At 67.9% G+C, this 56,959-nt stretch carries 55 protein-coding genes (1 of these 55 cut by a window edge); 25 read left to right on the top strand and 30 right to left on the bottom strand.

Going from position 1 to position 56,959, the window contains the following annotated elements:
• The 4 genes from DEU38_RS20825 to DEU38_RS20810 form a co-directional block, all read right to left on the bottom strand.
• Positions 1–1,605: the 5' portion of a phosphoenolpyruvate carboxykinase (GTP) gene (locus DEU38_RS20825; protein ID WP_114723312.1), read on the bottom strand. Its footprint begins 225 nt before the window's first position; the window shows 1,605 of its 1,830 coding nt (coding positions 1–1,605); it begins with the start codon at positions 1,603–1,605; the stop codon falls past the left edge of the window.
• Positions 1,606–1,901: 296 nt separating this feature from the next.
• Positions 1,902–2,207, bottom strand: coding sequence for a DUF6802 family protein (locus DEU38_RS20820; protein ID WP_114723311.1), 306 nt, complete (start codon positions 2,205–2,207; stop codon positions 1,902–1,904).
• Between the two features lie 92 nt (positions 2,208–2,299).
• On the bottom strand, positions 2,300–3,700 hold the full coding sequence (locus DEU38_RS20815) for a hypothetical protein (RefSeq protein ID WP_114723310.1): 1,401 nt from the start codon (positions 3,698–3,700) through the stop codon (positions 2,300–2,302).
• Positions 3,697–4,428 (bottom strand): hypothetical protein, encoded by a 732-nt coding sequence (locus DEU38_RS20810; protein WP_147283555.1) that lies wholly within the window; start codon positions 4,426–4,428, stop codon positions 3,697–3,699. The genes DEU38_RS20815 and DEU38_RS20810 overlap by 4 nt, the downstream gene beginning before the upstream one ends.
• 162 nt (positions 4,429–4,590) lie before the next feature.
• Here DEU38_RS20810 and trmB point away from each other — a divergent pair, with 162 nt between their 5' ends.
• Genes trmB through DEU38_RS20795 form a run of 3 tightly spaced genes read left to right on the top strand, consistent with a single transcriptional unit; the run spans position 4,591 to position 8,785 of the window.
• The gene (gene trmB, locus DEU38_RS20805; protein ID WP_114723366.1) at positions 4,591–5,382 is read left to right on the top strand and encodes a tRNA (guanosine(46)-N7)-methyltransferase TrmB; all 792 of its coding nucleotides are present in this window, start codon (positions 4,591–4,593) and stop codon (positions 5,380–5,382) included.
• Entirely contained in the window at positions 5,382–6,059 is a 678-nt protein-coding gene (locus DEU38_RS20800; protein ID WP_114723308.1) for an NYN domain-containing protein, read from the top strand. Before trmB ends, DEU38_RS20800 begins: the two co-directional genes overlap by 1 nt.
• Before the next feature lie 11 nt (positions 6,060–6,070).
• Positions 6,071–8,785, top strand: coding sequence for an MMPL family transporter (locus DEU38_RS20795; protein ID WP_114723307.1), 2,715 nt, complete (start codon positions 6,071–6,073; stop codon positions 8,783–8,785).
• A 3-nt stretch (positions 8,786–8,788) separates the two neighbouring features.
• Here DEU38_RS20795 and DEU38_RS20790 read toward each other — a convergent pair whose 3' ends face one another.
• On the bottom strand, positions 8,789–9,469 hold the full coding sequence (locus DEU38_RS20790) for a DUF1707 domain-containing protein (RefSeq protein WP_114723306.1): 681 nt from the start codon (positions 9,467–9,469) through the stop codon (positions 8,789–8,791).
• A gap of 17 nt (positions 9,470–9,486) precedes the next feature.
• Complete coding sequence (locus tag DEU38_RS20785; protein ID WP_114723365.1) at positions 9,487–10,677, bottom strand: AI-2E family transporter; 1,191 nt, start codon at positions 10,675–10,677, stop codon at positions 9,487–9,489.
• 224 nt (positions 10,678–10,901) lie between these two features.
• On the opposite strand from DEU38_RS20785, the gene DEU38_RS20780 reads away from it, so the two are divergent.
• Positions 10,902–12,359, top strand: coding sequence for an adenylate/guanylate cyclase domain-containing protein (locus tag DEU38_RS20780; RefSeq protein ID WP_114723305.1), 1,458 nt, complete (start codon positions 10,902–10,904; stop codon positions 12,357–12,359).
• A gap of 28 nt (positions 12,360–12,387) precedes the next feature.
• Positions 12,388–13,560, top strand: coding sequence for a YbhN family protein (locus DEU38_RS20775; RefSeq protein ID WP_114723304.1), 1,173 nt, complete (start codon positions 12,388–12,390; stop codon positions 13,558–13,560).
• Between the two features lie 9 nt (positions 13,561–13,569).
• Here the strand turns inward: DEU38_RS20775 and DEU38_RS20770 are convergent, their stop codons facing one another.
• A complete protein-coding gene (locus tag DEU38_RS20770) occupies positions 13,570–14,253 on the bottom strand; it encodes a FadR/GntR family transcriptional regulator (RefSeq protein WP_114723303.1) in 684 nt (227 codons plus the stop codon).
• Between the two features lie 165 nt (positions 14,254–14,418).
• Between DEU38_RS20770 and DEU38_RS20765 the strand changes: the two genes are divergently transcribed.
• Complete coding sequence (locus tag DEU38_RS20765; protein ID WP_114723302.1) at positions 14,419–16,131, top strand: 2-isopropylmalate synthase; 1,713 nt, start codon at positions 14,419–14,421, stop codon at positions 16,129–16,131.
• Positions 16,132–16,277: 146 nt separating this feature from the next.
• Positions 16,278–16,829 (top strand): YceI family protein, encoded by a 552-nt coding sequence (locus DEU38_RS20760; protein ID WP_114723301.1) that lies wholly within the window; start codon positions 16,278–16,280, stop codon positions 16,827–16,829.
• A 74-nt stretch (positions 16,830–16,903) separates the two neighbouring features.
• On the opposite strand, the gene DEU38_RS20755 is transcribed toward DEU38_RS20760, so the two are convergent.
• The 4 genes from DEU38_RS20755 to paaZ form a co-directional block, all read right to left on the bottom strand.
• A complete protein-coding gene (locus DEU38_RS20755; RefSeq protein WP_114723300.1) occupies positions 16,904–17,755 on the bottom strand; it encodes a hypothetical protein in 852 nt (283 codons plus the stop codon).
• Between the two features lie 675 nt (positions 17,756–18,430).
• Positions 18,431–18,835 (bottom strand): hydroxyphenylacetyl-CoA thioesterase PaaI, encoded by a 405-nt coding sequence (paaI, locus tag DEU38_RS20750; protein WP_114723299.1) that lies wholly within the window; start codon positions 18,833–18,835, stop codon positions 18,431–18,433.
• Entirely contained in the window at positions 18,832–19,161 is a 330-nt protein-coding gene (locus tag DEU38_RS20745) for an EthD family reductase (protein WP_114723364.1), read from the bottom strand. Before DEU38_RS20745 ends, paaI begins: the two co-directional genes overlap by 4 nt.
• A 1-nt stretch (position 19,162) precedes the next feature.
• A complete protein-coding gene (paaZ, locus tag DEU38_RS20740; RefSeq protein ID WP_114723298.1) occupies positions 19,163–21,214 on the bottom strand; it encodes a phenylacetic acid degradation bifunctional protein PaaZ in 2,052 nt (683 codons plus the stop codon).
• Positions 21,215–21,488: 274 nt separating this feature from the next.
• On the opposite strand from paaZ, the gene DEU38_RS20735 reads away from it, so the two are divergent.
• The 9 genes from DEU38_RS20735 to paaK all read left to right on the top strand — a co-directional run bounded on the left by DEU38_RS20735 (position 21,489) and on the right by paaK (position 29,194).
• Positions 21,489–22,217 carry an enoyl-CoA hydratase/isomerase family protein gene (locus tag DEU38_RS20735; protein ID WP_114723297.1) on the top strand — a complete coding sequence of 243 codons (729 nt, stop codon included), beginning with the start codon at positions 21,489–21,491 and terminating at the stop codon, positions 22,215–22,217.
• Complete coding sequence (locus DEU38_RS20730) at positions 22,214–23,068, top strand: 3-hydroxyacyl-CoA dehydrogenase family protein (RefSeq protein ID WP_114723296.1); 855 nt, start codon at positions 22,214–22,216, stop codon at positions 23,066–23,068. The genes DEU38_RS20735 and DEU38_RS20730 overlap by 4 nt, the downstream gene beginning before the upstream one ends.
• 43 nt (positions 23,069–23,111) lie before the next feature.
• Positions 23,112–23,903, top strand: coding sequence for an enoyl-CoA hydratase-related protein (locus DEU38_RS20725; protein WP_114723295.1), 792 nt, complete (start codon positions 23,112–23,114; stop codon positions 23,901–23,903).
• An 81-nt stretch (positions 23,904–23,984) separates the two neighbouring features.
• Entirely contained in the window at positions 23,985–24,938 is a 954-nt protein-coding gene (gene paaA, locus DEU38_RS20720; RefSeq protein ID WP_114723294.1) for a 1,2-phenylacetyl-CoA epoxidase subunit PaaA, read from the top strand.
• Positions 24,935–25,240: a 1,2-phenylacetyl-CoA epoxidase subunit PaaB gene (gene paaB, locus DEU38_RS20715; protein WP_114723293.1), complete on the top strand. Its 306-nt coding sequence runs from the start codon at positions 24,935–24,937 to the stop codon at positions 25,238–25,240. The genes paaA and paaB overlap by 4 nt, the downstream gene beginning before the upstream one ends.
• Before the next feature lie 48 nt (positions 25,241–25,288).
• A complete protein-coding gene (gene paaC / locus DEU38_RS20710) occupies positions 25,289–26,206 on the top strand; it encodes a 1,2-phenylacetyl-CoA epoxidase subunit PaaC (protein ID WP_114723292.1) in 918 nt (305 codons plus the stop codon).
• 1 nt (position 26,207) lies between these two features.
• Positions 26,208–26,732, top strand: a complete 525-nt coding sequence (gene paaD / locus DEU38_RS20705) for a 1,2-phenylacetyl-CoA epoxidase subunit PaaD (protein ID WP_114723291.1) — start codon at positions 26,208–26,210, stop codon at positions 26,730–26,732.
• 2 nt (positions 26,733–26,734) lie between these two features.
• Complete coding sequence (gene paaE, locus DEU38_RS20700) at positions 26,735–27,832, top strand: 1,2-phenylacetyl-CoA epoxidase subunit PaaE (protein WP_114723290.1); 1,098 nt, start codon at positions 26,735–26,737, stop codon at positions 27,830–27,832.
• 66 nt (positions 27,833–27,898) lie between these two features.
• Positions 27,899–29,194, top strand: coding sequence for a phenylacetate--CoA ligase PaaK (gene paaK / locus DEU38_RS20695; RefSeq protein WP_114723289.1), 1,296 nt, complete (start codon positions 27,899–27,901; stop codon positions 29,192–29,194).
• 75 nt (positions 29,195–29,269) lie between these two features.
• Here paaK and DEU38_RS20690 read toward each other — a convergent pair whose 3' ends face one another.
• The 3 genes from DEU38_RS20690 to DEU38_RS20680 all read right to left on the bottom strand — a co-directional run bounded on the left by DEU38_RS20690 (position 29,270) and on the right by DEU38_RS20680 (position 31,428).
• Positions 29,270–29,878: a TetR/AcrR family transcriptional regulator gene (locus DEU38_RS20690; protein WP_114723288.1), complete on the bottom strand. Its 609-nt coding sequence runs from the start codon at positions 29,876–29,878 to the stop codon at positions 29,270–29,272.
• A gap of 182 nt (positions 29,879–30,060) precedes the next feature.
• Positions 30,061–30,843, bottom strand: a complete 783-nt coding sequence (locus tag DEU38_RS20685) for an SDR family NAD(P)-dependent oxidoreductase (RefSeq protein ID WP_114723287.1) — start codon at positions 30,841–30,843, stop codon at positions 30,061–30,063.
• Positions 30,844–31,428, bottom strand: coding sequence for a cupin domain-containing protein (locus DEU38_RS20680; protein WP_147283554.1), 585 nt, complete (start codon positions 31,426–31,428; stop codon positions 30,844–30,846).
• Positions 31,429–31,536: 108 nt separating this feature from the next.
• Between DEU38_RS20680 and DEU38_RS20675 the strand changes: the two genes are divergently transcribed.
• Positions 31,537–32,439 (top strand): LysR family transcriptional regulator, encoded by a 903-nt coding sequence (locus tag DEU38_RS20675; protein WP_114723285.1) that lies wholly within the window; start codon positions 31,537–31,539, stop codon positions 32,437–32,439.
• Between the two features lie 44 nt (positions 32,440–32,483).
• Here DEU38_RS20675 and DEU38_RS20670 read toward each other — a convergent pair whose 3' ends face one another.
• From DEU38_RS20670 to DEU38_RS20655, 4 genes are all read right to left on the bottom strand, one after another.
• Positions 32,484–33,392 (bottom strand): LysR family transcriptional regulator, encoded by a 909-nt coding sequence (locus DEU38_RS20670; protein WP_114723284.1) that lies wholly within the window; start codon positions 33,390–33,392, stop codon positions 32,484–32,486.
• Between the two features lie 58 nt (positions 33,393–33,450).
• Complete coding sequence (locus DEU38_RS20665; protein WP_254622653.1) at positions 33,451–33,948, bottom strand: 2,4'-dihydroxyacetophenone dioxygenase family protein; 498 nt, start codon at positions 33,946–33,948, stop codon at positions 33,451–33,453.
• Between the two features lie 78 nt (positions 33,949–34,026).
• Positions 34,027–35,085, bottom strand: coding sequence for a 2,3-butanediol dehydrogenase (locus DEU38_RS20660; RefSeq protein ID WP_114723282.1), 1,059 nt, complete (start codon positions 35,083–35,085; stop codon positions 34,027–34,029).
• A 416-nt stretch (positions 35,086–35,501) separates the two neighbouring features.
• Positions 35,502–37,673, bottom strand: a complete 2,172-nt coding sequence (locus DEU38_RS20655; RefSeq protein ID WP_258558067.1) for a phosphocholine-specific phospholipase C — start codon at positions 37,671–37,673, stop codon at positions 35,502–35,504.
• Between the two features lie 171 nt (positions 37,674–37,844).
• Here DEU38_RS20655 and DEU38_RS20650 point away from each other — a divergent pair, with 171 nt between their 5' ends.
• The 3 genes from DEU38_RS20650 to DEU38_RS20640 all read left to right on the top strand — a co-directional run bounded on the left by DEU38_RS20650 (position 37,845) and on the right by DEU38_RS20640 (position 40,297).
• Positions 37,845–38,276 (top strand): DoxX family protein, encoded by a 432-nt coding sequence (locus DEU38_RS20650; protein WP_114723281.1) that lies wholly within the window; start codon positions 37,845–37,847, stop codon positions 38,274–38,276.
• A 134-nt stretch (positions 38,277–38,410) separates the two neighbouring features.
• Positions 38,411–38,791, top strand: a complete 381-nt coding sequence (locus tag DEU38_RS20645; RefSeq protein ID WP_114723280.1) for a DUF3054 domain-containing protein — start codon at positions 38,411–38,413, stop codon at positions 38,789–38,791.
• Positions 38,792–38,824: 33 nt separating this feature from the next.
• Complete coding sequence (locus DEU38_RS20640) at positions 38,825–40,297, top strand: peptide MFS transporter (RefSeq protein WP_114723279.1); 1,473 nt, start codon at positions 38,825–38,827, stop codon at positions 40,295–40,297.
• Between the two features lie 9 nt (positions 40,298–40,306).
• On the opposite strand, the gene DEU38_RS20635 is transcribed toward DEU38_RS20640, so the two are convergent.
• The 4 genes from DEU38_RS20635 to DEU38_RS20620 all read right to left on the bottom strand — a co-directional run bounded on the left by DEU38_RS20635 (position 40,307) and on the right by DEU38_RS20620 (position 43,912).
• Positions 40,307–40,855 (bottom strand): hypothetical protein, encoded by a 549-nt coding sequence (locus DEU38_RS20635; RefSeq protein WP_114723278.1) that lies wholly within the window; start codon positions 40,853–40,855, stop codon positions 40,307–40,309.
• 80 nt (positions 40,856–40,935) lie between these two features.
• Entirely contained in the window at positions 40,936–41,673 is a 738-nt protein-coding gene (locus DEU38_RS20630; protein WP_114723277.1) for an SDR family oxidoreductase, read from the bottom strand.
• Positions 41,670–42,701, bottom strand: a complete 1,032-nt coding sequence (locus tag DEU38_RS20625) for a phosphotransferase family protein (RefSeq protein ID WP_114723276.1) — start codon at positions 42,699–42,701, stop codon at positions 41,670–41,672. The genes DEU38_RS20630 and DEU38_RS20625 overlap by 4 nt, the downstream gene beginning before the upstream one ends.
• Positions 42,698–43,912: an acyl-CoA dehydrogenase family protein gene (locus tag DEU38_RS20620; RefSeq protein ID WP_114723275.1), complete on the bottom strand. Its 1,215-nt coding sequence runs from the start codon at positions 43,910–43,912 to the stop codon at positions 42,698–42,700. The genes DEU38_RS20625 and DEU38_RS20620 overlap by 4 nt, the downstream gene beginning before the upstream one ends.
• Positions 43,913–44,088: 176 nt before the next feature.
• Between DEU38_RS20620 and DEU38_RS20615 the strand changes: the two genes are divergently transcribed.
• Entirely contained in the window at positions 44,089–45,147 is a 1,059-nt protein-coding gene (locus DEU38_RS20615; RefSeq protein ID WP_114723274.1) for a M48 family metallopeptidase, read from the top strand.
• 15 nt (positions 45,148–45,162) lie between these two features.
• Here DEU38_RS20615 and DEU38_RS20610 read toward each other — a convergent pair whose 3' ends face one another.
• Positions 45,163–45,798, bottom strand: a complete 636-nt coding sequence (locus DEU38_RS20610) for a TetR/AcrR family transcriptional regulator (RefSeq protein WP_114723273.1) — start codon at positions 45,796–45,798, stop codon at positions 45,163–45,165.
• Positions 45,799–45,944: 146 nt separating this feature from the next.
• Here DEU38_RS20610 and DEU38_RS20605 point away from each other — a divergent pair, with 146 nt between their 5' ends.
• Complete coding sequence (locus DEU38_RS20605; protein WP_114723272.1) at positions 45,945–46,877, top strand: VOC family protein; 933 nt, start codon at positions 45,945–45,947, stop codon at positions 46,875–46,877.
• Positions 46,878–46,888: 11 nt separating this feature from the next.
• On the opposite strand, the gene DEU38_RS20600 is transcribed toward DEU38_RS20605, so the two are convergent.
• The 3 genes from DEU38_RS20600 to DEU38_RS20590 form a co-directional block, all read right to left on the bottom strand.
• A complete protein-coding gene (locus DEU38_RS20600) occupies positions 46,889–47,353 on the bottom strand; it encodes a MarR family winged helix-turn-helix transcriptional regulator (RefSeq protein ID WP_114723271.1) in 465 nt (154 codons plus the stop codon).
• Positions 47,354–47,410: 57 nt separating this feature from the next.
• Positions 47,411–49,093, bottom strand: a complete 1,683-nt coding sequence (locus tag DEU38_RS20595; RefSeq protein WP_114723270.1) for an NTF2-like N-terminal transpeptidase domain-containing protein — start codon at positions 49,091–49,093, stop codon at positions 47,411–47,413.
• Positions 49,094–49,235: 142 nt separating this feature from the next.
• Positions 49,236–50,999: a penicillin-binding transpeptidase domain-containing protein gene (locus DEU38_RS20590; protein ID WP_114723269.1), complete on the bottom strand. Its 1,764-nt coding sequence runs from the start codon at positions 50,997–50,999 to the stop codon at positions 49,236–49,238.
• Positions 51,000–51,106: 107 nt separating this feature from the next.
• Here DEU38_RS20590 and DEU38_RS20585 point away from each other — a divergent pair, with 107 nt between their 5' ends.
• Positions 51,107–51,694 (top strand): hypothetical protein, encoded by a 588-nt coding sequence (locus tag DEU38_RS20585; protein WP_114723268.1) that lies wholly within the window; start codon positions 51,107–51,109, stop codon positions 51,692–51,694.
• Positions 51,695–51,783: 89 nt separating this feature from the next.
• Here the strand turns inward: DEU38_RS20585 and DEU38_RS28610 are convergent, their stop codons facing one another.
• Complete coding sequence (locus DEU38_RS28610; RefSeq protein WP_174913336.1) at positions 51,784–52,020, bottom strand: hypothetical protein; 237 nt, start codon at positions 52,018–52,020, stop codon at positions 51,784–51,786.
• Positions 52,021–52,027: 7 nt separating this feature from the next.
• On the opposite strand from DEU38_RS28610, the gene DEU38_RS20580 reads away from it, so the two are divergent.
• On the top strand, positions 52,028–53,029 hold the full coding sequence (locus tag DEU38_RS20580; protein ID WP_181818873.1) for an alpha/beta hydrolase: 1,002 nt from the start codon (positions 52,028–52,030) through the stop codon (positions 53,027–53,029).
• Positions 53,030–53,033: 4 nt separating this feature from the next.
• Positions 53,034–53,432 (top strand): YbaB/EbfC family nucleoid-associated protein, encoded by a 399-nt coding sequence (locus DEU38_RS20575; RefSeq protein WP_114723266.1) that lies wholly within the window; start codon positions 53,034–53,036, stop codon positions 53,430–53,432.
• A 187-nt stretch (positions 53,433–53,619) separates the two neighbouring features.
• Here the strand turns inward: DEU38_RS20575 and DEU38_RS20570 are convergent, their stop codons facing one another.
• The 3 genes from DEU38_RS20570 to DEU38_RS20560 form a co-directional block, all read right to left on the bottom strand.
• Positions 53,620–54,945, bottom strand: coding sequence for a YncE family protein (locus DEU38_RS20570; RefSeq protein WP_114723265.1), 1,326 nt, complete (start codon positions 54,943–54,945; stop codon positions 53,620–53,622).
• 485 nt (positions 54,946–55,430) lie between these two features.
• Positions 55,431–55,973, bottom strand: coding sequence for a hypothetical protein (locus DEU38_RS20565; protein ID WP_114723264.1), 543 nt, complete (start codon positions 55,971–55,973; stop codon positions 55,431–55,433).
• Positions 55,974–56,181: 208 nt separating this feature from the next.
• Positions 56,182–56,781 (bottom strand): hypothetical protein, encoded by a 600-nt coding sequence (locus tag DEU38_RS20560; RefSeq protein WP_114723263.1) that lies wholly within the window; start codon positions 56,779–56,781, stop codon positions 56,182–56,184.
• Positions 56,782–56,959: the final 178 nt, after the last annotated feature.

Here is a 56,959-nt window from a genome sequence, read left to right as displayed (position 1 = left end):
CTTGTGCTCGATGCGGTCGATGATCCACTTCAGCACGCGGGAGTTCTCGCCGAAACCGGGCCACAGGAAGCGGCCGTCGTCGCCACGACGGAACCAGTTCACGTAGAAGATCTTGGGGAGCTTCTCCGAGTCGGCGTTCTTGCCGAGGTTGATCCAGTGGTTCAGGTAGTCACCGGCGTTGTAGCCGAGGAACGGCAGCATCGCCATCGGGTCGCGGCGCACGGCGCCGACCTTGCCCTCGGCGGCAGCGGTCTGCTCGGACGACAGCGTCGCACCGAGGAAGGTGCCGTGCTGCCAGTCGAACGACTCGCTGACCAGCGGAACCGTGGTCTTGCGACGTCCACCGAACAGGATCGCCGAGATCGGGACACCCTGCGGGTCGTCCCACTCGGGGGCCAGGATCGGGCACTGCGACATCGGGGTGCAGTAACGCGAGTTCGGGTGGGCAGCGTTGGTGCCGGACTCGGGGGTCCAGTCGTTGCCCTTCCAATCAAGGAGATGCTGAGGTGTCTCTTCCAGACCCTCCCACCACACGTCACCGTCGTCGGTCAGGCCGACGTTGGTGTACAGCGTGTTGCCCGCCTCGACCGTCTTCATGGCGTTGGGGTTGGAGCCATGGTTGGTGCCCGGCGCGACGCCGAAGAAACCGAACTCCGGGTTGACGGCGTACAGACGGCCGTCCTCACCGAAACGCATCCACGCGATGTCGTCACCGAGGGTCTCGGCACGCCAGCCCGGGATCGTCGGCTGGATCATCGCGAGGTTGGTCTTGCCACACGCCGACGGGAATGCCGCGGCGACGTAGTAGGCCTTGTCCTCGGGCGAGATCAACTTGAGGATCAGCATGTGCTCGGCCAGCCAGCCCTCGTCGTGCGCCATCGCGGAGGCGATACGCAGCGAGTAGCACTTCTTGCCCAGCAGAGCGTTGCCGCCGTAGCCGGAGCCGTAGCTCCAGATCTCGCGGTCCTCGGGGAAGTGGGTGATGTACTTGGTGTCGTTGCACGGCCAGGGAACATCAGCGACGTCGCCCACCAGCGGAGCGCCCACCGAGTGCAGCGCCTTCACGAACGGGCGGTCGGTGCCCATCTTCTCGAGCGCGGCCTTGCCCATGCGGGTCATGATGCGCATCGAGACGACGACGTACTCGGAGTCGGTGATCTCGACGCCCAGCTTCGGGTCGTCGGCGCCGAGGGGACCCATGCAGAACGGCACCACGTACATGGTGCGACCGCGCATGCTGCCGCGGTACAGGTCCGTCATGAGGGCCCGCATCTCGGTCGGGTCCATCCAGTTGTTGGTCGGGCCGGCGTCGATCTGCTCCTTCGAGCAGATGTACGTGCGGGACTCGACGCGCGCAACGTCGGACGGGTCGGAGTTGCCGAGGAACGAGTTCGGCTTCTTCTCCTCGTTGAGACGGGTGAACGTCCCGGCCTCGACGAGCTGATCGGTCAGGCGCTCCCACTCCTCGTCGGAGCCGTCCGCGAAGACGACCCGGTCGGGCTGGGTCAGCTCGGCAACCTCTTGCACCCAGGCGAGCAGCTCGCTGTGCTCAGTGGGGGGTGTGCCGTCAGTTCCGTTCAGACCGGGGATGGTCGCTGAGGTCATCAAACTCTCCTGGGGTGGGGCCGGGAACCGATCCAACCACGTCAGCCCCGCACATGACGGGGCTGAGAGGTAAGCCGAACCGATTTCCCCCTCTCGGCGGGGTGCAGCCCGCCCACTCCGCTGCTGCTCACGTACGTCACCGTGGACAACGAACGAAGGACACGGGTGCCGGGTGTCCTAGCTATAGAGGTTAACGCCGCGCGTCCAGGTTGGGGGAACCGGGTGTCGTCGGTTCGGTCACAGGAACGATTCAGACGACGACGGGATCCTGCCGCGGCAGCGGACCTGCGCGTTCGCTACGCGCCGAGGGTCCCCTCGTCGGTGCGTTCCCACCGCTCCCCGCCGTCGGCGTCCCGATGGAATTCCCAGGACGAGTAGTCGCCGTGGCCGCCGACGATGGTCAGGTTGTCGGCGTCGCCGTCGCCGTCCAGGTCGCTCGCGACGATCATCGCGTCGTCGACCTCGAAGGTCTGGGTGTCGAGGATGCCGTCGCCGTCGATGTCGTGCGCAGGCCCGGTCAGGTGCACCGCACCCGAGTCGGCCCCGAACGAGTCGAGATCGACGTCCGGCAGGTTTCCCGTCACATCGTCGGTCGTGATCATGATGCCTCCCGCTGGTCGTGCCACTACAACTGTGGCTACGACGTTGGACGCGCCGCCGCTCCACTCGGTTCCACCGCGTTCGTCGGCGTTCCTCAGTGCCCCGCGAGCCCCGAGAACCCCTCGAGCACCCGCAGGAGGACGGCGTGGTCCCGCTCGCAGGACGCGAGCCGGCCGCTGCGTTCCGTCGCGAGACGCCGGGCCTCGACATCGAGGGCGGCCAACTCCTCGTCGACGGTGACGGTGGCGGCGCGACTGTCCGCGACGATGCGGGCACCCACCGCGGCCTCGGTCTCGAGGATCCGCCCCAACACGCGCTGCTCCAGCTCGGCCCGCAGCTGCACGGTCGTGTCCGACGCCCACTGCCGCAGGTGTGCCCGGTCCGCGACCAGGCGGCGGGACCGCGCCAGCCACCAGGCCGCGGCGCCGCCGAGCATGAGAGCGATCGGGATGGTCGCGATGTCGAGCGCCGGCACCATCGAGATCGGCGCCACCGCGAGACGTCCCAGGCCCACACCGGCCGATGCGCCGACGACGACCATCATCCCGTCCTCGACACCGCGGTGCCGCGGCTCCGGCCCCGACGGCGCGGCCGCCGGTCGACCCGCGTCCGCAGGCGGGACATCGGACACCCCGGCCCGACGGACCAACTCGCCGAGGTGCCGCTCGACCGCGGCGTCGAGCTCGGCGGTGGCCGCGGCGGCCAGGTAGCCCATCCGTTCCGGGAAGGCCTGCAGTTCGCGGCGTCCCGCACGATCGATCTCGGTCCGCGCCGTCGCCGACACCGCCCGGACCCGACCGCCGGCCTCGTGCAACAGGTCGACGCGGGCGCGCTGGACGTCGGCGCGCAGCCGGCCGAGCCGCTCGGCCCGGCCCCCGTCCCGTTCCATCGCGAGCCGGGTCCTGCGCGAACGCAGCGCGGCGGCGGCCTCGTCGCTGCCGTCACGCAGGGCCCGCGCGGTGCCGGTGATCTGTCGACACGTGCGTTCCACCAGCGAGACGGCTCCGCGGCGCGCGTTGCGCTGGGCCGTGGTGTCCGGGTCCTCGGCGAGCGCCTCGCGCACCGCCACGGTCAGGAGATCCGGCGAGGACAGGACCCGGACGTCGGCGAATCTGATCGAGTGCGCCCGCAGCAGCGCCTCGTCCCGCTCCCGCACCGAGTCCCGGTCCGGATGCTCGCCGGCGCCGGTCGACACGAAGACGACGCGTTCGACGTCGTGCGCGGCCGCGTCGAGCGCGGCGAGCTCGTCCCGCCCCAGGACCGAAGCCACGTCGAGCACCATCACCACGACGCCGGCGCCGTCCGGTGCGTCGATCGTCGGCTCGAACGGTGCAAGGACGTCGAGGACCGGTCTCGGGTCGATCCCGCGCACCGCGACCACGTGCACGGATCGCGCCCCGGTCCGCGCATCCTCCCGCCATCCCCGCAGTCCGTCCGGGTTCCACCGCTCGACGATCCGCTGTGCGTCGGGTGGAAACCCGCCGACCTCGGTCACCGGACGGCCTCGCGGACGCGGGCCCGCCGGAGCACCGACTCGACCCGTCGTCGATTCGCCGGGCCGTCGGGCAGCGACCGGGCGGCCCGCGCCGCCGCGTGGACGGCCTCGTCGCTGCGCAGGTACTGCTCGACGGCGTCCCGGTGCGGCCCGCGGGCCGCGGCCTCGGCGAGCGCGCGCAGCAGCGTCCGGGTCCGCGCGGCCTGCGCGCTGCGGACGCAGTCGGCGACGGCGGACACCACGTCGTCGACTCCGACGGAAGTGTCCGGGTCCGGGCCCGCCACCATCGGCACGGTCGGTACCCCGGTCTCGGCGGTGCACTCGATCGCCGTCCGCACCGCCACCGCCCAGGACCCGAGCATGTCGGCCTTGCCGAGGATCGCGACCGTGACATCGCGTGGCGCGCGCCTCAGTGCCTCGACGTCGGGCGTGCGCGGAGCACCGGCGAGCAGGTAGACGACGACGTCGCCGTCGAAGTCGGGGTCGGCCGATCCGGGGGCGTCGACGGCCGTCGACTCGGCCACGTCCGTGAACCCGGACCGCTCGAGCAGGCCGACGGTGGTGGTGCGTCCGGCACCGGCACGGCCGACGACCTGGATCCGAATCGGTTCCCGGTAGTCGTCCAGGGCACGCAGTGGCGCGCCGCCGACACCCGCGGCGAACCGGCCGAGCTGCGCCAGTTCCGCTGTCGTCGCGGCCCTGTGCTCCACGACAGTTCCGTTCCCCACCGTTACCTCCCCCACCCGACCCACTCCCCTGCCCGGGACCTCCGCCGCCGAGAATACCGCCGACTACCAGGGAGAACGCCTGGATTTCGGGGTATCCCCGCCACCGAACCAGACCAAAGTGTCCATATTATCTGCAGACCGAGTCGGCCCGTGATCGTGGACATACGTGACAATGGTCGGGTGAACGACGCCCATCAGGATGCACCCGAGATCCCGCACGACGACATCGACAACTCTGCTGCCGACTCCGCTGCGGAGGAAACGACCGGTGAGTCGCGGGGGTCGCGCCTGTACCCGCGGGTGACGAGCTTCCGGTCCCGGCGCGGTTCGCTGACGGACCCGCAGCAGGGCGCGTGGGATCGGATGTGGCCGACGATCGGCGCCGAGGTGGGCGACGAGCTGCTCGACACCACCGCCTGGTTCGGCCGCGAGGCACCGCTGATCATCGAGATCGGTTCCGGGACCGGCACCGCGACGGCCGCGATGGCCAAGGCGGAGCCGCACGTGAACCTCATCGCGGTGGAGGTTTACCGGCCGGGTCTGGCGCAGTTGCTGCAGACGGTCGAGCGCGAGGAGATCCCGAACGTCCGGGTGCTGCGCGGCGACGCCGTCGAGGTGCTCGAGAACATGGTCGCGCCCGAGTCGCTGACCGGCGTCCGTGTCTTCTTCCCGGATCCGTGGCCCAAAGCCCGCCACCACAAGCGTCGGCTGCTGCAGGCGCCCACGTTCGCGCTGATCGCGAGCCGCTTGAAGCCGGGCGGAGTGCTGCACGTCGCGACTGATCACGCCGAGTACGCCGAGGCGATCGCCGAGGCCGGAAACGCGGAGCCGCTCCTCACCGAACTCGATTGGGAGTCGCCGATGACGCACGAGCGACCGGTCACGAAGTTCGAGGACAAGGCGCACAAGGTCGGAAGCGCCATTACAGAACTCATCTGGGGGAAGATCAAGTAATGAGTCTCAGCACGCCGGGCACGGCTACCAATTCCCCTGAGGGCGACGGCCGCGACATCCGTCACAAGCGGGTGCTTCTCGTCTGGGACGCCCCGAATCTCGACATGGGCCTGGGCGCGATCCTCGGCGGTCGCCCGACGGCCGCGTACCGGCCGCGGTTCGACGCGCTGGGCCGTTGGTTGCTCTCCCGCACCGCCGAGCTTTCCGCCACCGAAACTGCCGTACTCGAGCCCGAGGCGACGGTCTTCACGAACATCGCCCCTGGTAGCGCGGATGTTGTCCGCCCCTGGGTGGAGGCCTTGCGTAATGTGGGCTTCGCGGTGTTCGCCAAGCCGAAGGTGGAGGAGGACAGCGACGTCGATGCCGACATGCTCCACCACATCGAGCTCCGCCGTGGTGAGGGTCTGGCCGGTGTCATGGTCGCTTCCGCCGACGGACAGGCCTTCCGTGAGCCGTTGGAGGACATCGCAGCAACCGGCGTGCCGGTGCAGGTTCTCGGGTTCCGTGAGCACGCCAGCTGGGCGGTCTCGTCCGACATCCTGGACTTCGTCGATCTCGAGGACATTCCGGGTGTCTTCCGTGAGCCTCTGCCACGGGTCAGCCTGGAATCCCTGCCCGACGAGGGCGCCTGGTTGCAGCCGTTCCGCCCGCTTTCCGCCCTGCTTGTCGGGCGCTGAGGAGTCCATACGTGTTTGCTCGCTGGGGAGATCTGGTCTACCGAGCCCGTTTCACCGTCATCGCAGTGATGGTGGCCGGACTGTTGGCGCTGGGCGCCTACGGTTCCGGTCTCGGTGACCACCTCAGTCAGAGCGGCTGGGACGACCCCGGCTCGGAGTCCGTGGCGGCGGCCAAGCTCGCCGACGGGACCTTCGGCCGGGACACCAACGGTGACGTCGTGGCGATGTACACCGCCCCCGAGGGAAAGACGGTCGACGACCCGGAGTTCACTGCGAAGGTCACCGACAGCCTGCAGCGACTGGTGCAGGAGCATCCCGACGAGGTCGCGAAGTTCAACGGCAGCTACTTCACGTTGCCGAACACGCCGCGGCTGCCGGCTCTGGCCACCGAGGACCGCTCCCATGCGATCGTCAGTGTCGCGCTGAAGGGCGACAACGACACCGCGATCACCAACAACTTTCGTGAGGTGCGGGACGCCTTCGACATCGACGGGGTCGAGGTCCAGCTTGCCGGCATGCAGCCGGTCGCGAGCGCCATCAACGACACGATGGCCAACGACCTCAAACGCATGGAGCTCATCGCAATCCCGGCGGTCGGGGTGCTGCTGTTCTTCGTGTTCGGTGGCGTCATCGCCGCTGCCCTGCCACTGATAGTCGGTGGTCTGACGATCCTCAGCGCCAACGGCATCGTGCGGGTGTTCACGCACTTCGCCGAGATCAACGTGTTCGTCGCGTCGGTGGTCTCACTGATCGGGTTGGGTCTGGCGATCGACTACGGCCTGTTCATCGTCAGCCGTTTCCGCGAGGAACTCGGCGACGGGCGCAACACCAAGGACGCGGTGCGCCGCACTGTGATGACCGCGGGCCGCACCGTGCTGTTCTCCGCGACGATGATCGCGGTCAGCCTCGGCGGTCTGATCCTGTTCCCGCAGGGCTTCCTCAAGTCCGTCGCGTACGGCGCGATCGCGACGGTGCTGTTGGCGGCGTTCACCTCGGTCACGGTGCTGCCCGCGATCCTGAGCATCCTGGGCCGGCGGATCGACAAGTTCGGCCTCAAGCGGTTCGGCCAGATCAAGTCGACCGAGGAGATCGAGTCCAGCATCTGGGGCCGCCTCACTCGCTGGGTGATGCGCAACCCGATCAAGGTCACGATCCCCATCGTGGTCGGGTTGCTGCTCATGATCATCCCGCTGACGGGCATCAAGTTCGGTGGCATCAACGAGGACTACCTCCCGACGAACAACCCGACGCGGATGGCGCAGGAACAGTTCGACGAACTGTTCCCCGGTAACCGCACCGAACCGGTGAAACTGGTCATCGAGGGCGCCGACGGCACCCAGGTGGGCCAGATCCTCAAGACCGCGAGCGGGGCGCCCGGCCTGGTCGAGAAGTTCTCGATCACCGGCCCCGCGAAGGACGGCGTCCAGGTCCTCAAGGCCGGTCTGGTCGACCGCAACGACTCCGCCCCCACCATCGACTATCTGCGCGCGATGGACATCCCGGACGGCGTGGACGTCCTCGTCGGCGGCACCCCGGCGATCGAGCAGGACAGCATCAGTGCGCTGCTCGACAACCTGCCGCTCATGATCGTCACGGTCCTGACCCTCACGACGCTGCTGATGTTCCTGGCATTCGGCTCGCTGGTGCTGCCCATCAAGGCCGTGCTGATGAGCGCGCTCGGCCTCGGCGCGACGCTCGGCATCCTCACCTGGATCTTCATCGACGGCCACGGCTCGGGTCTGCTGAACTTCACGCCCGGACCGATCACGTCCCCGGTCCTGGTGCTGATCGTCGCGATCATCTACGGCCTGTCCATCGACTACGAGGTGTTCCTGCTCTCCCGCATGGTCGAGGCCAGATCGCAGGGCGCCAGCACCACCGAGGCCATCCGGATCGGCACCGCGCACACCGGCCGGATCATCACCGCGGCCGCACTGATCCTGATCGTCGTCACCGGCGCGTTCGGATTCTCCGAGCTGGTGATGATGAAGTACATCGCATACGGCATGATCTCGGCGCTCGTCATCGACGCGACCCTGATCCGCATGTTCCTGGTGCCGGCGGTGATGAAGCTGCTCGGCGACGACTGCTGGTGGGCGCCTGCCTGGATGAAGCGCATCCAGGAGAAGGTCGGGCTCGGCGAACCGATCCTCGACAGCGAGCTCCCGGGTGACGTTCCCGAGCTGACGGCGACGGATGCACCGGCCGCTGCGCCCAACCCCGAGCAGGTCCTCGCTGTGGCTCCGGCCGGCGCGACTCGTGACTCCGACCCCCTGACGCAGCCGATCCCCCGGATCCCGACGACCCCGCGGGCCCGTGCGGCCACGCCGCGTCGCGGCGCTACGCGACCCGAACCGTCCGAGCAGCCGCAGCAACCGACCGCGCCGCCGACCCCGGAACCGGTCGCGACCGCCCCTGCCCCGAAGCCCGAGAGACGTCCGCGGCCGTCCACCTCGGACGACGACGGAGAGGTCGCGTGGCTGGCCGCGCTGCGGGCACCGAACACCGGTGTCATGCCGGTCGTGAAGCCTGCCGCCGCCGAACCCGCACCCGCCCCGGAGCCCCGGCCGGCGCCGGCACCCGAGCCGGTCCCGGCACCAGAGCCCGCGGCTCGGCACGGCGCAAACGACGATCTGTCCGACACCGACACCGGGCGCCATCGTCGCGGTGACGGTGTCGCGGTGAGCGTCAGCGAGCTGCTCGCCCGCCACCGCGACGACGACTGACCGTCAGCTGCCGAGCATCTTGCGCAGCGCCGTGCCGTACGGATGGCGCGCGGTGATCGACCCGAACCGGATCCGACCCCGCACCACGAGGTGCAGCGGCCCGTAGGGCGGGCCGGTCCGGACCTTGTTCGACACCGAGCCCGCGACGGCGTCGACCCCGTTGAGGTCGACGGTCGCCTCGGTCGGAACGACCAGCGTCACCGACCCGCAGTAGTCGTCGACGGTCAGATGCACCACCTGTGTCTGCATGACGGCCTCGGTGAAGTCGAGGGTCGAGGTGCCCATCCGGGAGTCGAGGAACAGGGTCGGCGGGACGTTCCAGCGGCCCTTGCGGGTGATCGTCGACATCCGACTGCGGATGACCAGGGGCTGCTGCGCCGGGTGGCCGGTGGCGTACCCGGTCGGCGGGCCCGCGACCGGGACCGTCGCGGGCGGAGGAACCGGTGCCGCGGGGACCGGCGCCGACGTCGGGTGCTGGCCGGCGAAGTAGGCCGGGTCGATCTGCATTCCGGGCAGATCGACGAGCACCGCGTTCAGCTCACCGCGGGTCTTCGCGGCCAGCGCGGTGTCCATCCGTTCGGTGAACTCGCCGAGCGACAGCATTCCCTGACCCACCGCGCGTTGCAGCAACTCACCGACGTGTTCGCGTTCCGCGTCCGATACCCGCAGATCTCTTGCCTCCATTCCGGCAAGGATAGTTCTCAGTCGCGTGGTGCGGCGGGTCGCCCGAGGTCGCCGTCATCGGGTTCGTCCGGTGTCGCGGGGAACATCGGCACCGACGGGTCGGTGCTGGCGAGGGACTCGTAGGCCTCCTCGGCCTCCTCCTGGTCCTCGGCGCACAGCGAGCGAACTGCCGTGTTCAGGAACGCGACGATCGGAACGGCCAGCAGGCCGCCGACGATGCCCGCGAGCACGATGCCGGTGGTGATCGCGAGGACCACGGCGAGAGGATGCAGGCGCACCGCGCGGCCGAGCAGCAGCGGCTGCAGCACGTGCCCTTCGAGCTGCATGATGCCGATGATGATGCCGAGCACGATCAGGGCGGTGAGCAGGCCCTTGGTCACCAGGGCGACCAGGACGGCGAGGAAGCCGGTGACGAAGGCGCCGACGATCGGGATGAACGCGCCGATGAAGACGAGCGAGGCGAGGGGCAGTGCGAGCGGCACCCCGAGGATCGCGAGCCCTGCGCCGATGCCGATCGCGTCGGCCGCGGCCACGGCCACCGTCGCCCGGGTGTAGCCGACCAGGGAATTGAATCCCTGCCGCCCGGCCAGTCGGACGCGTCCGCGCTGGCTCCTCGGGATCAGCCGGGTGACGAACTCCCACACCTGGTCGCCGCCGTACAGGAAGAAGATGAGCGTGAACAGGGTGAGGAACGCGCCGGCGAAGATCTCCCCGACGACGGTCGCGGTGGTGAGCGCACCGCTGGTCAGCGCCTCCTGATTGGATTGGATGGCCTTGACGACGTTGTCGCCGGCGTGCCGGATCTGGTCCTCGCTGAAGTGCAGCGGCCCCTCGGTGAGCCAGTCCTGCACCGTGGTGACGCTGGCGGTGAACTGGTCGCTCAGGACGGGCAGTCCCTCGACGAACTGTTCCACGACGAACGCCAGGATCGCGCCGACGACGCCCATCGTGCCGACGACCGCGATGATCACGGCGCCGGAGCGGGGCACACCGCGGCGGTGCATCCAGTCCACGGCGGGCATCAACAGCGCCGACGCGAGCAGCGCGATCGCGACCGGGATGACGACCGCCTCGAGCTTCGAGACGACGAACCCGAGGGCGAGCAGTCCGGCGAACAGCACCAGCAGGCGCCACGTCCACGCTGCGCCGATTCGGACGAGCGGGTGGACGGCGTCCGACACCGGCCGGGCCGGCGCCGTCGTCGGCACCGCGGACGCGTCCGATTCCGCCGGTGGGGCGGCCTCTTCCGGATCCTTGTCGCTCACCGCGCGAGCGTATCGGGAGGACGACCGTCGGTGGCGGCGAAACGACCGTCTGGCGCGGCAACCGTGTGCGCTGCCGGGCCGCGAAGGATGTCCCGCTAAATTATGAGGTCGTGTGGGCTTCGTACCGAGCAGTGGCGCTGACGATTCGCAGTCGTTGGCCTCTCTACATGCTCTCGATGCTCGGGGCGAACCTGATCGGCGCGGTGTTGGTGTTCGCGTTCGTCCGGTACGGCATCCCGATTCCGGAGTCGGCCGACATCATCAACGACCACGTCCGGAACTTCGCCGTATTCAGCACGTACCTCGTCTTCGCCGGCGTCGTGAGTCTGACGGCCGCGGCGATGATGCTGCGGTCGGTGATCCGCTGGCAGCTGCGGGGCGGGCCGCCGACGCGCGGTGAGCAGATGGCCGCGCTGCACGCGCCGCTGCGTCAGGCGATCGTGCATCTGGCGTTGTGGTTCCTCGGCGGCGTGATCTTCGTACTGCTGACCGTCGAGGAGATGCCGGAACTCGCGGTGGCCGTCGTCGTCACGGTCTGCATGGCCGCGACAACGACGTTCGGCTTCACGTACATGCTCGGCGAGCGGATCCTGCGTCCCGTCGCGGCGCAGGCGCTCAGCGAGGGCCAGTTCGACCGGACGATGGCGCCCGGCGTCGGCACCCGGCTGGCGATGACGTGGGGGCTGGGCACACTGATGCCGGTCATCGGCATCATCCTGCTGTGTGTCACCCAGCTGACCACCGATCTCGAGTTCTCGCCGGGAGCACTGGCGTGGGCGATCCTGCTGCTGTCGATCATGACGATCGGCCAGGCGTTCGCATTGTCGATGCTCACCGCCAGTCAGATCTCCGATCCGATCCGGCAGCTGCGCCGCGCGATCGAACGGGTGCAGCGCGGCGAGACGGACGTGCGGGTGGAGGTGTTCGACGGCTCCGAGATCGGTCGCCTGCAGGTCGGCTTCAACCGGATGATGCGCGAGGGCGACGAGCGGAAGCTGCTGCGTGAGCTGTTCGGTCAGCACGTCGGCGAGGACGTCGCCCGGCGAGCGCTGCAGTTCGGTACCGAGCTGGGCGGCGAGACCCGTTTCGTCGCGGTCCTGTTCGTCGACATGGTCGGTTCCACCGGTGCGGCGGCCGAACGTCCGCCGGGCGAGGTCGTCGAGCTGCTCAACGAGTTCTTCCGCGTGATCGTGGACGTCGTGGACCGGCATCACGGGTTCGTCAACAAGTTCATGGGCGACGCGGCGCTCGCGATCTTCGGCGCCCCGCTGGACCGTCCGGACGCGCCGACCGCCGCGCTGGCGGCGGCGCGCGAGCTGCGGTTCGCGCTCAACGAGATCACCGGCCTCGACATCGGCATCGGCGTGTCGGCGGGCCTCGCGGTCGCCGGCAACATCGGCGCGGCCGAGCGGTTCGAGTACACGGTGATCGGCGACCCGGTGAACGAGGCGGCGCGTCTCACCGAGCTGGCGAAGCTGCGTCCGAGCCGGGTCCTGGCCTCGACCAGCGCCCTGTACTTCGCCGACGACGAGGAGCAGGCGCACTGGGAGCTGGGTGATCAGGTGCAGTTGCGGGGCCGTCGCCGCAACACGCATCTGGCGTGGCCGGTGCTGTATCCGGAGTGATGTGAGCAGGCTTGGTTACGCTGGGCTCGTGGCACAGCCGGAGCCCGACCCCCGAGGCGGCGACACGAGTCGGCCGCGCGGTCGCTTCTGGTGGCTCAAGTGGGTGGCCGGTGTCCTGCTGCTGGCGCTGCTGATCGGCGAGGGCATCTATCTGTGGCCGCGGCTGCACGAGTCGTGGCAGGCCCTGTCGGAGATCCATTGGGGCTGGTTGGCGCTGTGTGTCGTCGCGCAGGCGGTGTCGCTGAGTGGCTACGGCCGCGTCCAGAAGCAACTGCTGCGCGCCGGCGGTGTGGCGGTGAGCCAGCGCAAGTCCGTCGCGGTGATCTACGGGTCGACGGCGATGGCGTTGACCCTGCCCGCGGGGCAGGTCTTCTCGACGGCGTTCACGTACAAGGAGACCCGACGCTGGGGTGCCAGTCCGCTGGTCGCGTCGTGGCAGCTCGCGATCTCCGGCGTGATCGCGGCCGCGGGTCTCGCACTGATCGGTGTGTCGGGTGCGCTGCTGGTCGGCGGGTCGGTGAGCCCGTTCACGCTGTTGTTCTCGGTGGCCGGGCTGATCGCGCTGCTGTACGCGGGCCGGTACGTCTCGGCGCATCCCGATTCGATCGGGGCCGCCGCGCGATGGGTGCTGATCCGGGTGAACCGGCTACGCGGCAAGCCCGCCGACACCGGCATGGACGCGGTCCGCACCACGATCGAGCAGCTCGACTCGGTCCAGCTGGGCAAACGTGACGCGGCGCTGACACTGGGCTGGTCGGCGGTCCACCGGGTCGCGGACGTGGTGTGTCTGGGTGCGGCATGCTTCGCGATCGGCGCTGATCCGTTGCTCGCGGGACTGCTGATCGCCTTCGCGGCGGGCAAGGCGGTCGCGACGATTCCGGGCGCGCCGGGCGGCCTGGTCTACGTGGACGCGACGCTGATCGCCGCCCTCACCACCGCGGCGAGCATCAGCGCGTCGCAGGCGGTGGCGGCCGCGTTCGTCTACCGCGGCGTGAGCTTCATCCTCGTCGCGATCGTCGGCTGGATCGTCTTCCTGTTCCTCTTCCGCGATCGGCAGCACGAGGATCCGGGGTTCGACGTCGAACTCGAACAGCGCGACCCGACGGCGTTGCCGGAGCGGCGGGACGTGTCGGATCCGACGTCGTCGATTCGCGATCCGCACATCGAGATGCCACGGCCACCCACAGAAGTAACCGAGTGACCTCGGCCGTCAACCGAGGTCGGCTGCCATCGCCTCGAGGTGCGCGCGGCTGACCCGGACGGCCTGCTCGACGTCGCCGGCGGCGATGGCCTCGACGAGCGCGAGATGCTCGTCGGCGTTCGGTTCGGCGTGCCGATCGCGCAGCCCGAGCAGCGCGATCATGTCGACGAGCGCCTCCGCCAGTCTCGGCGTGAACGTCTCGAACAGCTCCGTCAGCACCGGGTTGTGCGCGGCCAGGACGACCGCGCGGTGGACCTCGATGTCGGCGTCGACGAACTCCCGGTCGGGTGCGTCGGCGGCGGCCGCGCGCAGGTCGAGGGCCCGGCGCATCGCGGCGATGTCGGCGGCGGTGGCGCGGGAGGCCGCGAGCCGGGCGGCCTCCACCTCGATCGCGGTGCGCACCTCGACGACGGCGGCGATCGCCTCGGTCCGCACCACCGCCTCCCAGCCGTCGGCCTCGGGTTCGAGCCGTTCGACGAACACACCGGATCCCTGCTTCGGCCGCAGCATCCCCTGCCCGGCGAGCATCCGCAGCGCCTCGCGGATCGTGGACCGTCCGATGCCGAGTTCGCCGGCAAGGGTGGTCTCGCCGGGAAGTTTCGAACCGATCGCCCACTCCCCCGCCTGCAGCCGGCGTCGTAACTGTTCGGCGGCCTGATCGGCCAGCAGGCTGCGGGTCAGTGGGGCGGTCACCCAAACTCCTCAGGTTGTCAGACAAGTTGTTTTGCTCTAGCTTAGCCTGCATGGCTTATCGCGGACTGCTCCTCGGCTGCCGCGGCGGGGTCTGACCGGACCGGCACCCCGCCGCGGGGTTCCGTCGTGCCGGTCGACCCTTCCGACCCGCACAGGAGTCACGCCATGAACTGGAATCGCCAGCGCCCGTCGTCCATGCCCAGCCACCGCTACCGCCCGTACTCCGAACGGGTTCCGGTGCCGCTGACCGAACGCCACTGGCCCACCGCCCGCACCACCGTCGCACCGCTGTGGGTGCCGGTCGATCTGCGCGACGGCAACCAGGCCCTCGCCGAACCGATGGACCCGGCCCGCAAGCGGCGCTTCTTCGACCTGATGGTCGCCATGGGCTACAAGGAGATCGAGGTCGGCTACCCGTCGGCCAGCCAGACGGACTTCGACTTCGTCCGCGACCTGGCCGAGCAGTCCCTGGTGCCCGACGACGTCACGATCGTCGTGTTCACCGCGGCGCGAACGGATCTCATCGAGCGCACCTTCGAGTCGGTGCGCGGACTGCCGAACGTGGTGCTGCACATGTACACCGCGACGGCGCCGACGTGGCGCGACGTGGTCCTGGGCCACGACCGGGAGGCGCTGCACCGCTTGATCTTCGACGCCGCGCAGGACGTGGCCCGCTGCGGCGAGCGGCAGCCCGGGGTGCGGTTCGAGTTCTCGCCCGAGGTGTTCAACCTGACCGAACCCGATTACGTACTGGAGGTGTGCGACAGCCTGACCGAACTGTGGGACGCCTCCCCCGACCGCCCGGTGATCCACAACCTCCCTGCGACGGTGGAGATCTCGACGCCCAACGTGTACGCCGACCAGATCGAGTACATGCACCGGAACCTGACGCGGCGTGACTCGGTGATCCTGTCGGTACACCCACACAACGACCGCGGCACCGGGGTGGCGTGCGCCGAACTGGCGGTACTGGCCGGCGCACAGCGCGTGGAGGGTTGCCTGTTCGGCAATGGCGAGCGCACCGGCAACGTCGACCTGGTGACGCTTGCCCTCAACCTGCACGCGCAGGGCGTCGACCCGATGATCGACTTCTCGGACATCGATGCCGTCAAGCGAACCGTGGAGCACTGCAACCGAATCGACGTGCACGAGAGGCACCCGTACGGCGGCGATCTGGTGTACACCGCGTTCTCGGGCACCCACCAGGACGCGATCAAGAAGGGATTCGCGCACCACTACGCGTCGGCCGAGGCGGCGGGAATCGATCCGAGCACGGCGCCGTGGGACGTGCCGTATCTGCCGATCGACCCGCGCGACGTGGGTCGCGACTACGAGGCGGTGATCCGCGTGAACAGCCAGTCGGGCAAGGGCGGGATCGCGTATCTGCTGCAGACCGGGTACGGCATCGACCTGCCGCGGCCACTGCAGATCGACTTCGCGAAACGCGTCCAGCGGGCCACCGACGACAGCGGCGCGGAGATCACCGCCGAGCAGTTGTGGGAGTTGCTGCACGCCGAGTACGGCTTCGACGGCCGACTGGGCCAGTGGTCGATCGAGCATCGCGAGGGCGGCGATCACCTGCGGGTGCGGGCCGAGTTCGACGACTCGACCGTGGCCGGCGAGGCCTCGGGCACCGGGCCGGTCGAGGCGCTCACCCGGATCCTGGCCGAGCACGGCCACACCGTGGAGGTGCTCTCGCTCGGGCAGCAGTCGGTGGGCTCGGGCAGCGACAGCCGCGCGGTCACCTACGCCCAGTGCGGCAACGGTGACGGGACCGCGCACTGGGGTGTCGGCTTCGACCAGTCGGTGACGGCGTCCACACTGCAGGCCGTTCTCGCCGCGTCCGCCCGCACCCCCTCCCCCGATTCGCGCACGTAGCGGTACCCGCGCCCTGCCGCGAACACCGATAAGTGCGCAAATCGCGCAGCGTGAGCGAGGTCACCTCCGGTTGCGGAATGCCCGGACCGGTGCCACCGTTGTAACTACAGTCTTTGAAGTTTCAACTACTTGCATCGGGAGCACACATGACCACTGCCATCACCCTGCCCAACCTGTCCGCCGGCACCTGGGCCATCGACCAGTCCCACTCGACCGTCGGCTTCATGGTCCGCCACCTGGTGGTCAGCAAGGTCCGTGGCACGTTCAACGACTTCAGCGGTTCGATCACGGTCGGCGAGGACGGTCTGCCGTCCGTGCAGGCCGAGATCCAGGTCGCGTCCATCGACACCAACAGCGAGCAGCGTGACGGCCACATCAAGTCGGCCGATTTCTTCGACGTCGAGCAGTTCCCGACGGCCACGTTCGTCTCCACGGGCGTTCGCCCCGCGGGCTCGAACTTCGTGGTCGAGGGCGAGTTCACGCTGCACGGTGTGACCAAGCCGGTCGAGCTGGCGCTCGAGTTCCTGGGCGTCAACCCGGGCATGGGCAACGGCCCGGTTGCCGGTTTCGAGGCCTCCACCACCATCAACCGCAAGGACTTCGGCATCAGCATCGAGATGCCGCTCGAGGGTGGCGGCGCCGTCGTCGGCGACAAGATCGCCATCAACCTCGAGATCGAGGCCGGCCTCCAGGCCTGATCCAGGCCCCACAGACTGCACACCCGTCACGGCAGAAGTGCAAGCCGTGACGGGTGCGCTGTCATGTCAGCCCGTCAGGACGCGGTCGCCCGACGACGGACCGCCCAGAACACGCCGCCACCGGCGAGTACGACCGCAGCCGCGCCACCCGCGACAGCCGGGTTCACCATCGGCACGGCCGCGCTGTCGGCCGTGGGCACCTCCGCACACACGGCGATACCCGTGCAGCTGGCCGGAGCCTGCGCCGGAGCAGCAGCCGGATCCGTCACCGCCGCAACGAGATTGTGGTCACCCTGCGACGCGAACGGCTTGACCGCCACCGCATAGGTCACCGTCACCGACTGCCCCGGCGCCACCGTGCCCGCGACACCGTAGTTGCCACCGTTCGGCGACACCGTCAGCGCCGCATCGCTGCTCGTCGGCCCCGACACCAGATCCGCATCGTCGAGCAGACCCGACAACACCAGCGCCTGGTCCACGGCCACCGGCTGACCACCGGTGTTCGTGAACGTGGTCGTGTAGTTCACCACCTGGCCGTCCGACACCGCACCCGACGCATCCGACGACGTCGTCACCTGCAGATTCCCCAGCGGCGCATCCAGAAACAGCAAGATGTTGTCCACGACAGCGTCGGTATCGTTCAGGTCCGTTCCGGGCGAGAAGTTTGCTTCGACGCCGATTTGGCGCGTGCCCGCGGGAACTGGGGCGGACTGTTGCCGGCGCACGAATCCGGTTGCGTTGCCTCGCTCTGCGGGCGTTACCGGCGGCAGCGTGATGCTGCTGATCTCCGTGCCGTCGACATCGAGGAATTTGTAGTTGATCTCGACCTTGTCGTTGTCGGTCAGGTACCCACCGAGCAGTGCGGACACGTTTGCCGTCGCGGCGCCCGCGTCGATCGATGCCGCAGAGGGGGTCGTGTCCACCATCTGCCACATACGATGGCCGCTGTTGTAGCCGCCTGAACCCGCGAAGAGACTGATACCGCCAGGGAACGTACCCGTGACTTGCCCGGCACTGTTGACAAGATTGGGTGCCGGATAATTCGAGGTGGACCCGTACCTGACCCAATTGACAGGTTGGGCCTGGATCCACCCGGTCATCCCGTCATCGCCACCACCGTTGACGGTCAACTGACCCGGCTGGGCTGCCATCGGCGCAGCGCCCGCCGGCGCCGCCGTCATCGCTCCCGCACCGGCAATCGCCGCGGCGGCCAGAACCAGGCCTGCCCCCCGACGCGCCATCGATACACCCATCAACTCTCCTCACCGAAAGTATCTGTCCGACAAACCCGGTTGCCGGCCAGAGGCCCGAGTCGGCCCCACCGGACACTAGGAAGAATCGAGACCGATCGGTCTCCGGGCGAGGGCGTTCGTGCGGCCCCCCGCACGAATACGCGGATTCCCGCCCGGCAGGGTGACGAACCGCAAACGAGCAGCGTGACGGCCACATCAATCGAGGCCTTCACCACCATCAACCGCAAGGACTTCGGCCATCAGCGTCGGACTCCAGGCCTGGTCCGGCCCCACAGGCTGCGCACCCGACACGGCGTGTCTGCCGCGGCGGGCGCGCTCCTGTCCCGGAATCCGGGGCCGGAAGCCGGCTCACCGAGAGCGCGCGACGAACCGACTGTCGCCACGGAACTCAGCGACGGACTTGCCTCGAACCCGGACGGTGACATCGTAGATACCGTTGCGGCCGTAGCGTTCCCGCTCGACCGCCTCGGCAATCAGCTCGTCGCCCAGTCGCGTGGGGGCCAGGAACCGGATGTCCGCCCGAGCGGCGACCGCCGGCTCGTCGTACCCGTTGCACGCGAGCGCAAATGCCGTGTCCGCAAGGGTGAACACGAATCCGCCGTGCGTGATTCCGTGCCCGTTCACCATGGTCTCGCGGACCGTCATCGACGCGACCGCACGGCCCGGGAACAGTTCGCGCACCTCGATCCCCAACGCCCGGGACGCCACATCGGCCTCGAACATCTCTTGCGCCGAGGGGAATTCGACTGTCATACTTCTCCCTCCCCGCCGTGCACCGATTCCTCTTCCAGCGTGTACATCGTCACCCCTCCGGTGGCGAAGTTGCGGACATCCCTGGCGGCGTCCCGCATCTCCTTCGACGCCAGTCCGGCGTGCATCGTCTCGGCATCGGGGAAGCACAGCGACGCAATCGCATAGTAGGCAGGGGCGGCGCCGTCGAGTGCGCTGCACTTTCCCCACGTGTAGCCGGACAGGCCGGGGATCTTGCGCGCCAACGGAATGTGCGTGGTGCGGTAGTGGGCGTCGAAAGCACCTGAATCCTCGGGGTGGCCGTAACAGACCACCACCCTGCAGCCCATGTCAGCGCCCTCCACCGCTGGACGCTCCCTTGGCAACGAGGGTGAGGACGTCGTAGGTCGCGACAGCATCGCCGTCCTGATTCGCGACCACGGCATCCCACCGCACCTCGCCGTAGTCGGCGCTGCTGCGCGGTGTGATCAGCTTCGCGGTCAACGTCACGGTGAGGCTGTCGCCCGCCTTCACCGGGGTCAGAAAACGCAGATTGTCGACGCCGAAGTTCGCGAGGACCGGTCCCGGGTTCGGCTCGACGAACAGCCCGGCCGCGAGCGAGACCACGAGGTAGCCGTGTGCGACGATGCCGCCGAAGAGGGGGTTCGCTGCCGCGGCATCAGGATCGGTGTGCGCATAGAAGGTGTCGCCGGTGAACTCCGCGAAGTGGTCGATGTCCGCCAGTGCGACCTGCCGCGGTCCTCCGACGACCGTGTCACCGATCCGCAACTCCGCCAGGTTCTTCCGGAACGGATGGACACCGTCGTCGGTTCGCCGCGACCCGGGAACCCAACGATTGCCGACGGCAGTCAGGATGTCGGGGGTCGCCTGGACCGCGGTGCGCTGCATGTGATGCAGGACTCCACGGATGCCACCGAGCTCCTCACCGCCACCAGCGCGGCCCGGACCACCGTGGACGAGCACGGGAAGCGGCGAGCCGTGTCCGGTCGATTCCCGCGCATCGTCCCGGTTGAGAACCAGGACGCGGCCGTGGAAGGGCGCGAGCCCCAGCACGATGTCGCGGGCGAGCCCGGCGTCGCGGGTGACGACGGAGGCCACGAGGCTGCCCTTGCCGCGGGCCGCGAATTCGATCAGCTCGGCGGTACCGTCGTATCCGATCACCGTGCTCACCGGCCCGAACGCCTCGATGTCGTGTGGCTCGTCGGCGGCCTTGTCATCGCAGCGCAGCAGGATCGGAGGCAGGAAGGCGCCGGTCAGCCTGTCCGCCCCCACGACCTCGAAGTTCTCCGGATCCCCCACCACGATCCGTGCCGACTTCGTCAGTCCACGAAGCGCTTTCAGCACCTCATCGCGCTGCTCGATGCTCGCCAGGGCGCCCATCGTGACACCCTCGGCATCGGGGGCCCCGACCACGACCCGCGACAGGCGGCCCCGCACGGCCTCGACCACGTCGTCGACGAGGCCCGAGGGAACGAGGGCACGGCGGATCGCAGTGCACTTCTGGCCGGCCTTGACGGTCATCTCCGTGACGAGCTGTTTGACGTAGAGCTCGAACTCCTCGCTGCCGGGTTCGACGTCCGCACCGAGAATGGAGGCGTTGAGCGAATCCGCTTCGGCGTTGAAGTGCACACCCTCGGCGACGACTCTCGGATGGACCCGCAGCATCGCCGCGGTGTCCGCGGATCCGGTGAACGCGACCGAGTCCTGCCCACCGAGGTGGTCGAGCAGATCACGCGCGCTACCCGACAGCAGCTGGACCGACCCTTCCGGCAGCAGTCCGGACTCGATGATGCGGCGGAACACCAGTTCGGTGAGATAGGCCGTCTGGCTGGCCGGCTTCACGATCGACGGGACTCCGGCGATGAATGCCGGCGCGAGCTTCTCGAGGAAGCCCCACACCGGGAAGTTGAACGCGTTGATCTGGACGGCGACACCGCGACGCGAGGTGTAGACGTGCTGGCCGAGGAAGGTCCCCGCCTTGCCGAGTTGCTCATGGGGCCCGTCGAGGTGGACGGTGTCGTTCGGTAGTTCGCGCCGCGCCTTGCTCGCGTAGCTCAGCAGGGTTCCGAAGCCACCGTCGATGTCGACACCGGAGTCGCGTCGCGTCGCGCCGGTGGCAGTGGACAGCTCGTAGAACTCTTCCTTGCCGGCCATGAGCGTCAGGGCCAACGCCTTCAGCGCTGCGGCGCGCTCGTGGAAGGTCAGTTCGGCCAGGGCGGGCCCGCCGACCGCACGAGCATGCGCCACCATCCCGGCGATGTCGAGCCCGGTCGACGAGATGCGTGCCACCTCGGAACCGTCCACCGCGCTCAGGAGCGGCGTTCCAGCATCGGGAGCCGTGTACCAGCTCCCGGCAACGTAACTTTGCACTAACCTGCTCACGAAAACCTCTTTCCACCGTACGTTCGGTCGGTAATCAGAATCGCCAGTACGGCGTCCGATTGTCAAGGTTCAATGCAATATTCAGCACCGGTCACGCGTCCGACCGGATTCGTACGAACCCTTGCGTCCCGACCGAAGGTTCGGTTATTAATTGAGACGAGCACACTGCGAAGGAGACGAAAGTGGTGCAAGTAATCCCGATGTGCGGAGCCCGCATCCCACACGAGCGCGCGGGCCGTGCCCTCGCCCGGGCCCCCCTGTCGAGTGAGGCGCCGTGAATACCCTGACGATCGACGATCGTGCCGACCGGATGGTGGTCACCCTCCATCGCCCGCAGCAACGCAACGCGATCAACGCCGAGATGATCTCGGAACTGCACCGGGTGTGCGCGCTCCTCGAGGACGCACCCAAGCCGTTGTTGATCAGCGGATCCGGCGATCACTTCGCGGGCGGTGCCGATATCGCGGAACTGCGGGACCGGGGACGCGACGAGGCGCTCGCGGGTATCAATCGCACTCTCTTCGACCGCATCGCCAGGCTGCCGATGCCCACCGTTGCAGCAGTGAGCGGATTCGCGCTCGGCGGCGGAGCGGAACTGTCGTACGCCTGCGACATCCGTGTCGCGACGGAAACCGCGGTGTTCGGCAACCCCGAGCCGGGTCTCGGCATCATGGCCGCCGCCGGCGCCAGCTATCGCCTGCAGGAACTGGTCGGCAAATCGATCGCCAAGCAGGTGCTCCTCGCCGGCCGCAACCTCGACGCAGCGGCGGCGCTGCGCTGCGGGCTCGTGATCAGCGTCGTGGCCCCCGGCGAACACGTCGCTGCCGCACACGACATCGTCGATCGCATCAACCGCTCCGCACCGCTGGCGCTCAGGCTCACCAAGCTGATCGCCGATGCACCCGGGACCCACTCCTTCGCCGACGACATCGCCCAGGCGGTGTTGTTCGAGAGTCGGGACAAACACGACCGCATGACGGCCTTTCTGGAGAAGAAGAAATGACGAACACAATCCCCGGCCACGTCGGTGTCGTCGGTGGCGGACGAATGGGCGCCGGCATCGCGCAGGTGTTCGCGACGCTCGGTTCCACGGTCACCATCGCCGAGAGCGGCGACCGACAGGCGGCACTGACCCGGGTCTCGGACGGACTGGACCGCGCCCACGAACGCGGAAGGCTCGGCGAATCCGATCCGGCAACGGTGCTCGGGCGTGTGTCGCTCGTCGACGCACCGGACGAGCTGCCCACCGGACTCGATCTCGTGGTCGAGGCTGTCCCGGAATCCGTGCAGCTCAAGCTGGGTGTGCTCTCCCTCGTGGAGAAGACGGTCGATCCGGCGACGGTGATCGCGACCAACACCAGTTCGATCTCGATCGCCGCACTCGGTGCGGTGCTGGATGATCCCCGCCGACTGGTCGGCATGCACTTCTTCAATCCGGTACCGGCGTCCACGCTCGTCGAGATCATCCGGACTCCGTCGACCGACACCGCCGTCGTGGCGCGGGTGTGCACGTGGGTCTCCCAGCTCGGCAAGTCCCAGGTGCTGGTCAACGACTCGCCGGGCTTCGCGACGAGCCGGCTCGGGGTCTGTCTCGGGCTCGAGGCGATCCGGATGCTCGAGGAAGGTGTCGCCGATGCCGAGTCCATCGATCGTGCAATGGAGTTGGGATACAGGCACCCCATGGGTCCGCTACGTTCCACCGATCTCGTGGGCCTCGACGTTCGACTCGCCATCGCCGAGCACCTGACGGAGACGCTCGGTGAACGCTTCAGGCCTCCCGCCCTCCTTCGCGAGAAGGTGGCGCGAGGCGAACTCGGCCGCAAGGCGGGCCGAGGCTTCTTCAACTGGTCCTGAGGCGACACTCGGGCCCGAATCCCACTGACAGGAGATGCATTCCATGAGCGGTATCGACAGGATCGGGCTGTCCACGACTGCGGGCCTGGCAACGATCACCCTGCGCCGACCCGGCGCGTCCAACGCGCTCGATCGCGCAGCGAAGGAACAGCTGTCGGCGGCGGTCGAGACGGTAGCCGGAGACCGAACGGTGCGCGCGCTCCTCCTCGAGGCCGAGGGCAGGAACTTCTGCGTCGGCCAGGATCTCGCCGAGCATGCCGCCGGCCTCGCGGCGGATCCCGCACGCGCGATGGACACCGTCGGCGCACACTACAACCCGTTGCTCACTGCGCTCGCCGCGGTGCGCGTACCGGTCGTCGTCGCGATCAACGGCGCGTGCGTGGGGGCAGGCCTGGGCATCGCACTGGCAGGAGACATCCGGATCGCCGGGGAGAGCGCCAGGTTCGCCACCGCCTTCACCGGGATCGGGCTGGCGAGCGATTCCGGATTGAGCCACACACTGGTCGAGATGCTCGGTCCGAGCCGTGCGACGGGCCTGTTGATGCTCGGCGACCGGTTCTCGGCCGCCCAGGCCCTCGACTGGGGTCTGGTCCACCGCGTCGTGCCCGACGGCGACCTCGTCGATGCCGCCCGGGTGCTGGCGGGCGAACTCGCGTCAGGACCGACCGCGGCCCACATGCACGTGAAGCGCCTCGTATCGGCGTCGTCCACGGGTCTCGTCGAGGCGCTCGAGCGTGAGCGTGCGGCACAAGAGGATCTGGGACGATCGGCGGATCATCGCGCCGCGGTCGACGCGTTCCTCGCCAAACGCGCACCGTCCTTCGAAGGCCGCTGACCGCGCCGCGCACGCTTGTGCCACGCGTCACTTCCATGCATACTCACACCAACCGATCATTCGGTATTAGAAGCAGGACATATGACCTCGTCTATCGCAGAAAATGAGCTCCAGAGCCACTTCGAGGAGACCATCTCGGCCGACCTGCGAGTCGAGCCGCGGGACTGGATGCCCGAGGGCTACCGCAAGACGCTGATCCGGCAGATCGCGCAGCACGCGCACTCCGAGATCATCGGCATGCAGCCCGAGGGCGCATGGCTGACCCGGGCGCCGTCGTTGCGCCGCAAGGCGATCCTGACCGCGAAGGTGCAGGACGAGGCCGGCCACGGCCTGTATCTGTACTCCGCGGCGGAAACCCTCGGCGCCGACCGCGGCGACCTCACCGAGAAGCTGCTCGACGGGCGACAGAAGTACTCGTCGATCTTCAACTATCCGACCCTGACCTTCGCCGATGTCGGCGTGATCGGTTGGCTCGTCGACGGTGCCGCGATCTGTAATCAGGTTCCGTTGTGTCGCAGTTCTTTCGGTCCGTACGCGCGGGCGATGATCCGCGTGTGCAAGGAGGAATCGTTCCACCAGCGGCAGGGCTTCGAACTGCTCATGACGATGATGCGCGGCACCGACGCCCAGCGCGAGATGGTGCAGGAATCGGTCGACCGCTGGTGGTGGCCGGCCCTGATGATGTTCGGGCCGCCCGACGACCGGTCACCGAACTCGGAGCAGTCGATGAAGTGGCGCATCAAGCGACACACGAACGACGAACTGCGTCAGCGGTTCGTCGACATGTCCATACCGCAGGCCGAAGCACTGGGCGTGACATTCCCGGACCCCGACCTGAAATGGAACGCCGAGCGCGGCGCGTACGACTTCGGCGAACCCGACTGGAGCGAATTCATGCAGGTGATCGGCGGGAACGGTGCGTCCAACGTCGAGCGCATCGCCAATCGCCGGGCCGCTCACGAAAACGGCGCCTGGGTACGCGAGGCCGCGACCGCCTTCGCCCGCCGGGCGATCACCAAGGAGAACACACGATGAATGCAGCCGACCGAGTCACCAGCGCCGACTGGCCGTTGTACGAGGTATTCCTCCGCGGCAAACGCGGACTCAATCACGTCCACGTCGGTTCGCTGCACGCCGCCGACGACGAGATGGCGCTCAGGCACGCCCGCGACGTGTACACCAGGCGCAACGAGGGCGTGAGTATCTGGGTGGTGCAGGCGAACTCGATCGCGGCATCCAGTCCGTCCGAGAAGGATCCGTACTTCGCACCGAGCGGCGACAAGGTCTACCGCCACCCCACCTTCTACGAAATCCCCGACAACGTTCCCCACATGTGATCCGGCCGGCTCGCTCGCGCGGCCGTCCACAATCTTCGAGGATGCACGATGACCGACCACGACCATGCCTTCGACGGCCTCGTCGACGAGGACAGCCACGGCCAGTGGGCCTTCGGCACCAGCTTCGACGACCCACTGGCCGGCGTCGACACCACGGTCCCCGACGACGTCGATCTCTCGGCGCTCGCCACCTATTGTCTGATGCTCGGCGACGATGCGCTGATCAGTTCGCAGCGCCTGACCGAGTGGATCACGCGCGCACCGGAACTCGAGGAGGAGGTCGCTCTCGCCAACGTCGCGCTCGATCTGCTCGGCCAGGCGCGCCTTCTCCTGGCGCGGGCGGCCGCGGCCGATGCGGCCGTCGTGCCGCGGATCTCCGACACGGCACAGCTTCCGGGCGAGGATGCGCTCGCCTTCTTCCGCGACGAGAACCAGTTTCGCAACGTCCGACTCGCCGAGATCGACAACGGCGACTTCGCGCAGACCGTGACGCGTCTGCTGGTGTTCTCGACGTGGCGACTCGCACTCCTCGACCGGCTACGGAAGTCACGTGATCCGGTCCTTGCCGCCGTGGCCGTCAAAGGCGTCAAGGAACTCACCTACCACCGCGACTACGCCGCCCGCTGGGCCGTCACACTCGGTTGCGGCACAGCCGAATCGAAGGCGCGGATGGAGTCTGCCCTCAGCCGTGTCTGGCCGTTCGTCGACGAGCTCTTCGTCCCCACCAGCGAGGAGCGCGCGCTCGCTGCGGTGGGTGTGGCGGTCGATCCCGGCGAACTACGGGAGGAGTTCGACACGGTTCTCGATCAGGTGTTGCACGCTGCCGAGCTGTCCGCGCCGACCGGCCGCGTCGCCGGCACGGTAGGAGGACGCGCGGGCCGTCAGGGCCTGCACAGCGAAGCGCTCGGATTACTCCTGGCCGAGATGCAGGTGGTCGCCCGGGCACATCCGGAAGGCGTGTGGTGACATGTCCGCTTCCACCCACGCCGAGCCGCACGTCCGCGATGCGCGGCGCATCGCGGAGTCGGTTCTCGACCCCGAGATGCCGATGCTGACCCTCGCGGATCTCGGGGTCCTGCGCGATGTCGAGGTAGACGCAGACGGTGCCGTGGTCGTGACCGTCACCCCCACCTATTCGGGTTGCCCCGCCATGGCGACGATGCGCGACGACATCCAGCACCGTCTACAGCTCGCTGGCTTCCCGTCGGTCGAGGTGAGGACCACGCTCTCGCCTCCGTGGAGCACCGACTGGATCAGCGACGAGGGGCGTCGGAAACTGCACGAGAACGGCTACTCCGTGCCCGGTCCGGCACCACGCCGCGGCGCGGGCCCGGTGCCGTTGACGCTCACCGCCGCGCCTCGGACGATCGAATGCCCGCGGTGCGGTGGCGCCGAGACCCGCCTCGACTCCGAATTCGGGGCGACACTGTGCAAGGCCCTCTACCGGTGCCTCGATTGCCTGGAGCCCTTCGATCATGTGAAAGAGATCTGAACATGGACACTGTGGACACCACGAAACCCGCTGTCTCGACGCGCAACAGGACCTTCCACACCCTCACGGTCGCAGAAGTGGAGGCGCTGTGCGACGACGCCGCTGCGGTCACGTTCGAGATTCCTGCCGACCTCTCCAGGGAGTTCGCGTTCGGTGCCGGCCAATCCCTCACGCTCCGCCGCACGGTGGACGGCGTCGAGCACCGCCGCTCGTACTCCATCTGCGCCCCAATCGGTTCCAGCCCCCGAATCGGGGTCCGCGAAGTCGCCGACGGGCTCTTCTCGAACTGGTTGGTCCACCAGGTACGCCGGGGCGACAAGATCGATGTCCAGCCCCCGTCCGGATCGTTCGTCGCCGATCCCACCGTCGGTGGCCGGCACGTCCTGATCGCGGCGGGCTCCGGGATCACCCCGATGCTCTCGATCGCCGCGACCATGCTCGCCAATCCCGAAACCGAAGTGGTTCTCCTCTACGGGAATCGGCGCACGCGCTCGGTGATGTTCGCCGAGGAGATCGCCGACCTCAAGGATCGATACGGTGCGCGCTTCCACGTCGTCCACGTCCTGTCTCGGGAGCCCCGTGAGGTGGAACTCTTCACCGGCCGTCTCGACGCCGACCGGCTCCGCGCGATCTTCGGCGCCGTGGTGCCGATCGCCGGTGTCGATCATTTCTGGTTGTGCGGGCCGTACGGCATGGTCACCGATGCCGAAGTCGTACTCGGCGAGCTGGGCGTCGACCCGAAGCGTGTCCACCACGAACTGTTCTACGTCGACGCCGTGCCCCCTCCCCCGACACGCCACCGTGACGAAGGGGTCACCGGCCCCAGCAGCGAGGTCACCCTCGTCCTCGACGGACGCTCGACCACCGCGACGTTGCCCCGGGACGAGACGATCCTCGACGCAGCAGAGAAGTACCGATCGGATCTGCCGTTCGCCTGCAAGGGCGGAGTATGCGGAACCTGCCGCGCGAAGGTCACCCACGGAGACGTCGACATGCGGCGCAACTACGCGCTCGAGGACTACGAGGTCGATGCCGGCTTCGTCCTCACCTGCCAGAGCTATCCGGACAGCGACGACGTGACCGTCGACTTCGACGCCTGACCGCCCGGCCCCGCCCCTCACCACATCGACCCCAGTCGCACCCGACCGCGGCACCCGGAGACCACTATGACCAGCACCGTCACCCCGTCACAGGACATCGAATTCGCTACGCGCGACCGCATCTCGTCCCTACAGCTCGAACGCCTGCAGTGGACGCTGCGCCACGCCTACGAGAACGTCACGCACTACCGGAAGGCGTTCGACGACGCCGGGGTTCACCCCGGCGATCTGAAGGATCTCGGCGATCTCGCGAAGTTCCCGTTCACCGCGAAGGCAGATCTGCGAGACAACTACCCGTTCGGAATGTTCGCGGTGCCACAGGACCAAGTGTCGCGAATTCATGCGTCGTCGGGCACGACGGGACGTCCCACCGTGGTCGGGTACACCGCGACGGACCTCGACAACTGGGCCGACCTGATCGCGCGGAGCCTTCGCGCCGGTGGCGTGAAGCCCTCCGACAAGGTCCACGTCGCGTACGGCTACGGACTGTTCACCGGTGGACTCGGCGCCCACTACGGAGCGGAAAGGCTGGGCTGCACGGTCATTCCGATATCGGGGGGCATGACCGAGCGTCAGATCCAGCTGATCGAGGACTTCCGTCCGGATGCGATCATGGTCACCCCGTCGTACATGCTCACGATCGTCGATGCGATGCTCGCCAAGGGAATCGATCCGGCCCGAACATCCCTGCGCACGGGCGTGTTCGGAGCAGAACCGTGGACCGAGGAGATGCGCGGCGAACTCGAGCAGCAGTTGGACATGGATGCCGTCGACATCTACGGCCTCTCCGAGGTCATGGGTCCTGGTGTCGCGATGGAGTGCGTGGAAACCAAGGACGGCCTTCACATCTGGGAGGACCACTTCTACCCGGAGGTGATCGACCCGGTCACCGGCGAGGTGCTGCCCGATGGCGAGGAGGGCGAACTCGTCTTCACCTCCCTCACCAAGGAGGCGATGCCGATCATTCGCTACCGCACCCGGGATCTCACACGACTGCTACCGGGAACTGCGCGCACGATGCGCCGCATGCAGAAGGTGACCGGGCGAACCGACGACATGATCATCCTGCGCGGGGTCAATCTCTTTCCGACCCAGATCGAGGAGCTCATTCTCGCGGTGACCGGACTGGCACCCCAGTTCCAGTGCGTTCTCGACCGCCCCGGCCGCATGGACGAGCTCACCGTCCGCGTCGAGTCCCGGCCGAACAGCTCGACTCACGAGGCCGATCAGCAGGCCGCCCGGCTGCGGCAGTTGGTGAAGAACCGCATCGGTGTCACCGTCGCCGTGGAAGTCCTGGCCCCGGGGAGCCTGGACCGATCGATCGGCAAAGCTCGTCGCCTGATCGACAATCGACCATCCTGAGAAGACGTGGGGCGCCTCGGATCGAATCCGAGGCGCCCCACGTCTTTTCGGTACGCCTGTCCGCGAAAGTGAGGGTCAGGCCCTCATCCCGTCGAAGGTGAGCGCCACCACCGCATCGGCGAGCTCGGAGACCGATTCGCCCCCGCGCGGCCGGTACCACTCGATCAACGAGTTCACCATTCCGAAAACCAGCCGGCTCGTGAGCGCCGGGTCGATACCCGGCCTGAGGTCGCCTTCTTCGGCGGCGGCCACCACCAGATCACTGACGAAGACATCGAATTCACGCCGGCGTGCGAGCGCACGTCTCTCGACGAGAGTGTTCCCGCGAACCCTGAGAAGCAATGTCACGTAGGGAAGCTCGGTCACGAGCACCTCGACACTTCGCCGAACGAGGTACTCGAGTCGATCGATGGACCGCCCGCTGGTCACCTGATCCTCGGTCGTGACCGCGAAGAGCGCATTGAGAGCCCGGGCCAGCGCGAGCTCCAGGAGCTCCGACTTGCCGGACACATGGTGATAGATCGACGACTTCGTGATGCCGAGCCGCTGAGCGAGCGCCTCCATGCTGGTGCCGTCGTACCCCTTGTCGTTGAACACCTTCACCGAAACGGCAAGCAACGAGTCGAGATCGTATCCTGGTCGCCCAGGCGATCCCGCTCTTCGGACCGGACCTGCCGCTGCCATCTCGCGCGTTCCTTCCAGGACGTGGACACCCGCCGCAGAACGTGCGGCTCGGCACCAGCCTACCGAAGGTTCGGTAATCCCCGTGGCCCGACCGTGAAATCGGGAGGTTCACCGGGCACGACAACGACCACTCCCCTCCGTGCACATCGTGCGAAGGGAAGTGGTCGAGTCGTGGCGGAGTGCTACGGGAGCACCGCGCCGCCGTCCACGTGCAGAGACTGCCCGGTGACGTTGACCGCGTCGGCCGAGAGCAGGTACGCGACGGCACCGGCGACATCCTCGATGGTCTGCGGGCGCTTCATCGGGATGAGCTGGTCCACCATCGCGCCGAAGATCTGCTCGGGCGCCACCCCGGCCAGGGCCGGTTCGTGCTCGGCGAGCCAGCCGGCGGACTGTCGCCACATGTCCGTCCAGATCAGGCCGGGCAGAACAGCATTGACGCGAACGGAAGGGGCGAGCGCGCGAGCCGATGATTGGGTCAACGCCAGCACGGCCGCCTTCGACGAACCGTATGCGGTCAGCAGCTCGTGCCCATTTCGGGCCGCGATCGACGAGAAGTTGACCACGGCCCCTTCACGCCCACGCGTGGCCAGCTCCGCAGCGAAGGCCTGGAGAGCGAAGAAGACCCCGCGGACGTTGACCGCGTAGGTCTTGTCCCAGGTCTCCACATCGAGTGCGTCGTACTGCCAGAATCCGCCGAGCCCGGCCACGTTGACCAGTCCGTCGAGGTCATCGTGAGCGGCGAAGGCCTCCACGACGGCCGCCTGCAACGCGCCCACGTCGCAGATGTCGACGACGTGAGTGGTCACCGCCACTCCGCAGGACCCCACTGCGGCAGCGGTTTCCGCCAACCGCTCCTTGTCGATGTCGATCAGTGCCAGCCCCCGACCTTCTGCGGACATCCGTTCGGCCACGCCGCGACCGAGGCCGCCACCGGCGCCCGTGACGAGGACCGCGCCCGCCATCTAGCGGCCCGTCCGAGCGGGCAGGTGCGCGATCGCGTTGTTCGCTGCGGCGAGGTCGTAGAGCAGTTCGTGCGTGATGACTCCGGCAACGGTGCCGTCCTCGTTGTACCCGACGATCGGGCCGTGGAAGATGCCGAACATCAGGGACTCGACCTCCTGCCTGGGCAGGTGCACGATGCCGGCCGGTTCGTAGATGTAGTGGTTGGGGCCGATGGATTCGGCCTCACCCTCATACGCCCAGCGGCCGAAGATGTTGTACGCCTCCGCGGCGCCGCAATGCATGTGCAGCGGCGCCTGCGCATTCTCCGCCACGTACAGCAGAATCGAGGCCGCACCGGTGGTCTCGTTGATGTTCAAGAGCTTGAAGGACGTTCCCGGCATCGGGAACGGGGTCCACGGGATATCGTCACAGTTGTTGACCCGGGACGCGAGACTGAGGGTCGGTCCCGTCACCGGAGAGCTCGCGCGAGCGAAGACCTCTGCGACCGGGGCGTTGGACTGCGGGTCGATCTCGGGTCCGGTCAGTTGCGGGCGGATCGGGTCGACCACATGGGCGTCGGCTCGGTGAGTGACGTTGACAGACATCGTATTTCCTCCTGTATTCGGGGACACCCCAATGCTCCGATGTGGCGGCCGTCACGTCCATGACGTATTCTCGCCCGATCGTTAGACGAATACCTAAGGTCGTGCACGATGGATCTGAATCTACGGCTCGTGCGTTACTTCGTGGCAGTCGCCGATGCCGGGACTTTCACGAAAGCAGCTGAGCAACTGCATATTGCGACACCGTCGCTGAGCCAACAGGTGCGTAAGCTCGAAGAGGCGTTGGGCGTCTCGCTGCTCGAGCGAGATCACCGCGGGGCTCGCCTCACCGAAGCCGGACTCGACTTCCTCGACGAGAGCCGAATACTGCTGGCCGCCGCCGAATCTGCGGTGGGCGCGGCCCGTCGCCACAAGCGCAGCTCATCGGGGAGGGTGCGCCTCGGGTTCCTTGCCGGTGGCGCCGGGGAGCTGACCCGTCCGATCATCGACGAATTCCATCGACGAGAACCCCAAGTGGAACTGGAACTGACGCAACTGGTGTGGGGAGACGAACTCTCGGCATTGACCTCCGGTCGGGTCGATATGGTCGTCGCCCGCCCGCCTCTCGAGTCGCACCCTCGGCTACGCCGGGTCGTTCTGTTCGAGGAGCCTCGTGTCCTGCTGATGGCACACGACCACCCGCTGGCCCGCCGACGGAAGCTACGAATCGTCGACCTCGCCGACGTCGTTCAGGTGGACACCCGAGAAGGGACCCGAGACTGGCGCAACTGGTGGTCGATCGATCCACGGCCGGACGGCACGCGTCCCACCTACGGCCCGATGGTGAGCAGCATCGAGGAGATGGTCCAGGTCGTCGCGACCACCGATGCGGTTGCGATCACAGGTGCAGGCGTGGCCAGTCTGTTCCGGCGAGCGGACACCACCTCGCGACCCATCGTGGACGCCGAACTGTCGACCGTCGAACTCGTTTTCCTCGCCTCGGATACACCCCGCGCCGTCGAACGTTTCGTTGCGGTTGCGCTCGGGCTGAGCGCAGTCCTCGGCACCCGCTGATCCAGAGGGCAGCGCCCCGTCACGACTTTGCTGGAGCCCAAGCTTCACTTCATTGGCGGCTTCACGGCTGCTTGGTGACAGGCCTGGCCGATCGCATCCTGGAGCGTTGTCAGCTCCGGCCTTCGGTTGCCTTCCAAAGTGCACAGGGTAACCACGCTCGGGCTGATGTCGTCGATGGGCACGAAGCTGACCAGCGGATGACGGTAGTACGTAGGCAGCGACTCAGGCGTGGTGGTGACACCCGCGCCGGCGGCGACCGCTTCGAGTAGTTCTTCTACTGTCGATACTGCAAGACTCGGTTCGGCTCGGGTGCCGTCCGGCCGCGGGTTCACCATCCAGAAGTCGGTCCATTCCGGCGGCCCGCCGCTGCTGCTGATGAACGGCTCTGTGGCAATCTCGGCGAACCGGATCGATTCCCGGGCGGCCAACGGGTGGTCGTGGGCAAGCACGGCCACCCGTCGCTCGGACAGAATTCGCCGGCGCCGGACTCCCTCAGCAGGAAACGGTTCCCGGACAAACACTGCATCGATGTCGCCGGCCAGCAGTGGAGCCAGTTGTTCGCTCCACTCGAGGTGGTGCAACTTCACGTGCAGATCCGGATCAGCGGAGCGGAGCCGATCCAGCACGGCAGTCGTGAGCAGACCGGCACCGGTTGCCATGAACCCGATATCGATGCTGCGACGGCCCAGACGGACCGATTCACGCCACCGCAGAAGGGTCTCGTTGGCGGCCACGACTGCGCGTGCCTGCGGGATCAGCGCGCGTCCGGCTTCGGTCAGCTCGACGTGTCGAGAGTTGCGTTCGAAGAGCAGGAAACGCAGGTCCTTCTCCAACCGGGACACCTGCTGACTGAGCGCCGGTCCCGTCATGTGTAGCAGTGTGGCGGCACGTCCGAAGTGCAGCTCGTCCGCCACGGCTAGGAAACACCGAAGCGCCTGCGGCGAGACATACATGCTTCACCTCGCACGACATCGGTTGGAGAATCAGGTGTCAGGCTAGCCGATTCGGCGGCTACCCGATCGCCTTCGCGTGCATCTCCTGGGACGGATCAGTGGCGTAGTCGACCAGCTGGAGCTTCTCGACGGCGCCGTTGTCACGCGCCATGTAGTAGTGCAATCGGGCGTCCGCGACGACCGCGAGTCCGCCATCAGGCAGGTAGCCGGCGATCGGGCCCTCGACCATGGCGAGCATGACACAGCCGTCCGGGGCGATCGGCGTGTGCACGGCGCCGGCAACCTCGCAGGTGTACATGCCGGCCATGCCGGGATCGTCCTCCTCGTAATAGAATCCGCCTTCCAGTAGATATGCCTGCACATTTCCCATATGCCAATGCGGAGTGGCAACGGTGCCGGGATCCACTTTCAGGATGAGGGTGAACGCGCCGGTCACGAGATTGCAGTACAGAAGCTTGAATCGCGTTCCGGGCATCAGCCAGTCGGTCCACGGAATGTCGTCGGGGTCGACGAATTCCTTTCTTGCGCCCTTCGGCGTGACGCCGGGGTTGGTCATCCAGAATGTCGGTCCGAGGTTCGAGCCAGTGGTCATGGGTTTCCCTTTTCTATTACGTGCGTGGGGGCTTCGGGTCCGTCAGCCGACTGCGGCCATGTCGACCAGGACCTTGATGGCTGTTTGGTCCCGGAGTGGGCCGAACCCATCGGTGATGAGGTCCTCGAATGCGATCGTCTGCACCCAACTGTCCAGCGGATACGCCCCCCGAGCCATGAACTCGATGGCCTCCGGATAGTCGCGGCAGTATGCGATGGAGCCGACGATCTCGCACTCGTTGAACAGGATCTCGGTGGGGTTGAACTCGACCGGCCGCTGGTGCACCGCGACGACCACAACTCGGCCGTGCGCAGCTGTCGAGCGGACCGCATTCAGGAAAGTGGCCGGTACGCCGGCCGTCTCGAACGATCGCGCGACGCCGGCTCCATCGGTGTTCGCACGCAGTTCCGCGACGACATCCGTTTCACTTGGGTCGATGACCCTCGTCGCTCCGACAGCTTCGATCGCCGCGCGCCGCGCCGCCGACGGCTCGATCACGGTGATGTCCTCGATACCTGTGGCCCTCAGCGCCAGGAATACTCCGATTCCGATGGGACCGGCCCCATGGACCGCGACACTGCTGCCCGGAGCGACATCGCCACGGCGCACGGCGTGCAGGGCCACGGCGAGGGGTTCGATCAACGCTCCCTCGCGGGTGCTCATCCCGTCAGGAAGCCGATAGACGTGGTCGGCGTCGACGACTGCATACTGTCCGAGTCCACCCCCGCCGGCCCAGCTGTAGCCGACTGCGGCGATATTGCTGCAGAGGTTGTACGAGCCGGCCAGACAGGCCGCGCATCGTCGACAGTTGACGGTGGGTTCTACCGCCACGGCGTCGCCGACCGAGAGCTCGTCGACGTCTGCCCCGACCTCCACGATCTCTCCGGAGAACTCGTGACCGAGAACCACCGGGACGCTCACTCCAGTGAGAGGATGCGGCGTTATCGGCGCCATCATCGGCGCGTGATAATACTCGTGCAGATCACTGCCGCACAGGCCATTGAAATGCACCCGAACTTTCACCTGACCAGGGCCTGCAATAGGCTCAGGGATATCTTCGAAACGGATATCGCCAACTCCGTGGTAGCGGGCTGCCTTCATTCTTGAAACTCCCGTGTTTCGAGACTCATATAGGTTCTGACGTGATGTAGACAACAGTCGCACTGGGCGTGCGGAGAAGTCCAGGTACTTTCTTTCGTGTATCGATAAGCCGCGCTTATCGATCGGGAGGAGTTCTTCTTCAGCCTGCAGGCGGCCGGATCACGTTTAATGCACGCCGCTTACGAGGCGAGGATGTCCCACATGCACGATCCCACCGCGTACCCACCAGGCAGGCCAGACCGCCGCCAGCGGCGAGGACGCCCCCTACGCGGCCGCCACACCTACGCCGCCGACATCGGGAACTCGGCGCCCTGGCGCGCTACACCGCCCGAAAGCCGATGAAAGCCGATGAAAGCCGAAGGAATGTAGGGCATTACACGGCGTGACCAAGCTGCCGTGGCGGGTGCGCTCCTGCCTCAGGACCCCGGGAACGGGATCGGCAACGTGCTCGACCCGGTCACGGGTGCCGGCGGCTGCGGCAGCAGCGTGAGGTCGCCGGTCGCGGCTACCTCGACGGGGTCCTGACTGACACTGTCGGCACCGTTCTCGAGGTGTCCCATCCAGCGGCGCCGGAACGACGGATCCTCGTCGACGGTGAAAGACGCGTCGTACCAGCCGTGCCGTGACGGCACGCTCCACGACCCCGGCTCCCCCGGCGCCAGTCGGCCGGCGCCCGCGGGGAGCCGCACCGTGAGGTCCGTGTCGCCGTGGTTCACCGCGGTCACCGTCAGCGTTCGGGTGCCGGCGTCGACGGTGGTCCGCATGTCCAACCGCGCTGCGGGCCCGTCGACCGATCCGCCGAACTCGCGACGGAAACCGTTGGGGCCGATCATCGTCAGGTCGTAGCGCTCGCCGCTGACCGTGACGGTGTCGCTGTGGTCGCCGAGCACGTCGAAGTGCCGGGGCAGCTCGAACTCACCCGCGTACGGGTACAGCGCGAGGTGGACGCTCTCGGCTCCGGTGTTGCGCATCCGGACGGTCAGCGACCGCACCTCCGGATCGAGAGCGACGTCGGCGTCCGGCTGATATGGCAATGCGCGAGCGGGCCGGGTCCCGCTCTCCTGCACCGGCATCCGCTGCTGCTCGGGCGGGGCGGGCTTCCACCGCGGGGTGAGCGGCGGAGCGGGCGGCGGTGGCGTGAGCGACGGCCGGGCACGCGGGTTGTCGAAGTCGAACGCCGACGTCAGGTCGCCGGCGACGGTGCGCCGCCACCCACTGATCTCCGGCTGCGTGAACCCGAACCGCCGCTCCAGGAACTGGGTGACCGATGTGTGGTCGAATACCTGCGAGCACACGTAGCCGCCGACGGTCCACGGCGAGATCACCGTCATCGGCACGCGCGGCCCGAGGCCCAGTGGCTTGTCGCCCACGTACTCGTCGGTGACGTCCCGCGGCGGCAACGGCGGCGGCACGTGGTCGTAGTAGCCGTCGTTCTCGTCGAAGTTGAGCAGGACCGCCGTCTTCGACCAGGTGTCGGGGTCGGAGGCGATCGCGTCGAGCACCTTGTAGACCAGGCTCGCGCTGGACGCCGGGGACGACACCATCGGGTGCTCGCAGTCCACCGCCGACGGCACCAGGTACGACACCTGCGGCAACGCGGCGGCCTCGACGTCGGCGCGGAACACGTCCGCGAGCGTGCCGGGCCGCTCGCGGCGCAGTGCGCGGTCGTACAGGCGACGGTCCGGTCCGTCGAGTCGTGCCACGCCCTCGTCGAGGCACCGGAGCAACTGGTTCTGCACGTCCACCGGCAGCAGTGGCAGCGCGACGTAGAGCGCCGCGAGCGTCGGGAACTGGTAGGGCACCAGGACGGGATGCCCGAGCAGCGCGTGCACGATCTGTTCGAACCGGACGAAGTACTCGAGGTTGTTGTCGGTGAAGTTGTCCCACTCCTGGTAGGTCCGCCAGCTCACGCCGGCCGTCTCGAGCCGTTCGGGCACCGTCGTCCACGTGTAGCCGCCGTGCCACGGCATGTACGAGTCGTTGGTGACCGCGCGGGAACCGTCGGCCTCGAATCCGGTGTAGCCGCTGATCCAGTAGTTGCGGTTGGGTGCGGTCGAGGTGGGTACCGAGCAGTGGTAGGCGTCGCACACCGTGAAGGACTCGGCGAGTTCGAACTGGAACGGGATGTCGAGCCGGTCGTAGTGCGCCATCGTGGCGGCGGTCTTGGCGGGGATCCAGCCGTCGTGCCAGCCGCCCTCGACGGCCGCCTGCCCGCCTGCCCACTCGTGGTCGAGCGCGTCCACGTTCTGGGTGTCCATTCGCTGCGCGCCCGCCGCGTCCCCGATCCGGTACGGCACCACCACGGAGTCCCGGTCGGGCTGCTCGTACACGGTCCGCCCGGTGCGCAGCGTCAGCGCGTTGGGATCACCGAAGCCGCGCACACCCCGGAGGGTGCCGAAGTAGTGGTCGAAGGCGCGATTCTCCTGCATCAAGAGTACGACGTGTTCGATCGACTCCAGGCCGCCCGGCGGGACCGGCGAGGCGAGGGCCGCCTGCAACGACGGCGGCAGGAGCGATCCCGCCGCGGCGGCGCCGACGGCACCCGCACCCACTCTCATGAACCGGCGGCGAGACATCTCGAACGTCACTGAACCTCCTGAACAGGCGAATCGGACGCAGTTGCGGGGAGGTTATCGAAGCGGTGAGCGGCCCGGAGCCGAATTCACCGCATCCGCGATGAGTTTCGAGCGGGCGCCCGGTCTGTACGGCAAAAGGCTCCGCGCATCGGGCGCGGGGCGGCCCGAGGAACGGAGCTCGCCATGACCGCTGCAGTCCCCCACACCCGCACCGTCCCCAGCACCGCCGCCGTGTCGTCGCGGGCCCGCCTCATCGGACTCGTCGTCACCGGCCTGGTCGTGGCGTTCCTGCTGTTCGACGCCGGCATCCATCTGGCGAACATCCAACCGGTCCGCGACTCGATGGCGGAGTACGGCTTCCCCGACTACGCGCCCTACATCATGGGTGTGGTGATGCTCGTGTGCCTGGCGCTGTACCTGGTGCCGGTCACGTCGATTCTCGGCGCCGTGCTGCTCACCGGTTATCTCGGCGGGGCGGTCGCGTGCAACATCCTCACCGAACAGTCGCTGCTCTCGACGATCCTGTCCCCGGTGTACGTCGGAATCTTCGTGTGGGGCGGGCTGTACCTGCGTGACGCGCGGGTCCGCGCGATCATGCCGCTCGTCCGCGACTGACGCCGACCGTGGCCGCGCCGTCCGCGGTCACGACGCCTGATCCGCCCCGGTTGCCCTGCTCGGCGAGGGCAACCGGGGCGCGCTTTCCGCCGGGTCCGTCGTGACGGATCCGGCGTCGGCATAGGCTGGTCGTCGTGAAGAAGTACGTCCCCGCCGCCGTAGTCGACATTGTGCTGGTCCTCGCGTTCGCCGCGGCGGGCCGCAGCAGTCACGAGGAGGCCGTTCTCAGTGGGTTGCTCACCACGGCGTGGCCGTTCCTGGTCGGCCTGGCTGTCGGATGGCTGATCACGTTCCTGCTCTACCGCGACAAGTTCGACGCCGTGCTGGCTTTCCCGACCGGCGTCATCGTGTGGGTCTCGACGCTGGTGCTCGGCATGCTGTTGCGAGTGGTCAGCGATCAGGGCACCGCCTTCTCGTTCATCCTCGTCGCCGCGTCGTTCCTTGGCCTGTTCCTCATCGGCTGGCGGGCGATCTACCAAACAGTCAGGCGGCGGCGCACCCTCAGCGGACTCTGAGGCCGCGTGACGCAGGATGAATCGGGGGCTCCGATGACTTCGAAGGTCGAACCGCATTCCGGAAGAACCGATTCCGATCGGGGGTTCTTCGGACAGCCGTTCGCGTTGGCCAACCTGTTCGGCGTGGAGATGTGGGAACGCTTCTCCTTCTACGGCATGCAGGGCATCCTGCTGTACTACCTGTACTACGAGGCGGACCAGGGCGGCTTGGGCCTCGACAAGGCCGCCGCCACGAGCATCGTCGGCGCCTACGGCGGCACGGTCTACCTGTCCACGATCGTCGGGGCGTGGATCGCGGACCGAATACTGGGATCCGAGCGGACGCTCTTCTACAGCGCGTGTCTGATCATGTTGGGCCACATCAGCCTGGCCGTACTTCCCGGGCTCGCCGGGGTCGGCGTCGGACTCGTGTTGATCGCGTTCGGCAGCGGCGGCCTCAAGGCGAACGCGACCTCCCTCGTCGGCGATCTGTACGCCCCGGACGACGAGCGTAGGGATGCGGGCTTCTCGATCTTCTACATGGGCATCAACCTGGGTGGCCTGATCGGTCCGCTGCTGACCGGGTGGGCGCAGACGAACTGGGGATTCCACGTCGGCTTCGCCCTCGCCGCGGTGGGTATGGCGCTCGGCCTGATCCAGTACACGTTGGGGCGCAAGCGTCTACGCGGGATCGGCGACAGCGCGCCCAATCCCCTGCCTGTAGCCGACCGCCCCCGGGTGATGGTGCTCACCATCGTGGTTCTAGTCGTCGTCGCGGCCCTGTCCCTGACGGGCGTGATCACGACCGGCAACCTCTCGGAGATCGTCGTCGCGCTGACCATCGTCGCGGCCGTCGCGTACTTCGCGGTGATCCTCACGAGCAGTCGGATCACCGGGACCGAGCGCAGCCGGGTGTTCGCATTCATCCCGATGTTCATTGCGAGCGCCGCGTTCTGGTCGCTGTTCCAGCAGCAGTTCACGACCGTGGCGATCTACGCCGACAAGAGACTGGACCGCAACCTGTTCGGTTGGGAGTTCCCGCCCACCTGGGTGCAGTCGATCAACCCCGTGTTCATCATCATCTTCGCCGGGGTGTTCGCGGCGGCGTGGACCAAACTCGGTTCCCGCCAGCCGTCGTCGCCGATCAAGTTCGCGCTCGGCACCGGCATCATGGGCGTCGCGTTCCTGTGCTTCATCCCGATGTCCGGCGGAGGCGCCAACAGCGCACCGCTGTTGGGCCTCGCCGGCATCCTGCTGCTGTTCACCTTCGCCGAACTGCTGCTGTCCCCCGTCGGACTGTCGCTGTCCACCAAGCTGGCCCCCGCGGTGTTCCACACGCAGATGGTGGCGCTGTTCTTCCTGTCGGTGGCCCTGGGCTCGAGCCTCGCCGGCACCCTCTCGGGCTACTACGACGAGAGCAACGAGGTGCCGTACTTCGCCACGGTCGGACTGGCGTCCATCGGCATCGGTGTCCTGCTGGCGATCCTGTCGCCGTGGATCCGGAAGCTGATGCGCGGCGTGCACTGACCGCCGTCGTCACAACACGGTGCCGTCGACGGGTTCGATCTCCACGCAATACCAGTCGACGCTCTCACCCCGCCCGGCGTCGAAGGTCTGGACCCGGTCCCACGGCGGCACGGACCGGAACCGCAGCGACCCGGATCGCAGACTGGCGCCGTCGTACCATCCGGGTCGGCTGGGGGTCCGGTAGGGCCGGACCAGAACACCGGTGCGGACGATCCGGCCGCGAACCTTCGATCGGAGCCGGGACGTCGCCCAGGCGTAACGGTCGAACATCGGGGTCCCGGACAGCAGGACCGCGGACCCCGCCCCGTCCCGGGCCTTCGCCAACACCGATCCCAGTGCCCCCAGGTCGAGGACGCAATGCGGACCGTCGTCGTCTCCGACGACGCCTGCGACATCGGTGGAGAGAATTTCGCCGGGAAGGGGGCTGTCCTGGATCTCGGTGCCGGCGTCGAACCAGACGGCCGAGCCCTCGATCACGTCGCCGACACGCAGTGCGTCGTAGCCGGGTTCGAGGTCGACGAGCATCCACAGGGTCCGACGCGCGTCGGTTGTCATCATCGCTCCCCGCGCACTCGGAAGATCCGATGGTCGACGCCATCGGGCGCGGGGTCACCTACCGGCGACGATACCCACTCCCGTCAGGCCTCGTACCCCGATGTGCCCGCCCGGCTCAGCACCAGCTTCGACAGCACCGCCCGGTCCGACAGGCGCAGCACGACGTCGGCCAGTTCGACGACGTCGTTCACCGTCAGCATCGTCTCGGCCGGGATGCGGTCCTTGGTCCACTCCGACATGTCGGTGTCGACGTAGGCCGGGGCGATCGCGGTCCCGGCGATCCCGTTGCCGGACTCCTCCAGGTTGAGGGTCTCGACGAGCGAGATCAGCGCGGCCTTGGTCGCCCCGTACACCGCGAGGTTCGCTTCCGCGTACACGCCCGTGATGGACGAGATGGCAACCACTTTCGCGCCTCGGCCGGGATTGTCGGCAGCGCCCTTGCGCAGCAGCGGCACCGACCGTTGCAGCAACGCGAAGGGAGCCGCGAAGTTCACGGCGACGGTCTTGTCGAACCGCCGCATCGGAAACTCCGCGACGGCCCCAGCGGTGCCCACGCCGGCGTTGAGGACGAGCGCGCGCATCGACCCGAACCGGTCCTCGTGTGCCCCCGCGATCGACGCGGCCGCCTCGGGATCGGCCATGTCCGCGGCGACGGCCACGACGTCGGGTGCCCCCGCCGCCCGCAGGTCCGCGGCGACCGCGTCGAGGCGCGACTGGTCCCGGGCGGTGACGGTGAGGGCGTAGCCCTGGCCCGCGAGACGCTGCGCGATGCCCAACCCGATGCCGCGGGACGCTCCGGTGATCAGTGCACTGTTGGTCATCGTGTTCCCTCTCCCAGGGCAGCGAGACCGGCCGCGACCAGCGGCGGTACGGCCTCGTGCGCCTGCGCGAATCCCTCTCCCGTGGTGGCGCCCTCACGGTGGCGATGCGTGATGCCCTCGGCGATCACCGCCAGTTTGAAGTTCGCGAGCCCCAGGTAGAACGACCAGTGGTCGATGGCCCTGCCGGTGGTGGTGGCGTACTTCTGCGCGAGGTCGTCGGTGGACGGCAGCCTGGTGCTCGTCCACGCGGCGGGTTCGCCGAGGATGACGTCGAGCGCGGGATGCCGGTAGACGCACATCTGGGCCAGATCGGAGAGCGGGTCGCCGAGTGTCGACATCTCCCAGTCCACCACCGCCACAACTCGTCCGGGATCGTCGGTGGCGACGAGGGTGTTGTCGATCCGGTAGTCGCCGTGCACGATCGCGGACTGCGACGTGGCCGGGATGGCGTCCGCGAGCAGTCCGTGCAGCCGTTCCAGGTCCGGCAGTTCGCGGGTCTTGACCCGCTCCCACTGCCGCGCCCACAGCGCGACCTGCCGGGTCAGATACCCGTCGGGCCGACCGAACTTCTCGAGACCCACCGCCCGGTAGTCCACATCGTGCAGCGCCGCGAGCACTCGCACCAGTTCGTCGGTGCACGAGGCGATCTCGACGTCGCTCAGGGTCGCGAGATCGTCGACGGTCCGGATCACCCGGCTGTCGACGAATCCGGTGACCGCGAACGGGGCGCCCATCACCGACTCGTCCTCGCACAGCACCACGGTGGGCGCCACCGGCACCGGCGAGTCCTGCAGTGCGGCGCACACACGGTACTCCCGCGCGACGTCGTGCGCCGACGGCGTCAGGCCCGCGGTCGGGGGCCGCCGCAGCACCCACTGCGACGCGTCGTCGAACACCCGGTAGGTGAGGTTCGACTTGCCCCCGGAGATCAGTTCGGCACGAAGATCACCGGTGGTGGACACCTCGGACTCGGCGAAGAACCGTTGCAGTGCAACCAGGTCCAGCCCATCCAGCCGCGCCGCGGTCACGACCGGCCTTCCTCGCGGGCGGCACGCTTCGCCTTGCCCACGGCGCGCTTGGCCAGTGCCCAGCGGTGCACCTCGGACGGACCGTCGTAGACACGGAACGGACGCACCTCGCGGGACAGACGGGCCAGCGGCAGATCGCCGGACACGCCCATGCCGCCGCACATCTGGATCGAGCGGTCGACGATCCGGAAGATCGCCTCGGATCCGAAGGCCTTCGCGATCGAGGTCGAGTCCGACGCGGTCTCCCCGCGGTCGAGTTCCCAGCATGCGCTGACCAGCAGGGCGCGCGTGGCGGCGATGTCGATCTCGTTGTCGGCGACCATCTTCTGGATCATGCCGAGATCGCCGAGCCGGGACCCGAAGCCCTCACGCTTCGCGACGTACGCGACCGCGACGTCGTGCCCGCGGCGCGCCGCGCCGAGCCACCGCATCACGTGCGTCATGCGGGCGGGGCCGAGCCGGACCTGTGCGTAGGCGAAGCCCTCGTCGACGGCACCCAGGACGGCCTCGTCCGGCACGAACAGATCCTCGAAGAACACCTCGCAGTGGCCGCCGATCATCGCGCGGTCGAGCGTGTCGATGTGCCGACCCACCCGGATTCCCGGCGCGGACGCGGGCGCGAGGAACATCGTCGCGCCGCCGCGGTCACCGGGCGCTCCGGACGTGCGTGCCATGATGATGAAGAAGCCGGCACCGTCCGCACCGGTGATGAACCACTTGTGGCCGTTGATCTTCCATCCGCCCGGCGCCTTCTCGGCGCGCGTCGTCAGCGCCGCGGGGTCGGAGCCCGCGCCCGGCGCGGGTTCGGTCATCGCGAATGCCGAGCGCACCTCGCCGCGAGCGAGCGGCCCCAGGAACTGCTCCTTCTGCGCCGCGTCCGCGACGTGTGCGAGCAGGTGCACGTTGCCCTCGTCGGGCGCCCCGATGTTCAGGGCCGTCGGCCCGAACAGCGAGTACCCGCCGGCCTCGAACACCGGCGCGCGATCGCTCATGTCGAGACCGAGACCGCCGTATTCGACGGGCGCGTGCGGGGCCAGCAGCCCCCGCCCCTTCGCCTCGGCCTGGAGTTCGACGCGCAACGCGTCGCCTCCGGCCGCGGTGATATCGCCACTATGGGCATCCTCGATCGGCAGGACCACGTCCCGCACGAACTCGCTGGTGCGCTCGATGAGCGCATCCACCTCGGGCGAGTACGACAGATCAACAGCCACGCCACACCTCCGACTACCGGCTACTACCTTACGACCGAGCGATCGCTCGGTCGGTCTGGATTACGGTCGCACAGCGACAACTCCCCGTCAAGCCCCGACCCACCGTCGTACCGAATCGAACCCGACAAACCGACCAGTCGCTACTGTGGTGGACGACCATCGACGAGGAGGACGATGTGACCACCAGCCCGGATCGCACGCGAATCGAGTTCCCCGGCATCAGCTCGCGCGCGTGGGAGCACCCCGCGGACCGTGCAGCTCTTGTCACACTGCGCACCCTGAAGGGTTTCGACACCATCGTGCGCACGTTGTCGGGGTTGCTGCAGGAACGGCAGCACCGCCTGATGTACCTCGCCACCTCGATCCGCGTCGACGAACGGCAGTTCCCGGATCTTCACGACCTACTACGTGACTGCGTCGAGATACTGGGGGCCGAGGAGACGCCCGAGCTGTTCGTCCTGCAGTCCCCGGCGGTCAATTCGTTCACGATCGGCATGGACAAGCCGTTCATCGTGGTGACCACCGGGCTGCTCGATGTCATGAACTACGAGGAACAGCGCTTCGTCATCGGCCACGAGCTGGGTCACGCGCTGTCCGGGCACGCGGTGTACCGCACCATCCTGCTGCACCTGATGCGGCTGGCCGGCACCATCGGCTGGGTCCCGGTCGGCGGTTGGGCCCTGCGAGCGATCATCGCGGGGCTGATGGAGTGGCAGCGCAAGTCGGAACTGTCGGGCGATCGGGCGGGCCTGCTCTGCAGTCAGGACGTGCACACCGCGTTGCGGGTCCAGATGAAGCTGGCCGGCGGTTCGCGGGTCAGCGAGATCGACCCCGACGCCTTCCTCGCGCAGGCCGTCGAGTACGACGCGAGCGGCGACCTGCGCGACGGCGTCCTCAAGCTGCTGAACATCGAACTGCTGTCCCACCCGTTCTCGGTGCTCCGGGCGGCCGAGCTGAAGCGGTGGGTGGACGACGGCGAGTACGCGCAGGTTCTGCGCGGCGAGTACCCGCACCGATCGACGGACGACGATGCCCGGATCGGCGACGAGTTCCGCAATGCCGCCAAGACCTACAAGCAGAACTTCGATCAGTCCGACGACCCGCTGATCCGCGTCCTGCGTGACGTCGGCAGCGGGCTCGGCGACGCCGTCGGTGCCGTCGGGCACGGCGTCGGCGAGGTCGCGGCCGACATCAAGGAACGATTCTCACACTGGCGCAGAGGCTCCGGCGACTGACCCGTACACCATCTCCTACTCGGCGACCGGCGCCGACGAGCAATCGGCGCCGACCGCGCCCCGGGCGATCGCGCTGTAGCGCTCGACCACCTCGTCGGGGCTGAGCGGTCCGTCGGGCCGGTACCAGCTGGCGACCGCGACACAGAGCGTGGCGACGGCGCGGCTCGCGTCGCCCGGGTAGGGGGTGTCGAAGTCGCCGGCCTGCACCCCGGCCAGGATGACGGCGTCGAGCATCCGCTGCTGTTCGTCACGCATCGCGACGTACTCGGCGCGGCCTTCCGGCTCCATGCTGCGCATCTCGGTGGAGGCGACGAACGCCTGCTCGCGCCGGAACATGTGGAAGCGCAACAGCGATTCGACGACGGCGTCGAACTGCTCGCGCGGCAACGGCCCCGCCTCGGCGAGCGCCCGCCGGCTGCGGTCGAGCAGGTCCGTCATGATCACCTCAGTCAGCGCCACCAGCATCGACTGCTTCGACGGGTAGTGGTGGTACAGCCCCGGCACCGACAGCCCGGCCCGCGCGGCGATCTCCCGAATCGACGAACCCTCGTAGCCGCGCTCGGCGAACAGTTCCAGCGCCGCCGCGAGCGGGCCGGGCAGCGCCGCGTCCCCGTAGAGCCGCCACGATCCCGGTGCCACGTCCGATGTCATGCCCCCACCGTATTCACGACGCCCTGCCGTGTGCGACTCCGCCCGGCGCCGACATCCCAAATATTAATTGGGCTTGCCAATGATTGGATTACCCGTGTAACTTCGGCGACCAATCCACTTCCACCGTCCCCGAAGGAGATCGGCCGATGATCCAGGAACTGTCGTACGTCGGAATCGCGTCACCGCGATCGGAGGACTGGCGCGCCTACGGCACACGACAACTCGGCGCGATGCTGACCGACGACGGACCCGACGGCGCGGTCCGGCTCGCGGTGGACGACGTCAGCTACCGGATCGCGGTCCATCCCGGAGAGCAGGACGAATTCCTCTACGCCGGTTGGGGAATGGCGAACGAAACCGATCTGCAAAACTTCGTCGAGAAGCTCGAGACACACGGCGTCGACGTGCACACCGGTGACGCCACTTTGCTCGCCGAGCGACAAGTCGCCGAGCTGTCGTGGTTCGAGGATCCGTGGGGGATCCGGCACGAACTGTCCTGGGGCAAGCTCGCGACCCCCCTGTCGTTCACTCCGGGACGCACCATGCGCGGCGGCTTCGTCACCGGCGATCAGGGCCTCGGACACGTCGTGTTCCAGGTACCGGATCTCGACGAGGCCAACCGGTTCTACGTCGATGTCCTCGGCTTCCGCCTGTCGGACCGCATCGCCACCGATCGGTACACGGTGCGCTTCTACCACGTCAACGGCCGCCATCATTCGCTCGCGCTCGCGGAGCTACCGGGGTATGTCGGGTTCAACCACCTCATGCTCGAGGTCGAGAACATCGACGATCTCGGCACCGCGATCGACCTGCTCGACGAGACGGGAACGGAGGTGATGCAGACACTCGGCCGGCACACGAACGACCTCATGACGTCGATCTACATCAGTTCACCGTCGGGCCTGCAGATCGAATACGGCCACGGGGGCCTGGTCGTCGACGACCTGAGTTGGATTGCCCGCACATACGACCAACCGAGTTACTGGGGACACCGGCGGCCCGCGTCGAGCCGTTCCCGCGTCCCAGGAATCGTCCGGCCGGCCCCGGCGCCAGCCGACGCGAACGCCGCGATTCCGTGAGCCGGGACGGCTCAGTCGCGGCAGCCGGAAGGCTCCTCCAGGTTCGAGATCCAGTCGACGGCCTCGCCGAGAACAGCGCGGTGGCTCGGGGACAGTCCGCCGAACACCGCCTCCTCGACCTCGTCCAGGGCCCGGTCTGCGTCAACCAATGTCGCACGCCCCTGGTCGGTGATGGAGACGATCTGGCGGCGACGATCCTCAGGATCGCGCTCCCGGACAATGTCCTGTGACTTCTGCAGCCCGTCCAGGTAAGCGACGATGTCTCCCGGGTCGAGCACCACCCGTGAAGCAAGTTCCTTCTGGTGGCACGGGCCCAGTTCGTTCAGGATGCTGAGAATCGCGTGCTGGTTGGGAAGCAGACCCACCTCGGACAGCTTCGCGCCGTAGACCTGCCGCACCTTCAGTGCCGACTTCACGAACCCGTATCCGAGTCTGTCCGCGAGCGGCGGCGTCTCGGAACGGCGTGTGGATGGCATGGGGCGAGTATAGAGAGCAGAGCAGCCATCCCTATCGGCTCACTTCACTCACTTCACTCACTTCTGGATGGGCTTGGCGATTTCCTTCATGAGCAGGTCCGTCATCTTCAGTGCCCGATCGCCGCCGTCGGCGTCGGCGACGAACACCGCGAAGGCGAGGTCGCCGCGCGAACCGAAGAACCACCGGTCGCTGTCGTTGCCGGACGCGATCCCGATCAGATCGGGGTACTGCTTGAGGAAGGACGCCGGCCCGGTCTGGACGTTGTCGCGCATCGCGTTCCGCAACTGGTCGTTGACGTTCGCGGGAAGCGCGTCCTCGACGTTCTTCGCGGTGGCCTGCTGGCCCTCGACGATCATCGGCATCGGGGCACTGCCGCGGGCAACGGACGCCGCCACCATCGCGAGACCGAAGGGGCTCACCTGTGGCTCCGAACCGTTCTTCGACTTCATCACCTGGTCGACGCCCGACTGTGACGCGGTGAGCACCGCCGTCTCCGGGTCGAGACCGGGCATCTCGTAGTTCAGGCCGATGCCGAGCTGCCGTCCGGCGCGCTCGAGGTCGTCCTCACTCACGTCCTTCGGGTCGACACCCGCCTGCAGCGCCGCGGCCTTGCGGACCAGATCCACCGAGTTGCCCGCCGGGTAGAGGCTCGAGAACGCGATGGGTCCCTGCTCGATCGCCTGATTGTTCTGCGCGGCAACGACGACCGCACCGGTCGACGGCCGGATCGCGACGATCGCGGAGGGGGTCCCGACGCTGACGACGGCATTCTCCGCCGCCAACTGCAGCTGCGAGTCGATGGTGGCCTTGATGTCCGGCCCGGGAGGGCCCTGGTAGCCCACCTGCTGCTGCATCGCCCCGTCCGGCTCGACGACGTTGACCGCCCAACCGGCGGTGGCGTCGCGGTTCGCCTGCCACACCGTCCGCAGCGGGTCGAGCAGCGGTGTCACGATCCGGCGGTCGGTGGTGATGAGCTTGGGCTGCTTGTCGACGACGACGCCCGGGATGCCCTGGAGATCGCGTTCGAGGTATTGGAAGTCCTGGTCGCGCAACAACACCGCGACCACCCTCTCCCCCGGCTTCTCCGCAAGATCCTTGCGCATCAGGTCCGCGGTCACGAGCGGGGCGACCGGCTCCAGCGCCTTCGCCAACCGATCGGTCGTCGCGACCGGGTCTGGCATCGAGGACGGATCGAGCGTGATCGCGTTGATCGTCTGCTCCGCCATCAAGGGGTTACCCGCGCCGTCGAGCACGCGGGGTGGCGCGGCATCGGTACGGTCGTACCGGACCGTGCGCCCGTGTCCGAGCGCCGGCGCGAGCAGGGTCGGATCCCACGAGACCCGCCAGCCCACCGAGAGCTTCCGGACGCCGCCGTCGACGTAATAGCTCCAGTCCTTGCCCTCGCCGAAGTTCCACGCGGTGTCGACGGTGAAGAATCCGGAATCGCCGTTGAGTTCCATGAACTGCGCGAGGGTCCACGTGGATTCCTTCGCGTCGAGTCCGTCGAACATCTGCTGGATGGATTCCTCGGCCGCGTTCGGGTAGGACGTCAACGACGCTGCGGCCGAGGCGTCCCGATCGTTCAGGGCCTGTACGAATCCGTTCACCACCGACTGCGCGCTCGCGTCGGACTTCTGTCCCACACAGGACACGAGCGCGACGGCCAGGACGGCCACGAGGCCGAGCGGCAGGGCGATCGCACAGCTACGCCGTAGGCGGGGCGAGGCTCGGAAACCCATGGCCACAATCCTCCCTTTTGTCACATGCGTAACAAGCACGGATCGCCTACGAAGAAGTCACGATTGCGCCACTGTCGCCCAGTGCCTATATCTCCCCGTGACCATGCGAGCCCGACTCGAGACCTACCCGACCCCGGTGGAGCTACCGCAGGAAACGTCCGGCAGCGTCCAGCGCGGGGCCCGAACTATCCGCTCCCGCAACGAAAACCGCGAAAGCCAGGTCGTTGTCGATGCCCACGAACCATCCGTGTGAGCCTGTGCCAACACCGTACTCTGCCGTGCCCGTCTTGCCCTCGAGGTTCGGAAGATCGGCCAGAACCCTCGCGGTCCCGTCCGTGACCGTCTCGCGCATCATCGCCCGGAGGTCCTCGCCGACGGTGGCCGGCACCGGCGCCACGCTACGGTCGGCGGCGCCGGGCTGCCCGGCAATGATCATCGGCGCCGGCGTGGAACCGTGGGCGATGGACGCGGCGACCAGCGCCATCCCGAACGGTGACGCCGTCACCTCGCCCTGGCCGATCGCCGACTCGACACGCTCGGCCGGGGTGTCGGCGGACGGCACGGTTCCGGTGACGGTGGTGAGCCCGGGTGTCGTGTAGTCCACGCCCAGACCGAACTGAAGCGCGGCCTGCTGCAGCGCATCCGGTGGCAGCGAGACGGCCAACCGCGCCATCGTCGTGTTGCACGAGTGTGCGAACGCCGAATGCAGCGGCACCGACCCCAGGTCGAAGTTGTCGTCGTTGGGGATCTGGCGGCCCTCGACGTTCTCGGTCCCCGGACAGGGCAGCACGGTATCGGGCGTGACCTTCCCGGCCTGCACCGCGGCCGACGTCGTCACGGTCTTGAACGTCGACCCGGGCGGGTACAGCCCGGTCAGCGCGATCGCCCCCTGCGCGTCGGCCGCGGCGTTCTGCGCGACCGCGAGCACCGCCCCGGTGGACGGCTGCAGCGCCACGATCGCGGCCGGTTGCGCCACGCCCGCGAGCGCGTCCTCGGCCGCGGTCTGCAGCCGCAGGTCCAGCGTCGTGTCGATCATCGGTGCCGGTGCCGCGTCCCGGCCCGCGAGCCGACGCGCCGTCCCGTCCGGGCCGACCATCTGGACCGCCCACCCGGCGGAGGCGTCCTGGCCCGCCTGCCACACGTTCGCGAGGTCACCGAACACCGGCGACGCCAGCGCCCGGTCGACGGTGAGCAGACGCGTCTGCTGCGCCAGGTCCACGCCCGGGATCGCGGACAGCCGGTCTCGGATGGGTGCAATGTCGGATTCCCGCAACGTGATCGCGGTGGTCGGCTTGCCGTCGGCCTTCGCGAGCTCGCCGCGCAGCGACTCCGCGGTGATCGTCGGCACGATCGGGGTGAGCAACGGCGCCACCGCTGCCGGGTCCGCCGACGGCTGTAGATTCACCAGGGTGACCATCTGCTCGGCCATGATCGGCCGGCCGTCGGCGGCGCGCACCTCCGGTGGCCTGCCCGTGGTCGGGGTGAAGCGGACGGTCGAATCGGCACCCAACTCCGGGACGAGCAGCTCAGGAGTCCACGAGAGTTTCTGTTGCCCATCCAGATTCACGAGCGTTCCGTTGGTGGAGTAGGTCCAGTCCCGTCCGTCACCGAAATCCCAGTCGGCCTCGAGCGTGAACGCGTCCCCGCCCGTCGAGACGGTGAAGGAGTGCACCTGTGCGCCCAGTCCGTCGAACATCGCGGTGATCGCGGCGGACGCGGCGGCGGGATCGCTCGTGAGGTCCGCGGCCGCCTGGACGTTGCCGCCCGCGAGCGCGTCGGCGAACTGCTGCTCCGGCGACGGCGCATCGCCGCCACCGCATCCCGCCAGCACGAGGGCGGACACCGCCGCCAGCGCGGTCAGTGACGTTCGGGGGCGCAACGGCAATCGCAAGGGCAATACGGACATGCCCTGATGATGCCCCAGAAACCGACCTCGTGGACGGTGGCGCACGGCCGTGAACGGAGTAATCATGTAATCAGTGCAGCAAGTGGATCGACCCGAGGAGGACGATCATGAGAAGAGCACACGGCCACGGCGGATACGGACCCGGTGGCCGCAGATTCGGAAGGCCCGGCGGCTGGCAGCAGGCCGACGCCCCGGACGCCTCGGACGCCGTCGACTGGTTTGCCGGACGGCTCCCGGACGACTGGTTCGTCGGACCCGCCACCGTCGAGGTGGACCGGGAGGAGATCGTCGTGACCGGCGAACTGCCACCACCCGAGGAAACCGAGGGTGCGGAGAATCCGGCGGCCACGGCGGAGGGCCGGGTCGCCCGGTTCCGCGAATCCACCCGACCCGAACGCATGCAGATCGCCGACGAGGCGGAGGCCCGCTACGGACGAAAGGTTGCGTGGGGTGTCACGATCGGTGATCAACGAATCCTGTTCACGCACCTGGCCGTTCCGGTGATGACACGACTGCGACAGCCCGAACGCAGGGTCCTCGACACTCTCGTCGACGCGGGGGTCGCGCGCTCCCGCTCCGACGCGCTCGCCTGGACCGTGAAACTCGCGGGCCAGCACAGCGAGGAGTGGCTCGCCGAGCTGCGCGAGGCGATGCGCAAGGTCGACGACCTCAGATCGGAGGGGCCGAAGATCTAGTCGAGGCGCGCTCTCGCGGCCCTCGGAGCCGGATTCGTCAATGTTAGTGTGTCGCTTGATTCGTAACCGGGGGGATTATGAGCGTGCCTTTACAGGTCGACGTCGATGCGCTGCGGGGACTGGCGAAGTCCCTGCGCGACATCTCCGCCGACATCGGCGCCATCAGTGTGCCCGCAACTACCGAGATGCCGGGCTTCCGGATCGAGGCCGTCGCACGCGACGCCCAGGCCGCAGTTCTCGATGCCTACAACGGTCTCGGCGAGAGCATCCACTCCATGGCCGAAGCCGCCGACGTCGACGCGACCGGTTACGAAGCCGCCGAGCACGCCTTCCGTGAGCAGCTCACCCGCTCACAGCTACGGCACGACGGTGATCGGGCACGCCGCCAGCGACGGTCACACCCTGGACGCCGATCAGCTCCTGCTCGTCGCGAGCCCGGGGATCGGGGTCTTCGAGGCGACCGAGCTGTCGCTCACCGGCGTCGATCCGAGCCCGACCGGTGACCACGTCTTCGCGACGACCAATGCCCACGATCACATCCGGTTCACGCCCGACCAGGTGCATTTCACGCAACCGATCGACAACGATTTCGGTGCTCGTGTCTTCACCGCCGACGAGGATTCGAAGGGCCCGTGGTGGGCGCTCGGGATCGATCTGGACCTGCACAGCACCTACTGGGACCGCGACAAACCCCGCGTTGAGCAAGATGGGGCAGATCGTCGCCGGGAAGGGAGACGAGGTCGCGTGACACTGCGGACCAGGATCGGCGCTGCCGTCGTGGCGGCAGCTGTCGTGACGACCCTCGCGGCCTGCTCCAGCGACCCCGGGGATGCCGTTGTCGCGCAGCCAACCACCCAGGAGAGGGTCACCATGAGTCCACCACTGACCGAGCGCGAGGCCCGAGCTGCGATCGAGGACCATCTTTCCGGGACCCTCGCGGCCCTGCCCCGACAGATCTCGTTCTCGCTGCAGAACCCCTTCGCCGCGCACGCGAAGTTCACCGGCGGCGGCAGCGTTCCGTGTGACGAGGCAGCGTCCGGGCCCGATGCCGATCTGACGTTCAGCGTCACCTACTGGGTGATCGGGGTTCCGGAGTCCGAGACCGGACGCTATCTGGACGTCTTCCGTGCGGCGTGGCAGCAGCAGGGGTGGAATCCCCTCGCGAACGCCGGCGACGGACCCGAACGGCGTGTCCGGGCCCGGACCCCGGACGGTTACGGGTTCACGGTCACCGACAACGGTCAGGGCATTCTGACGATCGCCGCCTCGTCGCCGTGTTTTCCCGGCGGGACCCGCGACGGGGGATCGATGCCCGCCGACATCACCAATCCGTGACGCGATGATCGACAGTGGATTCGAGGAGTTCGGCGCGAAGGTGCGCCGCGCACAGGACGTGGTGGAGCGGCTCCGCGGCCGGGCCGGCCGGGACGGGGTGACCATCGAGGTCGATGCCGGAAATCGGCTCACCGCAATCGAACTCGCCCCCGAGACGATGCACCTCGGCGCCGATCGCCTCGCCGAGCTGATCCGCAGCACCTTCGCGGGCGCGGTCGCCGACCTGCAACCACGGATGCGACAGGCGCTCGCCGAGGTCACCGATGATCCACAGGTGGCCGGCTTGAACAGATGGATCAGGTCGCAGGGACCCGAAGCCGCCCCACGGCCGTCGTCGTGCCGCGACGACACCGACGAGCCCAGCTACCTGGATCAGCGGGGCGGCAGCATCTTCGAACGCTGATGCACGGAAGCTACGAGCGGTTCTCCCACTAGCGCTGATGTCGGTCGCGCGACGCCGGTCGAATACCGTCCCGTGCAGTGCCAACGACAGGGAGCCGTCCCACTGTGCTGTCGGCGTGAAGGCCTGTGGCCGCCTACCCCGGTCGGGTGGGCGGCCACAGGACGTGAGCGGTGATGGTGCTGGCGGATCAGAATGTCCAGCTCGAGGAACCGACACTGCCGAACGAACCGAACGAACCGGCCGCGGGCGGGGTGGTGTCGGTGATGTCGAGAACGATCGGCAACACGGCAGCATCGCCGATGCCGTTGGTGGCGGTGAGAGTCAATTCGAATCGTCCACTGGTGGTGGGGGTTCCGGAGAGCACCCCGTCCTGCGACAGTGTCAGTCCGTCGGGCAGAGTGCCGGCGAGGACGCTCACGGTGGGGGCGGGCTGCCCGGTGACGGTGAAGGTGTGGCTGTAGGGCTGGCCGATGATTCCCGCGGCCGGGGTTCCGGCGAGGGTGGGGGACTCGTCGATCGCGATGACGGACACCGTGCCACTGCCCTGGTTGGTGACGTAGACGCGGTTGCCGCCGACCGCCACCCCGGACGGATTCGTGCGGACATCGATGGTGTCGATGACCGCGGGCGGGGTCGCGGCGGTGTCGATCACCGACACCGTCCCACTGGTGCGGTCGGTGACGTAGGCGCGGTTGCCGTTGACCGCCACCCCGTACGGATTGGCGCCGACCCTGATGGGTGCGCCGATGACGGCGGGCCGGCTCGCCGCGGTGTCGATCACCGACACCGTGCCACTGCCCTGGTTGGCGACGTAGGCGCGGTTGCCGTTGACCGCCACTCCGTACGGATTGGCGCCGACCCTGATGGGTGCGCCGATGACGGCGGGCGGGATCGCGGCGGTGTCGATCACCGACACGGTGCCGTCGCCCCAGTTGGTGACGTAGGCGCGGGTGCCGTTGACCGCGACCCCGGACGGCGACGCGCCGACCTCGATGATGTCGGCGACCGCGGGCGGGGTCGCGGCGGTGTCGATCACCGACACGGTGCCGGGACCCCAGTTGGTGACGTAGGCGCGGGTGCCGCTGATCGCGACCCCGGACGGCGACGCGCCGACCTCGATGATGTCGATGACCGCGGGCGGGGTCGCGGCGGTGTCGATCACCGACACCGTGCCGTCGCTCTGGTTGGTGATGTAGGCGCGGGTGCCGCTGATCGCCACCCCGACCGGATTCGCGCCGACCTCGATGATGTCGATGACCGCGGGCGGGGTCGCGGCGGTGTCGATCACCGACACCGTGCCGTCGCTCTGGTTGGTGACGTAGGCGCGGGTGCCGCTGATCGCCACCCCGACCGGATTCGCGCCGACCTCGATGGAGTCGGTGACGGTGTCCGCGCCGGCCGGGCCGGCAACCGCGGTGGTCAGGACGGCGGCAACAGCGAACCCGCCGACGGCAAGTGCCGCCGCGCTACGAGACAGTCGCCCACGTGGGCGTAGCCGATCAACGATGGCCATAAGAGGATGTTCCCTTCCAGAGTGGTCCGCACCCCGTGCCGGGCACGCGGCAGCCACCGTCCGACAGCCACCTGGGAAAGAACATAACGGACATCCGTCCAGAAAAAGCCTGCGCCCGGCCCACATCGGCATCGGCAACACCCCAACAGGTCAGCCGCTCGACTCGGGTCACATCGCCAAAGCCCTCGGCTTCAGCCGCGCCACCCTCTACGGCTACATCAACACCCACATGCCGGACCATCGCCGAACAGTGCACGACACTTCCGGCACGCAAATGTCAGAAGCCGACAGCACACGACGGTAAAACGCCAGGTGACAGCGCAGTCCACTTCTGAAACTGACAGCCGATCGACTGACTCACCGGAATCCTGCTCGTCCGACTTCCCCGAGGACCCGAACGCACCTGGCCGGCCGGCGGAAGTGATCACCGCGGACGGGTCGGCAACGCGCGGGCGCAGTTGCGCGCCAACCGATCAGACACGTGGTCACCACTCCAGCGTCTGACCGTCCACTCGAACACGGCCGAAGAACCGCTTCTCTATGTCTGACCCGTTGCGGTTGTAGCCGTTCATGATTTCCGCAAGCTCGCCGGCGAGGGCTCGTAGCGCAGCGCTGACGGTCTCGACACCACCTTCGCCGTCCCATCCCCAATCCCTGGGGACGCCACGAATCGTGATGTCGATATTGGCATCATGCGGCGTCTCCACAGTGAAGCTGATCCCCCGAGGGGCATCGCCGATTGGATCATTGACAGCGACCTGTTCTGGTGCAGCCGCCGCCGGGAACGTCACTCGCGCAAGCGCAATGTCTTCGCGGATCATGTCTGCGATTCGCGACAGACTGGCATGCCGACCCACCCGATCGTGGCGCGCACCGTATGTACGGTCACCGTAGCCGCACTGGGTGCGTGACTTGTTCAGAACTCGCTCGAGCATTCGTTCTGCTGCTGCCCGTTCACTGTCTCCAGTGCGTGGGTGCTCGATCAGAGCTCGCAGGCGCATGATGCGAAGGCTAGCGTTGTCGGCCACCCACGCAGGGTATCGCGCACCTACCTTCGGTGTGCTCAGACCGGATTCCGTGGATCGTATGTGCTTCAACCGCCACCGATCGCAGGCCCGAATGGTGCCCTGTATGACGATCGTTGAACCACGGTCGCCGGGATCGACTCCGGATCGAACGGGTATGGCGAGGCGATCGGGGTGGGGCTCGTGACGTCTCGTCGAGCCCGGGCAGCCGCTAGGGCTGGGGGCTACCGGCCTGCCTGCTGTGCCGGCCGGTCAGCCAGGCTCCCCGGACGAGCATCAGCACGCCCAGAGCGATGCCCCATCCGAGTTCCGAGAGCACGACGCCAACTCCTGACTGGCCGGTGACATCAGTACTGGCGACCGCACTGAACGCGGTCGTGAACCCGGCCGCCGTGCCCGCCGCGGCGGCCAGCCCGCCGGCCACCGCCCAGCGGGAGAGCTGAGCCGAGGCCAGACACAACAGCACCACAGTCACTCCGCAGGCAACCACTTGCCAGGTGGGGAACTGGTTCGGTGCGGGCAGTCCGGGGCCACGGAACTCTCCTCGGTAGTCGGCGGACCAAGTCAACCAGCCCGCACACGACAGGAACCCCAGCACAAACGCCATCAGGCCGGTCGCCCATAGCCCCAACCTGCCACCGCCGGTCTGCATTCCGACCAGATCCCCTCTGCCCGAGGAGTACGCCAGGCCGGCCCGCTCCGACCGCCAAGCGGACCGGATGATGCCCGCACCGAAGATGGTGGGCACACCCACGAAGATGAATTCCATCCAGAGGAACTGCGACCAGGAAAGGTCGAAATCGACTGTCATGGAAGGAGTATGCACGCATACGAACTCCCGATCTCCCTGGCCGGGGCGGACCTCTGGTTTGTTCCGGGTCGGCTCCCGCTAGCTGTACCCGGTCAGGACGTTGGTAGCGGGCGTGTCGGCTTGATGTGAAGAGAACCTCCGAGTGGGGTGTGGCTTGTCTAAGGCCCACATCCGCTCG

This window comes from Rhodococcus sp. AG1013, assembly GCF_003350365.1.
Classification (GTDB): domain Bacteria; phylum Actinomycetota; class Actinomycetes; order Mycobacteriales; family Mycobacteriaceae; genus Prescottella.
Note: the sequence above shows the minus strand (reverse complement) of the source record. Positions and strands in the feature narration are given on the sequence as shown.

Bases quoted from the DNA above. Each gene is read 5' to 3' on its own strand.
- DEU38_RS20820 (WP_114723311.1), bottom strand. From the start codon at position 2,207: ATGATCACGACCGACGATGTGACGGGAAACCTGCCGGACGTCGATCTC.
- DEU38_RS20800 (WP_114723308.1), top strand. From the start codon at position 5,382: ATGAGTCTCAGCACGCCGGGCACGGCTACCAATTCCCCTGAGGGCGAC.
- DEU38_RS20790 (WP_114723306.1), bottom strand. From the start codon at position 9,469: ATGGAGGCAAGAGATCTGCGGGTATCGGACGCGGAACGCGAACACGTC.
- DEU38_RS20780 (WP_114723305.1), top strand. From the start codon at position 10,902: ATGCTCTCGATGCTCGGGGCGAACCTGATCGGCGCGGTGTTGGTGTTC.
- DEU38_RS20765 (WP_114723302.1), top strand. From the start codon at position 14,419: ATGAACTGGAATCGCCAGCGCCCGTCGTCCATGCCCAGCCACCGCTAC.
- DEU38_RS20760 (WP_114723301.1), top strand. From the start codon at position 16,278: ATGACCACTGCCATCACCCTGCCCAACCTGTCCGCCGGCACCTGGGCC.
- DEU38_RS20755 (WP_114723300.1), bottom strand. From the start codon at position 17,755: ATGGTGGACACGACCCCCTCTGCGGCATCGATCGACGCGGGCGCCGCG.
- paaI (WP_114723299.1), bottom strand. From the start codon at position 18,835: ATGACAGTCGAATTCCCCTCGGCGCAAGAGATGTTCGAGGCCGATGTG.
- DEU38_RS20745 (WP_114723364.1), bottom strand. From the start codon at position 19,161: ATGGGCTGCAGGGTGGTGGTCTGTTACGGCCACCCCGAGGATTCAGGT.
- DEU38_RS20730 (WP_114723296.1), top strand. From the start codon at position 22,214: ATGACGAACACAATCCCCGGCCACGTCGGTGTCGTCGGTGGCGGACGA.
- DEU38_RS20725 (WP_114723295.1), top strand. From the start codon at position 23,112: ATGAGCGGTATCGACAGGATCGGGCTGTCCACGACTGCGGGCCTGGCA.
- paaA (WP_114723294.1), top strand. From the start codon at position 23,985: ATGACCTCGTCTATCGCAGAAAATGAGCTCCAGAGCCACTTCGAGGAG.
- paaB (WP_114723293.1), top strand. From the start codon at position 24,935: ATGAATGCAGCCGACCGAGTCACCAGCGCCGACTGGCCGTTGTACGAG.
- paaC (WP_114723292.1), top strand. From the start codon at position 25,289: ATGACCGACCACGACCATGCCTTCGACGGCCTCGTCGACGAGGACAGC.
- paaD (WP_114723291.1), top strand. From the start codon at position 26,208: ATGTCCGCTTCCACCCACGCCGAGCCGCACGTCCGCGATGCGCGGCGC.
- paaE (WP_114723290.1), top strand. From the start codon at position 26,735: ATGGACACTGTGGACACCACGAAACCCGCTGTCTCGACGCGCAACAGG.
- paaK (WP_114723289.1), top strand. From the start codon at position 27,899: ATGACCAGCACCGTCACCCCGTCACAGGACATCGAATTCGCTACGCGC.
- DEU38_RS20690 (WP_114723288.1), bottom strand. From the start codon at position 29,878: ATGGCAGCGGCAGGTCCGGTCCGAAGAGCGGGATCGCCTGGGCGACCA.
- DEU38_RS20685 (WP_114723287.1), bottom strand. From the start codon at position 30,843: ATGGCGGGCGCGGTCCTCGTCACGGGCGCCGGTGGCGGCCTCGGTCGC.
- DEU38_RS20680 (WP_147283554.1), bottom strand. From the start codon at position 31,428: ATGTCTGTCAACGTCACTCACCGAGCCGACGCCCATGTGGTCGACCCG.
- DEU38_RS20675 (WP_114723285.1), top strand. From the start codon at position 31,537: ATGGATCTGAATCTACGGCTCGTGCGTTACTTCGTGGCAGTCGCCGAT.
- DEU38_RS20670 (WP_114723284.1), bottom strand. From the start codon at position 33,392: ATGTATGTCTCGCCGCAGGCGCTTCGGTGTTTCCTAGCCGTGGCGGAC.
- DEU38_RS20665 (WP_254622653.1), bottom strand. From the start codon at position 33,948: ATGACCAACCCCGGCGTCACGCCGAAGGGCGCAAGAAAGGAATTCGTC.
- DEU38_RS20660 (WP_114723282.1), bottom strand. From the start codon at position 35,085: ATGAAGGCAGCCCGCTACCACGGAGTTGGCGATATCCGTTTCGAAGAT.
- DEU38_RS20650 (WP_114723281.1), top strand. From the start codon at position 37,845: ATGACCGCTGCAGTCCCCCACACCCGCACCGTCCCCAGCACCGCCGCC.
- DEU38_RS20640 (WP_114723279.1), top strand. From the start codon at position 38,825: ATGACTTCGAAGGTCGAACCGCATTCCGGAAGAACCGATTCCGATCGG.
- DEU38_RS20635 (WP_114723278.1), bottom strand. From the start codon at position 40,855: ATGATGACAACCGACGCGCGTCGGACCCTGTGGATGCTCGTCGACCTC.
- DEU38_RS20630 (WP_114723277.1), bottom strand. From the start codon at position 41,673: ATGACCAACAGTGCACTGATCACCGGAGCGTCCCGCGGCATCGGGTTG.
- DEU38_RS20610 (WP_114723273.1), bottom strand. From the start codon at position 45,798: ATGACATCGGACGTGGCACCGGGATCGTGGCGGCTCTACGGGGACGCG.
- DEU38_RS20605 (WP_114723272.1), top strand. From the start codon at position 45,945: ATGATCCAGGAACTGTCGTACGTCGGAATCGCGTCACCGCGATCGGAG.
- DEU38_RS20600 (WP_114723271.1), bottom strand. From the start codon at position 47,353: ATGCCATCCACACGCCGTTCCGAGACGCCGCCGCTCGCGGACAGACTC.
- DEU38_RS20595 (WP_114723270.1), bottom strand. From the start codon at position 49,093: ATGGGTTTCCGAGCCTCGCCCCGCCTACGGCGTAGCTGTGCGATCGCC.
- DEU38_RS20590 (WP_114723269.1), bottom strand. From the start codon at position 50,999: ATGTCCGTATTGCCCTTGCGATTGCCGTTGCGCCCCCGAACGTCACTG.
- DEU38_RS20585 (WP_114723268.1), top strand. From the start codon at position 51,107: ATGAGAAGAGCACACGGCCACGGCGGATACGGACCCGGTGGCCGCAGA.
- DEU38_RS20575 (WP_114723266.1), top strand. From the start codon at position 53,034: ATGATCGACAGTGGATTCGAGGAGTTCGGCGCGAAGGTGCGCCGCGCA.
- DEU38_RS20570 (WP_114723265.1), bottom strand. From the start codon at position 54,945: ATGGCCATCGTTGATCGGCTACGCCCACGTGGGCGACTGTCTCGTAGC.
- DEU38_RS20560 (WP_114723263.1), bottom strand. From the start codon at position 56,781: ATGACAGTCGATTTCGACCTTTCCTGGTCGCAGTTCCTCTGGATGGAA.